This window comes from Iodidimonas nitroreducens (assembly GCA_000710935.1).
GTDB lineage: Bacteria > Pseudomonadota > Alphaproteobacteria > Sphingomonadales > Rhodothalassiaceae > Iodidimonas > Iodidimonas nitroreducens.
Genome location: BAYV01000012.1, coordinates 1 through 55309, shown reverse-complemented (window position 1 = coordinate 55309; position 55309 = coordinate 1). Strand labels below are relative to the sequence as shown.

The window sequence follows — 55309 nt, the reverse complement described above, 5'->3', positions numbered from 1 at the left end:
GAAATGCTCGGCATCAAGGATATCTATATCGAAGATTTGCGCGAAGAATTCGTGCGCGATTATGTTTATCCCATGATGCGCGCCAATGCCCTTTATGAAGGGCTGTATCTTTTGGGCACATCCATCGCCCGCCCCCTGATCGCCAAACGCCAGATTGAAATTGCCCGGGAAACCGGGGCCGATGCGGTGTGCCATGGCGCCACCGGAAAGGGCAATGATCAGGTGCGGTTCGAGCTGTCTTATTATGCGCTGGAACCCGATATCAAGGTGATCGCACCATGGCGGGAATGGGATCTCAATTCCCGCACCAAGCTCATCGAATTTGCCGAACGCCATCAGATCCCGGTGGCAAAAGACAAGCGCGGCGAAGCGCCTTTTTCGGTGGATGCCAATCTGTTGCACACCTCATCCGAGGGGAAGGCACTGGAAGATCCGGCTGTGGCCGCGGAAGAATTCGTTTATTCCCGCACCCAATCCCCGGAAATGGCCCCTGATGAAGCTCAGATCATCGACATCGGCTTTGAACGGGGCGATGCCACCTCCCTTGATGGCGAGGCTTTGTCGCCTGCCGCATTGCTCACGGCCCTCAATGAATTGGGCCGTATTCATGGCATTGGCCGCCTTGATCTGGTGGAAAATCGCTTTGTGGGGATGAAATCGCGGGGCATTTATGAAACACCGGGTGGCACCATTCTATTGGCTGCACATCGGGGGATCGAACAGATCACCCTTGATCGCGGGGCGGCGCATCTGAAAGATGAACTGATGCCGCGCTATGCCGAATTGATTTATAACGGCCTGTGGTTCACGCCCGAGCGCGAGATGCTGCAAGCCGCCATTGATCACAGCCAGCGCCATGTGGAAGGCCATGTGACCTTGAAGCTTTATAAGGGCGGGGTGCATATCATTGGGCGCAGCTCACCCAAATCGCTCTACAGCCTAGAGCATGTGACCTTCGAGGAAGATGCGGTTTATGATCAGCGCGATGCTGAAGGCTTCATCAAGCTGAATGCCCTGCGCCTGCGCCTTCTGGCCCGCCGCGGGGGTTGAGAGGGGTTTGAGAGGAGCTTGAGAGGGTCGCGAACATCGAGGGGGGTTGTGCCCCCCTCATGCCTGATCATCTTTGTTAGAATTTGAAGCGCACACCGGCATTCAGATGCCATGCATCGAATTCCGAGCGAAAACGGCTGAGAATGGCGCCATTGTCTTCGACCCGCAACCAATCGGGGCGACCGGTGGAATAATAGCGGCCATCAACAAAAAGATCGAACATCTTATTGAGGGGCATGGTCACGCCGATGATGGCCTGCCAGGCAAATTCGGTATCCGTGGGGCCGCCAAATTGGGTGCGCTGAAAATTGGGGCTGGCTTCCGGGGTGAAATAGACATCGGATTCGACCCCGGCTAAACCGGCCCCCGCCCCGATATAGGGGATGAAGCGGCGGGAAATATTGGTGAAATCATATAAAACCACGGCCATCCCGGCCAAAGAGCTGTTATCGCCGCTGAAATTCAAGCCCGGTTCATCGGTGATGATGCCATCATCAATGCTGTTTTCCCGATAGGACAAATCGAGCTCCAGCCGAAATTGCCCCCAGGGCGTGCCAGCAAGGCGATAGCCGATGCTGCCGCCCATCACGAAGCCGGGATCAAAGGTCATTCTGGCCGCTTTGAAATCCGCTTGATCAAGGCGCACACTGGATTGATCCTGCTGGATGCTTAAACCCCCATAGGCCGAGACATAAAAGCCGGATGGGTTTTCGCGTTGCTGGGCCTGGGCAGAAGATGACAGACCCGAAAACAGGGCAGTTGTGGCAAAAAAGGATGTGGCAATCAATGATGGATAGAAAGATTTAGAAATATTCATAATTGCTCTCCGAATATGCCACGAATAATGGGATGCCGCCTGACAAATCCCTGATGGATTCACCATAACCTGTTGGCGAGCATAAAGATATGGCCCATCAAGATCACATTTCCTTGACAGATGCGAAGGCATGCCGATGGCTTCAGGCAGCAAAAAACAGCCGGATGCCATCCATGATGAACTGGGTGGCAAAAGCCGCCAGAATGATCCCCAAAACCCGTGAAACCACAGCCGATACCGTGGCCCCCAGCACCGCCATTAATTTCGATGCCGCCAGAAAGGCCAGAAGTGTGAGCAGCAAGGTCAGCCCCAAAGCCCCCAAAATGCTGCCCTGCGCCAGAAGATTGCCCTCATGGCTCGCCATCAGCAGGATGATCGAGGCAATCGCCCCCGGCCCCGCAAGCAGGGGAATGGCAATGGGAAAGACGGAAATATCTTCCAGATGTTCCTGATGGGTGCGCTCGGCGGTTTCTTCGCGCCGTTCGGTGCGCTTTTCAAAGACCATCTCAAGGGCGATGAGAAACAGCATGATGCCCCCTGCCACCTTCAGGGCATCGAGGCTGATGCCCAAAGCCGTCAGGAAAGGCTCGCCCACGGCGGCAAAAAAGGCGAGGATGATCACCGCAATCACCGTGCCCTTGATCGCCATCAGCTTTTTGTGCCGGGCATCCGATCCCCGGGTGAGGCTGGCAAAAACCGGGGCGATGCCGATGGGATCAATCACCACGAAAAAGGTGACGAAGGCACTGATGAACAAATCCAGCATCGCTATTCTCCGCTTTCTCGGGCGCTTTGTCGTTCGGCGGCGGTGATGCTATTGGCCAGCAGCACGGCAATGGTCATTGGTCCCACACCTCCGGGCACCGGGGTGATGGCAGCGGCTTTAAGGCTTGCGGCCTCGAAATCCACATCCCCCACCAGCCGGGTTTTATCTTGGCCTTTTTCCGGGGCGGGCAGCCGGTTGATGCCCACATCAATCACCGTTGCCCCGGGCTTGATCCAATCGCCCTTCACCATCTGCGGACGCCCCACAGCCGCCACCAGAATATCGGCGCGGCGGCACAGATCGGGCAGATTGCGGCTGCGGGAATGGGCGATGGTCACCGTGCAATTTTCAGCCAAAAGCAGATGCGCCATGGGTTTCCCCACGATATTCGAGCGGCCCAGCACCAGCGCATCCAATCCGCTGAGATCGCCCAATTCTTCTTTTAAAAGCATCAGGCAGCCAAGGGGGGTGCAGGGCACCAGCCCCCGGCCCCCGGTGGCCAGCAATCCGGCATTCTGGATATGAAAGCCATCCACATCCTTTGCCGGATCGATGGCCGCGATCACCGCCGCGCTTTCGATATGGGGGGGCAGGGGTAATTGCACCAGAATGCCATGCACAGCCGGATCGGCATTGAGCCGGGCCACCAGATCGAGCAGGGCCTGTTGGGATGTTTCGGCGCCCAAACGATGCTCGAAGGATTGCATCCCCACTTCAAGGGTTTGGCGGCCTTTATTGCGAACATAAATCTCGCTGGCGGGATCATCCCCCACCAGCACCACTGCAAGCCCGGGGACGATGCCATGGCTGGCTTTCAGGGCGGCCACCCGATTGGCCACCTGTTGGCGCAGGCCGGCGGCAAATCCCTTGCCATCGATGAGTTTTGCCCTATGGCCGGTTTCTGTGGTCATGGTTTTGCTTTCATCAGATCCATATCCCCTGTTGGTGCAGGGCTTTCGTGATGCGTTCGGCAAGATCGGGGGGATCGCCGGTGATATCGATGGTCTTGATCTGTGTTGTGGTGCCCGCGCTGATGGTGATCTGGGATCGCACCAGCCCTAAATTGCGGGCCAAAAGGGCGATCATGGCCTTATTGGCCTTACCCTTTTCAGCCACGGCGGTCACGCTTAAACGCAGGCGCGCCGCCCCCGTTTCATCCAATTCGATCCTGTCGATTCGATTGGCCGATGCCTTGGGGCTGAGCTTTACCCGCAGCCGCACCCCGAAAGGCTGGCGGCTCAGCAGATCAATAGCCGTAAAGCAGGGGGACGATGCTGTCATTGAACAAAATCTGCAAGGCCTGCACCAGCAAAAGCAGGATCAGAGGAGAAATATCGATCCCCCCCAGATCGGGAACGATCCTGCGAATGGGGCGAAGCGCCGGTTCGGTGATACGATAGAGAAAATTCATCACCGTGCCAACGAACTGATTATGGGTATTGATGACATTGAAAGACACCAGCCAACTCATGATCACCCAAATGATCAGCAGCCATTTATAGATATCGATCACCGAATTTATCAGATATATGAGGGCGCTCATCATCATCCTTTGCAGTGTTCATTCCCATTTGGCCCTAGATGTAGCCGCGCCCGGCATCAGACGCAAGACCGCGCAGGGTTTTGTGCGGGGCTTTAATCCCCTGCCATGAGGCCGGATTTTCGGGCCTGATATCCGGGCTTTCGGGGCTGTGAAGTTAACGGGATCTTAAGGCCAGGGCGGCTATTGTGCAGGATGGAATTGTTGTATCCGGCAGCGCGCCATGGGTTTATCATGTCCGCTCCTTATAGATTGATGTGCCCCGATTTTTTTTGAAAGGTAACGACCCCGGGCGATGGCATTTTTTGGTTTGGGCACAGGGGGGGCGTCTCCATTTCAATCGCAGATCACGGCGATTGATCTGTCGGTGCTGCGTTTTCGCCCGCCTCTTGATGTTGCTCAACTGCAAAACAGCAATCGCGGCCCGGCGGTTATCCCGCCCTGGCAGATTCCACAGGCCAGCCAAACCCTTGTTTCACAATTCAATGATGTGCGCAATCTACGCAGCTTCATCGATGAAAATGCGCCGGGTGTGGAATCAGTGGGGGTAGGGCCTGATCAGCGGGCGACCTTCGTGGCGTTCGATGCGCTGACAAAGCTTGAAACCCTCGCCCGCTTTGCCGCTGAAAATTCCACGCCCGCCAGTTCGCTTTCCCGGCTCGATGCTCAGTTCCAGCAAAATCTGGCGGAGATTTCCGCTTATATCGCCTCGGCTGAAACCGATAAGCTTACCTTGCTTTCGGGCGCCCGCGCATCAAGCCTCACCTCGCCCTTTGAGATGAAATCCAATAGCGAAAGCTTTATCGGCCGCACCATTGCCACCGAAGGCCGCGATCAGCCGATCCCCGGCATTGTGGGCGATGAGGTGTTTACGCTGGCGATCACCCGTTTGGGCGAGCGTACTGATCTCACGATCGATCTGGCGCAGATCGATGGCCCGATCACCGTCGATTCATTGGTCAGTTTCATCAATGAACAGATCACATCGGTGCAGGGCACGGATCAGAATGGCGATCCCATCTTCACAGCTTCGGGCGATCCGGCCCCGAAATTCACCTCGCGTTTTGCGGTCAGCACCGATGCCAATTTCGATCATAGCCTGCGCATCAATACCACCCTGTTTGAAGAGGTGCGGCTGATCCCTGCGGTCGCCGAGCCCAGCCTGTTCATTGCCAGCAATAAATCGGCGCTGATCGGTGATGATGTTGTGCGCACCGGCATCACTCGTTTCGATCAATCGGATGGCACATTGGTGCAAAAAAGCACCGCAGATATGGCCGGCGTGGATCGTTTGGCGACCGAGATTGCCAGTGCCGAAGACGATGGGGCGACGGTCGCGGCTTCAACCAGCAGCACGGCGGTGGCAGTGGATGGGGATGGCTTCATCTATACCCTGGGCAGCAGCACCGGTGATTTTGGCAATCAGCGCAATCTGGCGGGTGCGGCATCGGATGTGGTGCTCACCAAGATGGATAGCCTTGGCAATGTGGTGTTTTCCCGGCTTTTGGGCAGTTCCACCGGGGCTGAGGCCTTTTCCCTTGCCATCGACAGCCAGAATAATGTGGTGATCGCAGGCAGCACGGCAGACAATATCGGCGAGAATGCAGTGATTTCGGGGGTTGATAGCTTCGTCACCAAATTCAGCTCCAGAGGTGATGAGCTTTTTACCTTTCAGGTAAATAGCGCCTCGGAAGATCGTGTGCAGGCGATCACCATCGATCAGGATGATAATATCATCGTCAGCGGCTTCAGCCGTGGGGCTTTGGATGTGAATAACCCTTCGGCGGGTGGCCGGGATGCCATGCTGTTGAAGATCGATGGCAGCAGCGGCCAGCGCCTTGATGCCACCCTGATCGGGGATCAAAATGATCAGCAGGGCAATGCCGTGGCGATTGCCGGGGATGGCAATATCCTCCTTGCTTCCAATGAAGGGGGGCGTGTCATCCTGCGCAAGGTGGATGCCAATGATTTCTCTTCGGTTTTGTTCGAGCAGGATTTGGGGGCCATCGACCGCAGCGGCGAGATCAGCGGCCTGAAGGTTTCTGGCAATGATATTTTTCTGGTTGGCAGCACCGATAATGGCAATTTCACCGGCACGGCGGCCACGGTTGCCAATGCTTCATCGGGGGGACGCGAAGGCTTTGTGTTGAAGCTCGCCGATCAGGGCGCATCGGCGACAGCAGATTTCATCAGCTTTGTCGGCACGGTGGCTTTCGATGAAATCAACGATGTGGCGCTGGGGGGCAGTGAGGTTTTTGTCACCGGCACCACGCGGGGCGATCTGGAAGCCAATGGCCGGGTGGGCCCGCGCGATGGCTTTGTGGCGCGGATCGATATGGCCAGCGGGGCCATCAGCGAAGTGCAGCAATTTGGTGAGATGCTCACCAATGTGGATGCCAGCGGCATTGCCTTTGTCAATAATGGTCCATCGGTGCTTGATCGTTTGGGATTGCCGATGGGGATGGTGGATCGCTTTGTGACCCGCACCATAGAAGATCAGACCACGGCGCGGGCGGGCGATTTTTTTGAAATTTCGATCAATGGCGGCCGACGCCAGCGGGTCACGCTATCGGAAGGCGATAATCTTCTGGATCTGGCGCGGAAGATCAATCGCCTGTCTTTTCGTGATGAAGTGCAGGCCGAGGGCAGCAATAACAAGCTGCTGATCCGGGCGACCGGCAGCAATCAGGTGGATGTGTTTGCCGGATCGGCTGAACGCGATCTTCTGGGCAAGATGGGGATCGAACCGCAACGGCTTTTAGGCACCACAGCCTTGTTCAATCTTGATGATGAAACCTCCGCCGATGCGCGATTGGGCGGGGTTTTCGCCTTCAATCTGGGGGGGGCTTTGGGGCTATCAAACAAGCAGCAGGCGGCCTTCACCCTGACCCGGATTCAGGAATCGATTGAAACCGCCAAGCGGGCTTTCCGGTCTTTATCCCCCAGCCCGCTTGATGATCTGCTCAATCGGCCCGGCGGTGGCACTGTGCCCACCCGGCTGCAAAACCAGATTGGCAATTATAGCGCCGCCCTGCAGCGTTTGCAGGGGGGGGGCATCGGCGGCACCGGCTTTACTATTTGAACTGTTCAGCCCCGGTTCAGGGCATCATCCCCATGATCACAGCCCTTAATGATCAAGGGATTTAGGAGCGGCTTTGTTGTGGCACGGGGTTTCATATTGGCGGGGATGATAGCCTTGATCATGGCTATCATGATGTTGCACGGAGCGGCCAAAACCCATGCAGGGCAAGAAGACCGGGCACCGCAGGAAGATATGGAAACGGATCAGGAGGCGGGTGCGCTGTGTGTTTCCATCGATCAGATCAGCCGGAGCGACATCATCGATGATCAGACCATCCTTCTGAAGATGCTCTCGGGGGGTGATCTTTTGATGCATCTGAAATACAGCTGCCCGCAGTTGGCCTTTCATGATTTTTTCAGCTATGAGCCGACCATGGGCCAGCTCTGTGCGGAGATTGATCATATCATGACCCGTGCTGGCTTTTCCTGCGAAATCGGCAACTTCAGCGCGGCGGCCGGCGATCAGATCAAGGGTTCAGATCAGGGCTTCAAATGAGGGGGGCAATGGTCCTGCCTTATCCCGATAGCGGCGGTTCATCCGAGTCGTTTTTTTGCGCGTTCAGCAGATTGTCCCGGACCCGCTGGATATGGAATTTCAAGGCATGAAGATCGGCCTGATAGGTGGCGGGCACGCGCAAATTTTCAACGCTTTTATCCAGTGCAGATAGGCGTTTCAAGGCATCGTCTCGATCCATGGCTGGCGTCTTGCCCGGGCTTTGTTTGAGGGTGGGATCAGAACAGGCGTGCTCGATCTCATGCAAAAGGCGATAGGGACGGCTGATTTTTGCCCGAATGCGCCAGCCATAAAGGGGCGGGAAAATGCGCAATAAAGGGATCAGCAGGGTTAAAAGCGGCAGGGCCATCACCAGCCAGCGATCAAGCAGGGTCGCTGCCCAGAAAGGCAGCACTCTTTGCAAAAAAGATGGTCCGCGCCGGTGAAAGCGGGCGGCGTCCTCATTCAGGGGCAAAGACAGCTTATGGGCCGATGGGAATTGCCCGGCGTCTTCAAAAAGCCCGGCCTGATCATGTAAGGATTGGGCGGTCATCAGCAGCAGATCGATCAACGCCGGGTGTAGATCGGCGGTGGTGACCAGCATGGCTGTGGTGGCGATCAGGGCGGTATCCTGTTGGGGGATATTGCGGGCCAGATCCAGCGTGCCCTGGGGTAATTCCAGCGCATCGATATAGGGCAGTCTTCGGGCATAAGCATGGCTGCGCGGCAGGCTGAAAAGCGATAATCCGGGCTGGGCCACCAAAGCCTTGATGCTGGGGCTATGGGCGCTGCCAACCGTGAACACCCCATCGATCTGCCCCAGAACAAGGGCGGCCAGGGCATCATCGCCGCTGAGTTGATCGGGGGCCTTTTGCTCGGCTCCCGTCTCGAAAGGCAGATCATTCAAGGCATAAAGGGTTTCGGCCAAAGCCCGGCTGCCCGAGCCCAAGGGGCCTTTGGCAATGCGCAAGGCGGCCAGATCGCGAAAATCGGTGATCTGCACATCATCGCGCAAAAACAGCCAGGCCGGTTCATAATAAAGGCTGGCCAGCGCTTCGATGGCAGCGGGGCTATCGCCATCCCCATCGCTGTTCCTATTGCTGGCGGCCACAAGCATTTGCGGGGAAATCCCGGCTTGGGCAAAGGCGATCATCGCTTCCCTTTCATTCAGCCGAAGACGATTGAGATTGTCCACCGATCCTGATGTTTTGATGATCTCGGCTGCGATTCCATGGGCGGCCAAAGCGGTTTGATAGCGCTGGGCGATCTGGAAATATGTGCCGCTTTGCGGCCCGGCCAGAATGATCAGCCGATCGGGTGGCGCGGGTTTGACAAACTGATGGGCGGCGATAAAGGCGATGATCACCATGATCAGGGCAGGCACAGCAAGCTTCAGCCCCTCTCCCTCGGGCCAAAGGGCGGTGAGGCGCCGGGGCCATCCTCCTTGTTTCTCTGCCTTCGGGCTGTCTTTATCGGCCTGCTTCATGATAGGACCTGTTTGCGGTCGCGCTGATGGGGTCAGGGTCAGGATATAGGAAGATGAAAGGCTTTGCCTCCCTTGTCACGGGCTCTTTCTCATTTTAAAAGCGGCCTTTGGGGCGCGCCTTAAAAAAACCGGAAAATTTGGAAAAAACCTAAAAGCCCAAAGACGTTTGTAAAAGACGCCTGAATGAGAGGATGAGCCGGATGGCAATCATGTCGGATCGCTGGATCAGAGAAAAAAGCCTGAACGAAGCGATGATCGAACCCTTTGAAGATCGTCAGAAGCGGGCCGGAACAATTTCTTATGGGCTCAGTTCCTATGGCTATGATGCGCGTGTGGCCAATGAATTCAAGATTTTCACCAATGTCGATAATGCCCTTGTGGACCCCAAGGAATTTTCCCCGAAAAGCTTTGTGGATCGCACTGTGGATGTGTGCATCATTCCGCCCAATTCCTTTGCTTTGGCGCGGACGGTGGAATATTTCCGGGTGCCCAAAGATGTTCTGGTGATCTGTTTGGGTAAATCGACCTATGCGCGCTGCGGGATCATTGTCAATGTCACCCCGCTGGAACCGGGCTGGGAAGGCCATGTGACTTTGGAATTTTCCAATACAACGCCCCTGCCCGCCAAGATCTATGCCAATGAAGGGGCCTGCCAGTTCCTGTTTTTACAAGGCAATGAACCGTGCGAAATCAGCTATGCCGATCGGGCGGGAAAATATATGGGCCAGCGCGGCGTGACGCTGCCAAAGCTTTAGAGCCGCCCCAATCTGGTGAACGAGCCTCAAAAAGGATGATGATCATTTCATGGATAAGCTGATAATCCGGGGCGGGCGGGCCCTTTCGGGAACGGTTCGGGTCTCGGGTGCCAAAAATGCCGCCTTGCCCCTGATGGCCGCCTGTTTGCTGATCGATGAACCCTTGCGTTTATCCAATCTGCCGCGTTTGGCCGATATTGCCACCATGGGCGATCTGCTCAATCATCATGGCGCGTCTATCACCCTTGAAGGCGCGGTGGGGGCTGAAGCGCTGGATGGTCAGCCATCCGGGCGGAGCCTGTTACTGACCGCCCGGCGGATCGCCGATAGCACAGCACCTTATGATATCGTGCGCAAGATGCGCGCCTCGATTCTGGTGCTTGGCCCCATTCTCGCTCGCGAAGGCCAGGCCCGGGTCTCATTGCCCGGGGGCTGTGCCATTGGCACCCGGCCCATCGATCTGCATCTGAAGGGGCTGAAGGCTTTGGGGGCGGATGTCGATCTCAGCGCGGGGTACGTCACCGCCCGGGCGCCGAAGGGCGGCCTTATCGGCAATCGCGTGGTGTTTCCCAAAGTTTCGGTGGGAGCCACGGAGAATCTGATGATGGCGGCGTGTTTGGCGCGCGGGGAAACGCTTTTGGAAAATGCCGCGCGCGAGCCCGAAGTGGTGGATCTGGGCCGGTGCCTGCAGGCCATGGGGGCACGGATCGAGGGTTTGGGAACGGACCGCATCGAAATTGCGGGGCAAACCACCCTCAATGGCGCGGATCATCTGTGTATGGCGGATCGGATCGAAGCCGGTTCCTATGCCGTGGCGGCGGCGATCACCGGGGGTGATGTGATGCTCGCCGGGGCTGATCCTGCGGCGATGGAAGCGGTGATCACCATGCTTCGTGAAGCCGGGGTGGGGATCGAGGTCAAAGCCGATGGCCTGCGGGTGTTCCGTGATGGGCCTTTGCAGCCGATCACCCTTGTTACCCAGCCTTATCCCGGCTTTCCTACCGATATGCAGGCGCAGATGATGGCCTTGATGTGTGTGGCATCGGGGGCTTCGGTGATTACCGAGGCGATTTTTGAAAATCGCTTCATGCATGTGCAGGAACTGGCGCGGATGGGGGCTGATATTACCGCCAATGGTGCCACGGCCACCGTGCGCGGCGTTGAACGGCTGACCGGTGCGCCGGTGATGGCCACCGATCTGCGGGCCAGCATGGGTCTGGCGCTGGCCGGTCTGGCGGCCAAAGGGGTGACCGAAGTGCATCGGCTTTATCATCTTGATCGCGGCTATGAGCGTATAGAAGAAAAACTTCTGGCTCTGGGCGCGGATGTGGAGCGCGTAGCGGCTTGAGATTTGTGAATTTATTGCCCAAAGTTGTGACATGACTGAAAAATTGAAATTGATGGCGCATAGCCCCGAAGATCTCGGCATCATCTCGGCGGCTTTACAAGATAGCGTGCTGCGGGTGGGGGATATGGCCTGGCTGCCGGGCCAGCATCGCTTTGCCGCAGTGGCGAATCGCTATCGCTGGGAAAAAATCGCCGGGCGGGGACAAAAGGCCCGCAAATCCGGTCGTGGCCAGCGGGTGCGGGCGGGTTTGCATTTCGATGGCATTTTGAAGGTGCAGGTGAAAAACATTGCGCTCGATCAGCCCGATCAGGTGATTGCGCTTTTGGCCATCGAGCTTGAGCCCGGTGCCGATGGTTCGGCGGTGATCAATCTGATTTTCGCGGGCGGTGCCCATATTCGGTTGGAAGCGGAATGTGTGGATGCTGTTTTGAGCGACCTGTCCGATGATTGGCCGGCGCTCAGGGTGCCCGATCATAATCTATCATGAGCGTGGCTTTGGCGCGGCGTTTCATTCACAATTTAGAACCGACCAATCTCAATCGATGTGGAGACTGCAATGGCCCATATTGGCCTCGATCAACCGGCTAGCCCGAAGCCCGGCCTTGTGATGGCCCTGCCGAAAGGCCGCATCCTGAAGGAAGTGATGCCGCTGGTGCGGGCGGCCGGGATCGAGCCGGAAGCAGCCTTTGATGATGATGATAGCCGCAAGCTGCAATTTGACACCAATATCGAAGGGCTGAGCATCATTCGCGTCCGCGCGTTCGATGTGGCGACATTCGTGGCATTTGGGGCGGCGCATCTGGGGGTGGCGGGCAATGATGTTTTGATGGAATTTGATTATCCCGAAATCTATGCCCCCCTTGATCTCGATATCGGCCATTGTCGCCTGTCTTTGGCCGAGCCGGACGATATGGCTCGTGATGATGATATGGCCGGTTGGTCGCATATCCGGGTGGCGACCAAATATCCCGGCATCACCCGGCGCTATTTTGCCGCCCGTGGGGTGCAGGCGGAATGTGTGAAGCTGAATGGTGCGATGGAACTGGCCCCGGTTCTGGGCCTGTGTCCCCGGATCGTCGATCTGGTGTCTACTGGCTCCACCCTGCGCGCCAATGGCCTGCGCGAAGTGGCGGTGCTGACCGAGATCACATCGCGATTGATCGTTAATCGGGCGGCTTTCAAAACCCGGCCCGATGTGATGAGCGGCTGGATCACCCGCTTCCGTCAAAGTCTGGAGGGTCGTGATGCCGCTTGAACTCGATCTGCAGCAAGCGGATTTCGCCACCGCCTTTGAAGCCTTTCTGGCCCATGGCCGCGATCAGGAACACTCCGTGCGGGGGGTGGTCGAGGCGATTCTGGCGGATGTGGCGGCCCATGGCGATGCCGCTGTGATCGACTATACCCAGCGCTTTGATCGCATGACTCTTACGCCGGAAACCATGCGCTTTGGGGCCGATGAAATCGCCGCCGCACGGGCGGCTTGTGATAGAGAAACCTTAGCCGCTTTAGAAATGGCGGCAGCGCGCATCCGGGCCTTTCATGAAATCCAAAAGCCCAAAGATCATCATCATCGCGATGCCGAGGGGGTGGAGCTTGGCTATCGCTGGACGGCGATCGAGGCGGCGGGGCTTTATGTGCCCGGCGGGCGGGCCAGCTATCCTTCATCGGTTTTGATGAATGCGATCCCCGCCAAGGTGGCCGGGGTGGATCGGCTGGTGATGGTGGTGCCCAGCCCCGATGGGCTGATCAATCCATTGGTTCTGGCGGCGGCGGCTTTGGCCGGGGTGGATGAAATCTATCGCATCGGCGGGGCGCAGGCGGTGGCGGCTCTGGCCTATGGCACGGCGGTGATTGCCCCTGTCGATAAGATCGTCGGCCCCGGCAATGCCTATGTTGCTGAAGCCAAGCGGCAGGTTTTTGGCCGGGTGGGGATCGATACCATCGCCGGGCCATCGGAAATTCTGGTGGTGGCCGATGGGGCGAATGATCCCGCCTTTATCGCTGCTGATCTTTTGAGCCAGGCCGAACATGACAGTGCCGCCCAATCCATTCTGATCACCGATGACAAAGCCTTTGCCGATGCGGTGAAGGCGGCCATCGCGGGGCATCTGGAAACCCTGCCCCGGGCAGCCATCGCCAGCCAAAGCTGGGCCGATCATGGGGCGGTGATCGTGGTGGGCGATCTGATGGCGGATGCCCCCGCTTTGGTCAATCGTCTCGCACCTGAGCATCTGGAACTGGCGGTGGACGATCCCCATGGGATGGCCGGTAAAATCCGCCATGCCGGGGCGATTTTTCTGGGCCGCTATACCCCCGAAGCCATTGGCGATTATGTGGCTGGCCCCAATCATGTTTTGCCCACTTCGCGGGCGGCGCGTTTTTCCAGCGGCTTGTCGGTGCTTGATTTCATGAAGCGCACCACTCTTGTGGGCTGCGATCCCCAAAGCCTTGCCCGGATCGGCCCGGCGGCGGCGCTTTTGGCCCGGGCCGAAGGGCTGGGTGCCCATGAACGATCAGTGCTTATCCGCTTGGAAACCAAGGCGGAAAACCCGGCATGAAGAATGAGGATGGCATGGGCTTTGAGGATGGCGATCCCTTATGCAGGCTGATCGATGTGGCTTTGGATGAAGCCAGCATCGTGCGCTGGAATGCCGATATCGATCATGAACGCCGGGTGGCGATCTTTGATCTTTTGCAGCAAAATTATTTCGATCCGGTTCTGCCCATGCCCGGCGGCTATGAAGGGCCCTACAGGCTTTTGCTGCGTTTGGAGGAAGGCCGGCTTTTATTCGAACTTTCCGATCAGGATGATCATTTTCTGGAAGCCTTTCGCTTGCCGCTCACCCCTTTCCGCCGGGTGATCAAGGACTATTTCGCCGTTTGCGATTCCTATTTTCAGGCCATCAAAACAGCCAGCCCCGGCCAGATCGAAGCCATTGATATGGGGCGGCGGGGGCTGCACAATGATGGCTCGGCCCTTTTGGCCGAACGCCTGAAGGATAAAGTGCTGGTGGACCAAAACACGGCCCGGCGTCTGTTTACGCTCATCTGTGTTCTGCATATCCGAGGATGACAGATGATCGCATCCCCCGCTGATCCGGCACCGCCCCCGCGCCATATCCTGTTCATCTGCAATCGCAATGCCGTGCGCTCGCCCATGGCGCAGGCTTTGGCCGAACGCCATGGCCGCCATCGGATCAGGGTGTCTTCGGCGGGGCTGGATGCGGGCACGCTCGATCCTTTTGCGGTGGCGGTGATGGATGAGGCGGGCTTTGACATCAGCGGCCATCAGCCCCACAGCCTGTTGCCATCGGGCCATCTGGAAAGTTTGGGGGAACATGATGTTCCCGATCTGATCATCAGCCTCACCCCGGAAGCCCATCACCGCACCCTGGGGATGATTGGCAATCGCGCCTGCCTGACCGAATATTGGCCGACCATCGATCCCACTTTGTGCGAAGGCAATCGGGAACAAAGGCTGGATGCCTATCGCGCGGTGCGGGATAAATTGGCGGCCCGGATCAAGGCGCGCTTTGAAATATCCGGCCCCGGGCATCTATAAAAGACCCCTAAAGGCGATCTGGAACCCATCAGCGCAGGTGTTTTCGGGCTGCGGATGTTCGAGACGCTTGCATTTAGCGTCAGTCTCAATCATTTATGGCACGCAATCCCTTATTTTAATGAAAAGAAGTTCGAGCAGTTCATGGTGAAAGAAGAAACACTTGAAATGCGCGGCACGGTCATGGAGCTCCTTCCCAATGCCATGTTCCGCGTAAAACTTGAAAACGGGCATGAAGTGCTCGGTCATACCGCTGGTAAAATGCGCAAAAACCGCATCCGTGTGCTGGCGGGTGATGATGTTCTGGTTGAATTGACGCCTTATGATCTGACCAAGGGTCGTATTACCTATCGTTTTAAATAGGGCGATTGGTTTGGCCGACCAGCAAAAAACGGTTGGATCGCCCGGCTCCCATGGGGGTGAGGGGCGCCCGCGTCTGGTGCTGGCCTCGGCCTCTCCGCGGCGGCTTCAATTGCTGGCCCAGATCGGGGTGATCCCGGATCTGGTGGTGCCCGCCGATCTTGATGAAACCCCCCATCCCGCTGAAAAGCCCCGCCTTTATGCCCGGCGGATGGCTTATGAAAAAGCGTTGAAGATCGCATCGCTCCATCCCGATGATTGGGTTCTGGGGGCCGATAGCGTGGTATCGGTTGGCCGCCGGATCCTGCCAAAAGCCCTTGATGCGGCCACGGCAGCGCAGTGCCTTGCCCTTCTTTCGGGCCGCCGCCACCGGGTGAGAACCGGTGTGGCGCTGTTGGGCCCCGATGGGAAAGTGCGCATTCGGGTGGTTGAAACGGTGGTGGCTTTTAAGTCATTATCCCGTGAAGAATGCCAGGCCTATCTCGCCAGCAAAGATTGGCATGGCAAAGCCGGTGGCTATGGCATTCAGGGGCTGGCGGCGGCTTTTGTGCGGCATCTTTCGGGTTCCTACAGCAATGTGGTGGGCCTGCCGCTCTATGAGCTGGCCCAGATGCTGCAAGGCCAAGGGGTGAAGGTGATGAAAGGCTGGACATCCGATCATGGCTGATCTGCTCATCGAAGCCAGTGCGGGTGAGATTCGCACAGCGCTGGTGGATGAAACCGGCCCCCTTGAGATCGGCTTTCATCGTGGCCGTGATCTTCATCGTGAAGCGATTGTTCTGGCCCGGGTCAGCGCCCTTGCCCCTGATATCAATAGTGCCTTTGTGGAATTGGAAGGCGGCGTCGAGGGGGGGGCATCCTGCCCGCTTTCGGGGCTTTTACCCTGCCATTATGCCCCTTTCGAGCCGGGCAGCGCGCGGCCTAAACGCATTGGCGATGCCGTGCATGTGGGGCAGAAATTCTGTGTTGAATTGGTGATGGCCCCCAACGAAGAGAGCAAAAGCTGGGTGGTGCGGGCCGATTATGCGCGCAAGGGCCGTTATTTGACCCTCACCCCGTTCAGGCCCGGTCTGCGTTTTGATGATGGTTTTGATCTTGAGGGCAAAAACCGTCTGGGGGATGCCCTGACGCCGATTTTGAAGGAAAGCGGAGTTGCGGTCCATGCTCCGGCGCGGGGCATTGGTGATGATGTGCTGATGGCCGAAGCCGCGCGCCTTTTAGGGCAGATTCGGGCGATCCGAACAGCCGGGGGCGGGGCGCGGCAGATTCTGGCCGCCGCTTCAGCCTTGAAAAACAGCCTGCGCGATGCGCCCCCCGATCTTGGCAGGATATATCTTTCGGATCGCGATCTGTTGGCGCAGGCCCAATCCTGTCTGAAGCAGTGGCCGGATCTTTTGCCTTTGCTCGATGTGCCGAAAACGGAGATGGGATTATTTGCCGATCATGGGGTGGAGGAAGCCCTCGATGCCCTGATCGATGGCCATATCACCTTGCCATCGGGGGGGATGATCAGCATCGATGAAACGCGGGCGGCCACAGTGATCGATGTGGATTCGGCCAAAGCCACGGTGGGTCAATCGGGGGGCCAATCGGGAGCAGGGAGTGGCCGGGCCTGGGGCCGGGCGGCTTTCGATGTGAATTGCGAAGCGGCGCGGGCTATTGCCCGGCTCTTGCGCTTTGGCAGAATCGGCGGGCTTGTGGTGATCGATTTCATCGATATGCAGAAAAAAGATCATAAGGATGCGCTGATCGCGGCTTTCGATGCCGCTTTGGCCGATGATCCTTTGCCCGTGCGCTTATCGGGGATCAACGCGCATGGGATTCTCACCCTCACCCGCAAGCGCCTGGGCCCTTCGGTGCGCGAAATGCTGCTTCAGGCGCCCGGGCCGCGCTTAAGCCTTTATAGCCTTGCCCATGATCTGTTGCGCCGGGCGGAGCGCACGGCGATCATGGATCCGCGTCCGGGGACTTTGGTCCTGTCTCTGTCTCCGGCCCTGGGCCAATTGTTCGAGGGGCCCGATTGGCTGGCCCGGCTGTCTGAAAGAACCGGCCGGGTGATTGATCTGCGGATGGATGAAAGCGTTCCATCCGATCAGCCCCTTTGTCATATAGGCTAGAGTGACCGCAAGCGAGAGGACAGAACGGATCATGACCGCATCAAAGGCCCCCAAAAAGGGGCGCTGCCCCATCTGCAAGACGATTTGTTCGGGCGAACACAAGCCCTTTTGTTCGGATCGCTGCGCCAAAATCGATTTGTCGCGCTGGTTTGGCGAACATTATGTTGTGGCGGGCGTTACCCCCATAAACGGCTTTGATGACGAGGATGGACTTTTTCCATCAACAGCCTCTGGACAGGGGCGATCCGATTGCCTATAAGCGGCCACCAGAAACGCTTTTCGGCTGTGTTTGCGGGGGCTTTGCCTTCATCAACGGTTCGGCGGTTTTTCTCGAGGTTTGTGCCCAGGTAGCTCAGTTGGTAGAGCATGCGACTGAAAATCGCAGTGTCGGTGGTTCGATTCCGCCCCTGGGCACCACTTCTTTTTTGATCCCTTATATTTCAATGTCTTAGGCGGTGGTTTTGTCCCACCGGGTGCCATCACCACGGAAAGTGGGACAGTTTTGTCCTAGTTCCGTTCTCCCGTAATTCGTTTTAATGCGCTTTCGGCCCGGGTTTTCTGGCTGGCGGCACGGGTGTATCTGGTGACCTCTTTCGATGTGCGGTGCCCGGTGATCGCCATGATTTCGAACTCGGTGCAGCCCTGTTCCGCCAGACGTGCGGCGGCGGCTTTGCGCAGGCCGTGGACAGAGCATTGGGGAAGTTCGGCCTCGTTACACCATTTTCGGAATCGATTGCCAAAACCGTTCGATGTGAAGGGGCGATTGAACGCCGTGACCATGAACGTCAGATCGCCCGTGCCATGGGTGCGATCAATGATTCTTTGCAACTCGGGGACAATCGGGATTTCCTGTCGGACCGGATGGCGGTTCCGGTTTTTGTGCTGGGTGAAGATCAGCCAACCGTCGCGGACATGCTGTTTGCCCATTTGCACGAGATCTGACCGCCGTTGCCCCGTGTAAAGCGCGAGGGCGAGCGCTAGCCGCGCCATAGTCCCCACTGGGTGCTTCTCTTCATATTTCTCGATTTCGTCCAAGCTCCAAGAATGGAAGCCGTCGGGGTTTTTGCTGGCGAGATATTCAACGTCCGACGCTGGATTTCGGTCATGCAGATCATAACGGACTGCAAATGTATAAAGCTGGCGGAGGGCTTTCACCATCCCATTGGCCGCTGCGGCGCGGTCCATCATCTCGTCACGGAGCTTGCGAATATGTTTGGGCTGCAGGAGGGCGAAAGGTTTCTCACCGTCGCTTTTGTGTTCGCAAAACCTTTCGAGGATGCTGCGTCGGACTTTCTGGGTACGTGGATCCAACTCCCGAAACATGGCGGACTTGAAATACTCGATGCAAAGCGCCCGCACCGACCCTGGCACGATATGCCCCAGCTTCTTGGATGGTTGGAGATTGGGCCGTGATTCCCCAGCGAGGGCTGTCTGGTAAGCGGCGAGAAAATCCTGCGAGCCAACAGGTCCCGGCAACCGGATTTTCTTACCATTGCGCCTGAAATAGAGGCGTACATTGCCGTGGCGGTCTATATCTTCCACCACATATTTTAATCGGATTTTCATGGGAGCCCCGGGCATGATTACTCGTCCCAGGGATTGTTCTCTAAATCGCCATCGGAAGGCAAGGCTTCGAAAAATTGATCGAGGGCACGCACATCCCATACTTTCCGGCCATCGATCCGTTTTGCCTTTGGCATGCGACCATCCGTGACCATCTGGTCGAATTTGTTCGGCGATACGCCGACATATCCCGCCGACAGGATGCGCGAGAGCCCCCGCCGGGTGGGTGGCGAGACTGCTGGAATCTGGACTTTGTGCGATGAAATAGCCATGTCACGATCCCTCATCGTGCGTGCTTGATGGTCGAGAAGCTTGGCTTCGAACTTAAGGCGGCTTGATCCGGTGCACTGGTGAACAATGTTGCCATTAGATCAGTCCCTCTTGTTTGGCTAGCCAGTCGGGTACGATCAACGGCACAGGGCGTGGCCAGTGGACTGCATCAGGGATGTGACCAATTTGCGAGGTCGGGAGCCAATGTTTTGTGCCTGCCTCCATCTCAATCTCAATGGCGGATCCAGATGGGTCTTCTGATAGAAGGCGGCACCAAATGGTTACGCTATCGTCTTTCATGCCGTGCCGCCGGATAGGATCAACCACAGACGCTCTGCGATGCCCAGCCACCAAGGGCTGCTAAGGGCGACAACGGTGCCGCCCAGGCAGGCTGCCTCAAACTGGCTTAACGGCCTGGACTTGGTTAGAGGAGGGCGTTGAACGGGAATAATGACCCGTGGACGGGAATAGATGCGGCTGACATTAGACATATGCGTTTGCTCCTATCCTTAAATGAGTGCTGGCGGGCCTCGGGGGAGAGGGGGATGAGGCCCGCCAGACGATGTGCACAAGGATGGTTCTGACTGTGGGGTTGCCCACAAAACCGCCAAACGAGAAAAGCGGAGATCCGTCACGCCGGGGGATGCCTATGGGACCGGCTTCATTGTGCGACGGGCCATCAATGGAGCTAAAATCGCACATTGTCAAGAATAATTGTGCGAAAATAGATCATTCGAGGTTGAAGTATGTCGAGAGCATCATCTGGCCCGAAGTCCCAGCGCTTGCCGAGTGTTGCGGGGTGGTGGGCAGTGTTTATTACCTTACAGGCGTCCGCACCAGGTCGGGCGAGAAGAGCATTACCTGCTAGGCGGTCCATGCCATGTGATTGTGAAATCAGAGGCGGCAAACAATCCGGACCATCGCCTTGTCGTTCGGGTTATACTTCGGTCGCGCTCTCTCGAACACTTCTGGCGTTATGACCAGTCCGGATATTTTGGTAACCTGAAACAGGCGCCAGTCTTTTCCGCTTCCTCCGGATCGTTACCTATGACAATGTCGATACCATCGGGCATCTGTATCGTTCACGCCGTCAGTTTGAGTTCGATATCAATTATTCAGTTGAAACCAAACGGAAAGGCACCGAACTACTGATCGCCTCGAAAGGCTTGCGTCTACCCTCCCAAGTTCGGGAAAGGCAAGTCAATCAGCCACAGTATCGGGCTGCCTGACTTAGTTATACCGTTTCACCAGCCCTTTCGTACGTCAGGCGCTTGCCCGCGAAACCGAAAAGGGTGCGCTTCGCCCGTTCGGCATCGTCAACACCGGTTGCAATCCGATTTTTATAACGGAATTCAAACCCCGCTGCATAGCGGTGCAGATCGAATGGCATATGAACCATTTGGATATCGAAATCGATATTCTTGCCCCCTATAGGGTGATTGCTACCCGCTATGACCATCTGACCGGCGAAGACGAAGAAGTGGAGCTTGGGAGTGATTTCACTCAATTAGCGATTTGGGTGGCTGACCTTGGAAGAGATCGCTCAGCATTGCGGGCTGCAGTGAACTGATGCCGTCGGCTGTAGAGCCGCATGATGCGGAAGAAATTCGGGCAGATCAGCGGATCATTCGCCGTATCAATCCAAAACAGCATGTAGTTTGGGATAAAAATAAGGACTGCTCGAGGGTATCTTCCAAGGCATTCAAACCATCCTCTGGCCCGAAGGGAGGAATGTCGGTTGATATTGAGGCGCAGATCATCGAGGACGGGCACAATCCCCAAAAATATGTGACAACCCCTGTGTTCACGGGTTCAGTTGCTTTTTGCGCTGGCGAAGCGCGGGCATTGGGATTGTGGGTTGGGTATGACCCACTTCCCGACAATCCTTATCATGGAGAGGTGTGGAACAGTGATCGTGATCGCCCCAACCGGTTCAGGCGTGGCCAAGAGAGAGGGCTGCATAATGCTGCGACCTGGTACGTGCGGCTTGAAGGCATTGAGATTAGATAATTTCATTATCTTCGTTGGCTTGCAGCCTTAGAGCAGGGATGCGCGCCAGATCACCCGCCCGATGATGCGGAAGTCTTCACTGCCGATGCGGATCGGCTTGTGCCGAGGGTTGGAACTGAGCGGTTCCAAGCGCGCAGGGTCCTCCCGGTATTTTTTGAAGGTGGTTTCTGAACTGCCATTCATAACGGCGTAGATGCGACCAGTGATCAGGTCGGTGTCATCGGGGTCCACGGCAATGTAGCCGCCATCTTCCACCACCATGTCCATGCTATCGCCTGCGACGCGCAGGCCAAAAGTGTTGGGCCCACCTACATCACAATACATGTGTCCTTGCGGATCCTCCAGCGCCTCACGCCAGTTCCCTGCCGCGATGGCACCTGCGATGGGGATGCGCCGTATTGGCGATGGGTCCGAGGCCTGACCCTGGCTTATCAGCCCGAGTTTCTTTACGAATTCATCGGCTTCTTCCGCCAGTACCCTGCGCCGCCCGTTCAGGATCTTGGTGATGGTGTAGCGAGGCAGGCCCACCATATCGCCAATCTGTTGATCGGTCAGATTCTGGTCCCGCTTTGCTGCGCGTATCTGCTTGATAATATCCATACCCTAATGTGCGAAATTCGCTGTTTTTGATCGAGAACTAAAATCGCACATTTTTGCTTGCGTTGAATGGTCTAAAATGGCACATATTGGAGCCATGGCAGATATTGAGCACATAATCATGACCTTGGGCGGGGTGCGCAAAACCGCACGCGCCTGCGATGTGGCCCCGTCTACCGTGCAACACTGGAAGACGTCCCGGCGGGTTCCCCGTTGGCACCGCGAGCGGCTTTTGACGGCCTATGAAGCGCGGCTGGCCTTGGATGAGCAAAGTGCATCAGATGGTGCTGCTCCGTCATCTTCTAAAAATAATCCGATTATGAGGAGGGTGGGGGAATGACCGATTTGAGTGTGACAGCCCGTGCCCTGAAGCTTGCCACTCGTGATCTTTATCGTGCGTTGGGTGGACAGGAAGTGGCCGCAGACTTTGCCGGCCGCTCGCAAAGCCGATTGTCCCATTATTGCAATACCACCAATCCCGCCATGGCCGCGGAATTCATCCCCGCCGACATTCTGGTTCGGCTGGAGCCCCTTACGGGCATCCCATATGTGACGCGGCTGTTGGCCCATGCTTCGGGCTATGCGCTGGTGCCGCTGGGTGTGGCATCGAAAGAGGACAGGCCCTGGGCCGGGCGGCTTGCGGATCTGATTCGTGAAGCCGGCGACGTGGCGGCGCATTTGGCAGATTCGCTGGCCGAAGATGGACGTGTCTCTGCTGCCGATGTTGTGCGCCGGGACCTGCACGGGGAGGTGCGTGAAGCCATTCAGGTGCTGGTGGATCTGAACGCGGCCTTGGGGCGTCTCGACAGCGGCTGAGCGCCGCACCGATTTCTTTTTGGATGATCATTGTTTGCGGGATGCCGTTTCCCGCCACGGAGGAATTATGACCGGACACCATGGAAATGAGGATATGTACCGCGAATCCCAACCTGCGTTGAGGCAGGTCCAGTATTCCGCTCTATGCTCGATAACCAGTTTTGAGGATTGGGTCCGATCTGCCGACCCCGGCGATCGCATTGTTTATTGCGTGGGCCCATGGCTGCCGTCCGGTGCTGAGGCAGCATTGGCGCGCAAGCTTTTGCGCGGCGGTGTGGTTGAACTGGCGCAAAGGCGCAATCGCTTTGGTGGCTTTGACTATCTGGCCATCAAGCGCCGCCACATCACGAGGAAAGCATCATGACACGATCATTTCTGCTGCCGCGCGCGCGGATGCGCAAGCGCAATGCGGCGCTGCTGATTTTTGGCGTGAACCTGTGGCTTTGGGCGGTGATCGGGCTTTGCCTGTGAGCCAGAGAAAGGAGACGGTGATGAAAATACCTGAACGCCTGCGGACTTTCTGCTTGAGACGCATTAATCGCTTTTTGGTGGGCCGCCCACGTCCGGATTTAGTGATTGGGCAGGGCGTGATCGGGCAGGGTGAGACTTATCTGGAGCGCTGGTACATGATCCCGCGCAACCCTTTGTTCAATATTTATTTGCACAGATTTCACCGGTCTGATGATGATCGCGCATTGCACGATCACCCTTGGATATCGTGTTCGTTGATCGTTTTGGGCAGCTATATCGAACACCGGATCGCGGCCGGGGGCGTTCATCATCGCGACAGGATATGTGCAGGCGATCTGGTATTTCGCCGCGCCAAATTGGCGCACCGGATCGAGATTCCCAAAAATGAAGGACCAGTGTGGACGGTGTTTTTCACCGGCCCTCATGTTCGTGCATGGGGATTTCACTGCCCGCAGGGCTGGCGGCATTGGCGAGATTTCACAGACCCCAAGAATCCGGGTTCGACAGGCCCCGGCTGCGGTGATTCATAGAGTGCGCATGGTGCATGGATCGGGTGTTTTGTTGCCTGATGGGCCCTTTGGGTGCATTTATGCTGACCCACCCTGGTCGTTTAGAACCTATAGCGGTGGGGAGAGCACGCCTCACCGGTCCGCCCATGACCATTATCGGACCATGGATGCGCCCAGTCTTGCAGCGATCCCGGTGGAGCGTAGCGCAGCCAAGGACTGCGCGCTTTTCATGTGGATCGTATCGTCACATCTGGATCAGGCGATCACTTTGGGGAGAGTCTGGGGCTTTGATTTCAAGACGATTGCTTTTTGCTGGGTTAAAACGCGCGCGGCAGCGGAGGCGCAGGGGTTTCTCTCTCTTGACGCGATGATGCCACCGGTTACCCGCATGGGAATGGGGTATTGGACCCGGCAGGAGATGGAGCTGTGCCTGCTGTTTACGCGAGGGGCTCCCCGGCGAAAATCAGGGGGCGTCCGTCAGGTTATTTTTGAGCCGCGGCGGCAGCACAGCCGCAAGCCGGACGGGGTGCGTGATCGCATTCAGACGCTGGTGGATGGTCCTTATCTGGAGATGTTCGCACGTCAGTCCGCACCGGGCTGGCAAGTCTGGGGAAATGAAACCGACAAATTTTCAGTCTCTGGCGTGATGCCGGGGGTGGTTTTATGAGCAGGCCCCAGAGAAGCGATCATCGTCGCCATGATCTATTCGATCGGGCCAGGCAAGTGTCGGTGATGGATGTGGATGGGGTGGCGGGCCTGCGCCGGTCCGGTGCAGGGCGTATGGCCGGGCCGTGCCCATTATGTGGTGGGTCCGCTCGATCGGGTCGGTTTACGGTGCACTTGTCGCGTAATGTCTGGGCTTGTTTTGCCTGCCCACCGCCACCGGGAAAGCGCGTGGCAGGCGGCGGTCCGGTGGATCTGGAAATGGCCCTGCGGGGAGGATCACCGCGAGATGCCGCGCAGCGATTGGTCGGGGATTTAGAGGCGCAGGCGATCCCGCGTGCGCCTGCGCGAAATTCCGTTCATCGCCTGCCACCGGCACCGCGTTCCCGTTCTACTTTTCCCATTGCCGCCATGATCTGGCGCGATGCCCGGCCAGCGCGCAACAGCTTGGTAGAGCGTTGGTTGAAATCGCGCGATCTCGACCCTGCAGCTCTGCCCGGCGGATTGGATGCTTTGCGATATCACCCTGCCTGCCCGGCCCTTTGGGCGGGCGGGCAGGTGCGTCTGATCGCCCCTGCCATGGTGGTAGGCATGGCAAAGATGGTGGCTCTGGGCCATGGCCAAATTGCATGGCGGCTGGCAGCCATTCATGTGACCTATTTGGCCGCCGATGGTGCGGATAAGGCTGATTTGCGCGATCCCGACACCGGGGATCCTTTGCCATCGCGCCGAATCTACGGGCACCCCATAGGGGCAGTTGCGCCGCTCGGGCCTCCGGCACTTTTGTCCGATGCTCGGATGGGGCCATTGCTGGTGGGTGAGGGGCTTGAGAGCACATGGGCGGTGGCACAGATGCTGATGGAACAGCACGGCCCTATGCGGGTCGCGGCGGTTTTATCCCTGGCCAATTTTCAAGGGGGTTGGTTGCGGGATCGAGACGGTTGCTTTGACCCCCATGCGCCGATTTCCGACCCGGCCTCGCCGCCCTGGCTTTTGCCCGATCCCGGCGATGTGATTGTGGCAATTGATGCCGATATGGCCCCTGTGCGGATTTTTGCGCGTGGGCCGATGCGCCGGCGCACAGAGACGATGCTGGATGCGGGTGGGCGGGCCGCTTTGTGTGCCAGCCTTGCCCGTCAGGCATGGCGCCGGGTGGGGGCAAGATCGGTGCGTGTGGTACGCCCTAGAATGGGCGCGGATTTCAATGATCAGATCAGGGAGAAGGCATGATGGGTGCGGACAATGCAAAGGCACCGGACCTGATTCGACGTTATCTGGAGCGGTTGGAAAATATTGCTAAGGCCCGCGAGGCTATCAATGCGGATGCCAGAGAACTGGACGCGGAGATAAAGGCCATGGGCTTTGATCCGAAGGTATTGAGGGCAGTTTTGAAACGCATGCTGGCTGATCCGCAAGTGTTGGAAGAGTCGGAAGCGCTGCTTGCGGTTTATGCCGCAGCCGCGGGGCAGGCTCCGCCCCCGGATGCCGAAACGGCGGCGGATCGTGTGTCTGCGTTGGCGGCCGCGGCGCTGGATTTGCACAGCAGGGCACAAAGGGAGGGAGCGATGCTGGCCTTGAAGAAAAGCCGGGCATGGCGGGAACAGGCGCTTGCCCAAGCCGCCGCTGATGCCGGGGCGGGGTCACCAGATATCCTTAGGCGGAGTGTGCATTGATGAGCGAGCCGTCACAAGACATGATGATTGAGGCAGAGGGCGTGGACCCCTTGCAATTGGCCTATTGTGATATGAGTGACCTGGGCAATTCCCAGCGCTTGGTTGCACGCGGTCAGGGTAGGCTGATGTTTAGCCCATCGATCGGCTGGCTGGCTTTCAACGGGCATTGCTGGTCGGCAGAGGAAGGCGAGATGCTGGCACATCGGCTAGCCCATGAAACAGCACAAGGGATACGTATTGAAGCGCAGGCTTTGGTAGAGCACGCCAAGCGGCTGGCGTCAGATGGAAAAGCTGAAGCCTCGGCCATGGCACGGGAGAGGGCGGATGATCTGTTTGGTTGGGCCGTCCAAGCGGGTAATGCCGGACGCACGGTGGCGATGCTGGCCCAAGGCAAGCATTATATGCGGGTTGCGCCTGATCAACTGGATCGGGACCGCATGGCGATCACCTTATCGAATGGAACGCTGAAGATACGGGACTGTGCATCGCGCGGTGTGGACTTTCATTTGAAAAACCACGATCCCGCCGATGCCATAACCCGCGAGGCCGCAGTGGCCTATGATCCATCAGCCCAATGCCCCGGTTGGCGGGCGCATATTGCCCGATGCCTGCCGAACTTGGAGATGTCAGACTTTTTCCAAAAGATGATCGGCTATGCTTTTTCCGGCCATGTTTCAGAGCAGTGTTTTTTCATGCTGCAAGGCCCTGGGCAAGACGGGAAATCGACGACTATGAACATCATCAGACGGGTCATGGGCGGCTATGCGGCGGTGGCGGACGTGAAAACGTTTCTTGATCTGGGGCAGCGCTCTGGAGCCGATGCCTCGCCCGATCTGGCGCGGCTATCGGGCGATGTACGGCTGGTGAGCTGTTCGGAGCCACCACGAGGCGCAAAGCTTAACGAGGCTTTGTTGAAAGGCATTACGGGTGGAGCACCGATCACCGCACGGCATTTGAACCGAGATCCCTTTGAATATTCGCCGCGCTTCAAGATTGTGATGGAGGTAAATGACCGTCCCCGCGTGATGGGCGGTGACGACGGGGTATGGCGGCGCATCGTGCCCATCCCTTTCACCCGCAAGATCCCGGACAATGAGATTGACCGCACACTGGAAGATCGGCTCGTGGAAACCGAGGGACCGGGCATTTTGAACTGGGCGCTTGAGGGGCTGGCTATGTGGATGGCCGAGGGGTTGGTCCGCCCTGAACCGGTGCGGGAGGCGGTGGCCGATTACCGAGCGGCCAGCAACCCTTTTTCCGAATGGTTTTACGACAGGTGCGAGCGCGATGAACGGGCCGAGGAAAGCGCTGCTGACCTCTATCGAGATTATCAGACATGGTGCGAGGCAGGTAATTATGAGCCCATCTCCAACACTGCATTTGGTCGGGCGCTGGGTGACCGACAGGTGATCCGACGCAAGGGCGCTGGGGGACGTATTTTTCGCCGGGGCGTAAGGTTGAAGTCCCATGATTACGATCCTACGGCAGGCTCGTCTGCGCCGTCACCAGATAAACCGCCAATGCAGGGAAGCATGCTGGGAGACGACTATGACCCTTATGCTATGTGATGATTTGGCATGTGCACCTAGAGCGTGTCGGACAGTTGCGGACAGTTCGGACAGTTGGGCGCATTGCAGATCGAGAAAGACGCGGGGGCGGGGGTGGATATTCCTGTTTTTCTCTCCTTTAACTGTCCGAACCATCCGAAACCGTCCGTAGCAAACAACATTCCAAAACAAAAACATAAGGACAGTTCGGACAGTTCGGACAGTTTTTTCACGGTGGTGCTTGTGTGCGTGCGCGCATGTGCGTGACAGGATAACTATCCAACTATCCTATGATGAATTTACCCGAAATATTGAAACAAATGGGAGTTGCATAATGGCACGGCGCAAGACGGGAAGGACCAAGGAGTTGACGGGTCTGGGTGCGACGCCAGAACGGGTGGCACGGGGCGGCATCGTTGATACCGTGATGATTGAGGATGGGTGGCGCAAGCCGGTGCGGGTGCATCGAAACCTGATGGCTTGGCCAGTGGATCGGCTGCGGAACCGAAAAATGCTGACTGAACGCCAGCATGAGGCCGCGACTTGGTATCGCGAACAATATGAACGGGCGGGTCTTACACAGCGGGTGGTGGCCTCTATGAATGTCCCGGTGGACGGCGGTAGGCGCGGCACTGAACCGACCGAGGCGCAATGGGCGGCGCGGCGGAAATGGTTGGCGGCTCGGGAGGTTTTGCCTCGGCCGATCCGTGCTCCCTTTGAAGCCATGGTGATTGATGCCGATGACGCGTCTAGCGTTGGTGCCAATGAGGGGTATATGGGCGCGAGGGCCGCAACGGCGGCGCTCGTATTGCTCCGCGCCGGGTGCGATATCGTTGCGGACTATCTGAGGATTTCGAAAAACGTCAGCCAATGAAAGTCTTGTAAGTGATTGATATTTATGTAGGTATTTCGGAAACGTTCATAACCCCGCTTGACTTATGAGAGCGGTCGATATTACAAATGAACTATTCCAAGGAAATGTGCCCGCACCGGAGACGGTGGCGGGCCTTTTTGTGGGTTTCACGAAAAATGAAGGTATTTTGGTCCTCGTGCCAGAGAAATATCCCCTGCCGGGTCCTTCCGCGCTCAAAAAAGCTATACGGTGGCCTGAGGCCCGGCTTATGAGAGGATTTTGTTTTTTCATATAACCTTTTGTTTTTGTTTTGTTTTTGCTAAGTCCGGGGGCAGGCATATGGGTGCGGAAACAGTTGTCACCTTAGGAGAACTGGTTTCGATCCCAGGGATGCCATCCGAACCGACGATGCGAAAGATCATCGATCAACATTCAGATTTTCCGCTAATCGCACGGGGGAAAAACGGGCAGGGTTATGAAATCCCCTTGGAGCGGGCAGTGGCATGGTGGAAGGGCCACCGGGCCCGAGAAGAAGACGAGGCCCGGCGCCGGGGCAACGATATTCGCCAGATGGGTTTGGCGCTGTTGGGTGAGGATGCCGCAGTAGCGCAAGGTCTGAACGGATTAACTCCTGCAGAGCAAAAGGCAGCGCTTGAAGCGGAAATTGCGGCGATCAAGTTGGGCCAGCTGCGTGGAGATTTCGTTCGCGCTGCCGACATCGAATCCGAAGTGGGGCAAATCTTCGTGTGGTTTCAGCAATCGATGGTTGGGCTTCCTGACCGGCTTTCAAAGCAGATGGATATGAGCCGGGAACAGCGCGACGTTCTGTCATCTGCCTGCAGCGATCTGTTGAATGACTTGGCAGACCGGTTGGAGGATTTGAGGCATGAGGGATCTGCGCCAAATTCAACAGATCCGTCCATTCAGAAAAGCACGCACAATCTTATCGGAAGCGGCCCATCTCCTGCGTCCGGTCAAGCCTCTATCGGTGCCGAAATGGGCGGAGCGCTATCGCAAGCTTAAAAACCCAAAGGGCGGGTATTCTGGTCCTTGGCGGCATGATATCGCTCCGCATCTGATCGAACCTATGAATGCGTTGTCGGACCCATCGGTGTCACTCGTCGGCCTTCAGGGCCCAGCGCAGTCCGGAAAATCCGATATCGGCTTGAACTGGTGGGGTGCGACCATTCACCAGCAGCCGACCGATTTTATGATTTGTCAGCCTGATAAGGCGATGATGCAGGATTTTGTTGTGCGGCGATTGGAGCCGTTGATTGATCAGCATAGGGTGCTCAAGGAAAAGATGCTGCCGGGTGGGTCCAGTGATAATATTTTTCTGAAGCGCTTCAGAGGTATGCTCAGTACTCATATTTGGCCAGTTGGAGCACAATTCCGCGCTCGACCGGTTCCATGGGGATGGCTGGACGATTACGATGATTTCCCTGAAGACATTGATGGTCAGGGTTCCGCGCTATCACTTTTAGAAGGACGCCAGACAACCTTCGAAGGGGCCGAAAAGACCTATGTGTCCTCGTCACCGTCGCGTGACGGCGGCGGCGGGATTGAGGCAATCTGCGAGGCGGGATCTAATGAGCGCTTCTATTGGCGCTGCCCTCAATGCAACGAATATTTTTCGCCAGAGTTCGATAAGCATCTCCGGTTTGACACTAAAGGAAGCGCGGATGACGCCGAACGTACGGCGCATCTGACCTGCCCGCACAATGGCTGTATTATTGATCCCGTGCACAAAAGACAGATGCTCTTATCGGCCCTTGATCTGCCTCATAATGGCTGGCTGCAGCCTCATCAAAAACCTTTTGATGACAGCAGGGTAGAGGGCGACTGGATTTCAGTGCGTTGGCGAACCTTTCGTGTTGATGGTCTTATGGGGTTCACCAGCTGGCCGAAACTGGCGCGGGCTTGGCGCTTGGCTCAGATTACATTGGAGATGCGGCAGGACGAAAGTGAATTGCGTGCCTTTTGGAACGTGAAGGGTGGCAAGAATTACAGGTCGATGCTGACGGCTGAAAAGCCTGTGGATATTAATGTTCTGATGGCACGTCGCGAAAGCTGGCAGATGCAGACCGTGCCTGCTGGTGTTCGGGTTTTGACGGCGGCGGTGGATATCCAGGCTAATCGCTTTGAAGTCATGGTGGTTGGCTGGGGCGACGGGCTGGAATGCTGGCCTATTGATCGGTTCGATATACATCTGTTGGAAGACAGATCGACATTGGTGGAACCAGCCAGATATCCTGAACATTGGCTGACTTTGATCAACCAGGTGGTCATGCGACGCTATCCAAGCGCGGTTGATCCATCGCAGTCCGTGCCCATCCTTACTACCGCAATTGATACAGGTGGTGAGGATGGAGTGAAGGACAATGCTGTGAAATTCTGGCATGCAGCGAGACTGGCAGGTGTGCATGCCCATCGCATCACCCTCGTGAAGGGTGGGAGCAATCCGAAAGGAAAGCTGCTTCCAGCTCCCAGCTTTCTGGACGTAAAGTCCCGTGGCGGACCGGAAAAAGCAGGGCCTCGATTGTGGGTTCCGAATGTGAACGCCATGAAATCGATCGTCGACGCTCGTCTGAGGCGTGAAAAACCCGGCCCAGGCTATATCCATTGGCCCGCCAACTGGCGTGAGGAATGGTTTGATGAATTGACGGCGGAAGAATTGCGCCGAGGAAAATGGATCAAAATCCGCTCTCGAAACGAAACGCTCGATTTGATGGTTTACAATTATACTGCCCTTATGCGCGCACCCTTTGCCGGAACGCGCGCTAATATGGGGTGGGTGCCAGCCGCCTTTAGAGCGCCGATCGAAGTGACGGATAATCCGCCCAATGCGTCAGCAGCGGCACTCAAGCTTGAAGACTATCAATCCATGCCAGCCAAGGCTAACGGCGAGCGAGAACAGGTGAACCCCGAGCCATCAGCGACGGGTGAGTCTGTTGTCCGTGAATCGCGGCACACCCAAGCGGGAAGTGGCGGATGGATTGGAACAACCGGCCAGTGGCTTTAGGAGTAAATCATGGCATTTTCGCAAACTGATATTGATCGGATTGATGAGGCCATAGCGAGTGGCACCATTGAGGTGCGCTATCCTGATGGCAGCGTGATCCGCTATCGATCCTTGTCGGAGATGCGAGCGATCCGTGCGGATATGGAAGAGAGTCTCGCCGGGCGGCCTAAATCCCGCGTTACAGTTGCGGGGTTCTGACGGATGCAGTGGATGGATCGCCTTATCGCCAGTATAGATCCCGTGCGCGGCGCGCGGCGCTTGGCGGCAAGGCGGGCTGTGGAACTGCACAGCCGGGCCTATGATGCAGCGCGGCGCGATCACCGCACGATGAGCTGGCGCACCACGGGGGCATCGGCAGATTCCGAGATCGCCATGAGTGGGGATATCGTCCGGGATCGGGCGCGGGATCTCGTGCGCAATAACGGCTATGCCCGCAAGGCTTTGGCTACCCTGTCTGATCATATTATTGGTACAGGAATTATGGTGTCTGCGCGCGGGTCATCCGCAGCGCACCGATTGCGCATTGCGCGTGCCTTCCAGGATTGGTCGAGTGAAGCAGATTGGGATGGTGATCTGGATTTTTATGGAATCCAGAAATTGGCTTTGCGGTTCATGCTTGAAAGCGGTGAAGTGCTGATCCGGCTGCGCCGTCAGGAATTTGATTCCAGGACACATGTGGTGCCCTTGAAACTGCAGGTGCTTGAGGCGGATTTTATTGATAGCACCCTTAACCGCACTTTGGCTGGTGGTGGGGAAATCGACCGTGGCATCGAATATGATGGGCTAGGTCGGAAAGTGGCATATTGGATTTTGCCGGTCCATCCCGGTGAAATGACCCGCTTTGTTCGCAAAAGAGAAGGCCCAAGCCGGGTGCCAGCCGATGAAATCATTCATCTGTATGAAAAGCATCGGCCCGGGCAGGCACGGGGAATATCGATTTTTGCACCGGTGATTATGGCAGCACGAGATCTGGATCAATATTTTGAGGCGGAGCTTGTTCGTAAAAAAATTGAAGCCTGTCTCGCGGGTTTCATCGTGTCACCCAATCAGGATTTCCCCATCGATGCGGATGCCGGTAAAAACCCGCAGTCCGGCGCGGGACGGCTGGCAGAGAAATTTGAACCGGGCATGTTGATGCGCCTGCGCGAAGGTGAGGATATACGTATCGCCGCACCGGCGGGAACATCAGGTATTGCGCAGTTCGCAGAAGTCTATTTGCGGGAAATGGCTTGCGGCGTGGGCATCATGTATGAGCAGCTCACCGGTGATTTCAGCCATGTCAATTACAGCAGCTTTCGCGCCGGGCATCATGGGTTTCGCCGCAATGTAGAGAGCATTCAGGATCTGAATATCAAGCCACGGCTTCTGCTGCGCATCATGCGCCGGTGGCATGAAGCCGCCCTTGCTGCCGGGCTGATTAGCAACGCAGATTTTGTTTGGCATTTCACGCCACCACCATTTCTGTCGGTTGATCCCGAAAAAGATGCGAAAGCCGATTTGGCGGATCTGCGGATGGGTAAAAAGACCCTGTCTCAGATCGTGGAAGGTCGTGGTGTCGATTATCTGGATCATCTGCAACAGGTATCCGACGACATGGCAGCTGCGGACGCAGTTTTGCCATCCGGCTCCCTGTTCGATGGTGACCCCCGCAAACAACTGAGAGGGCAGAGAAATGCTGCAAAAGACGACGACGCGTCCGCCGAAAGCTGAGGATGAGAGGCGGCTTACGACCCCTGTGATCCAGCGCATGGCCGATGTTGCTCCGGCAACATTTAACGATGAGGATCTAAGCTTTGATGTGGTGTGGACCACAGGGGCCACGGTCCGCCGTTTCGATTGGTATCACGACGAATATGTGGATGAAACGCTGTCAACGGATCCGGCACATGTTCGGCTGGGTCGCTTAAACGGTGGCGCGCCGCTTTTGAACACTCATGCTCATTATGACCTAGCCAATGTGATTGGCTCGATCGTGCCGGGAAGTGTGGAACTTGGGGATGCGGGGGGGACCGCACGGGTGCGGCTTGCTGATACTGAAGATGTCGCCATCATCGCAGCCAAGGTTAAAGCCGGGCATATTCGCAATATCTCTGTGGGCTATGTGGTGCACAGATTTCAGGAAATCGTCGTTCCGGGAGAGCGGCGCTCCCTACTGGCTGTCGATTGGGAGCCATGGGAGATTTCCCTTGTACCAATACCCGCTGACCCGGGTGCACAGATTCGCGATAATAGCGCGAACTCGCAGGCGGTGCCCTGCACCATAATCAGTCGATCCACTGAACAATCTCAGACACATAAGGATGATATCGCCATGCCGAATAATTATGGGCACACCGGCCCCGAATCCGACCAGATGCGCGCTACCGATGCGCCAGCTTCTGTCTCTACATCCATTCCGGATATGGGGCGGCGATCGCAGGAAAACCAACTGACAGAGCAGACAGAAATGGCTGCATCTTGCGTCACAGTCGCGGCGATCCGCGCTGCTTGCCGTAATGCCGGTTTGACTGCCGACAATGCCATGGACATCATCGAACGCCACGAAAATACGGCGCTGGACCACACTGCTCTGATGGCGGAAATCGGGCGTCGGTTTGCTGAGCGGGATACACCGGCGCAGACCGTCAGTCGTGTCTCAGTGACTCGCGATGAAGCGGTAACCCGGCGGTCGGCTATGACCGATGCCATCCTGTGTCGGATGGCGCCAGCATCGAATACGATCACCGATGCGGCGCGGGATTATCGCGGTATGAGTCTGATGCGGTTGGCCGAGGAAACGCTTTTGCGAGAGAATGTCCGGGTGCGCGGAATGTCACCGGTGGAATTGGCCGAGCGCGCATTGCACAGCTCTAGCGACTTTCCCAATATTCTCTCGAATGTTTTGAACAAGCGGTTGCGTCAGGCTTATGAAGAAAGCCAGCCCAGCTATCGCCTATGGGCGCGGCGTGCCCCCAATGCGCCGGATTTCAAGCCCATCGACGTTGTCCAGATGTCGGCCATGCCCGATCTTCTACGCACAAATGAGGCGGGAGAATTCAAATATGGAACGGCATCGGATGGGAAGATCAGCTACTCGGTATTGACCTATGGACGTATTCTCGGCGTGACGCGCCAGACATTGGTCAATGATGATTTGCGGGCCCTTGATCGCCTGACCACCGGCTATGCTGCCGCTGCCGCACGGCTTGAAAATCGCACAGTCTACGCGCAGTTGGCGGGAAGCGGCACCTATGGCGGTGGTGACCTGTTTACCACCCAGAATGGCAATCTGGCTGAATCCGGAACCACGATCAATGCCACAACACTGGGCGCGGGCCGCGCTGCTTTGCGAAAACAAAAGGGTCTTCAAAAAGAAGAGCTCAATATCGCACCGCGCTATCTTATTGTGCCAACGGATCTGGAACAATTGTCCTACCAGTTTACCAGTACACAGTTCGTTCCGGCCAAAGCTACGGATGTTAACGAATTTCGCGCTGGTGGGCGTACGGCACTGGAACCGATCGTTGAAGCAGTGCTGGATGGTCATTCGGATAAAGCCTGGTATTTGGCAGCCGATTCAGCGCAGGTGGATACGATCGAATATGCCTATCTGGATGGCGCTGAAGGGGTGCAATTGTCCAGCCGTATTGGGTTCAATGTGGATGGCGTGGAGTTCAAGGCATCGCTTGATTTTGCTGCCGCTGCCATTGATCACCGAGGGTTCTGGAAAAATCCCGGAGCCTGATGAGGGCATCTCTTTCACCGTGACGGGCAGCCAATGGCTGCTTTTTTTATATCCAAATTTGGAGAGGCTTAATGAAAAATTTTGTGCAGCATGGCGCCACTGTGACGGTGACCGCGCCGGAGGATGTTCTGTCGGGAGATGGGGTCTTGGTGGGGAGCCTGTTCGGCGTTTCCGCGAGCGACGCCACGGCGGGTGCCGAGGTTGAGGTGGTAACGCAAGGGGTTTTCGATATCACCAAATCCACCAGTGCGTTTACGCAAGGGCAGAAGGTTTATTGGGCGGCGGCCAGCAAGAACGTCACTGGCACTGCTAGCGGAAATATCCTGATCGGGGTCGCGGTTGCGGCTGCGGCGAGCGGCGATGCCACAGCCCGCGTGCGGCTCAACGGGTCGTTCTGAATAATGGGGTACGGGCTTGACAGGCTTCGGTCAGTGCTCTTCCGCTCGCCCAGATCGGAGCCTGTCACCCATGAGCGAGAAGGTGAAGCGATCCGAGCCTTCCGCGCCGTCCGCATTTTTCGGGATCTGCCCGATCTGGGCCATAGCGGCATTAGTCGGTCTGTTATCTTCATGGTGCGGTCCGATGATCTACCCTTGGCCTTTGAGGGGGACATTCTAACGGATGAAGCTGGTGATGCCTGGTATGTAAAATCCGTGGACCGGCGCACCGATCTTAATGAAGTGCATCTGCTGGTGGAGGTGTCTGGTGACTGAACTGGCTGTTCGTGAACGGTTGCTTGTTTCAGTAACAGACCTTCTATCGGCGCTGCCTCTCGTGGCTTTAGTAGAGCGGGCAAGAGATTCCGATGTGTCGGATAGCCTGCTGCCTGCTTTGCTGATCGACGATCAGGGGCAGGCGGTGCTATCGGAAACTGCGGCGTTTGTGCGTTACCAGATGCGGATGACGGTCACCATCATCGCAAAAGCATCATCGGGCGCTGCCTTATCCAGTTTATTGAACGAGCTTTACGCTCAGACACTTACCGCGATCCACAGTGATCCGGTTCTGCAGCAAATGGCGCTGATCAATGAGGGCGATCTTTCGGAACAGCGGGTCGTGCGTGATGCTTCCAGACGGATCGGAGAAATGAGCTTCGATCTTCTCATCACCTATGAGACTGCACCGGGAAACCCTCGCGTCGCTATCTGATCACATTTCAGAACAGAATCATTTAAGGAGAGACGCTATGGGCAAGCAGGTGCGCGTGCGCAACAGGCTGTTCTTGTTCAAACATCAGTCGGTGATCGGCGTTGATGCGGCACCCGCTGCCAGCACCGATGCCATTCCCATTGAGCAGGATGGCTTTTCCAAGACATCGGGCTTTCGTGTTGAAGACGTCACCGAAGTGACCGGGTCGCTTGATGCCGGGGAACCGCTGGTGGTGGGTGAGCCCGCAACGATCAGCTTCCGCACGCGTGTGCGTGGAGCAGGGACAACTTATACGGATATGATCAAGCCTGTTCTGGGCAGGCTTTTAGAGGTTTGCGGGTGGAAGGAAAAGTTCACCGAGGCCATTGCCAATGAAGCGCTGGTTTCAGGAACGGCCATCGATGCCACTTTGGGCGCGTCTTTTTCCGCGACGGCGCAGGCGTATCGCGGCATGCCGCTGATTTTATCTGGCACGGGGGTGGCAGGTCGAACCCCGATCATTCTTGATTACAGTGACGCAAAGGTTGCAACTCTATCGGAAAGCTTTTCACCGGCCCTTGGCACGTCGAACGGATCGAGCATCCCGGCCAATTATCGCTATAGCCCTTTTACCGACGACGATGCTGACCCTATGAAGATTGGGACGGCTTATGTATACGAGGATGGGCATCTATACAAATATCTGGATTGTCGCGGAGATTTCACGCTTGAAGTGACCAGCGGCGGTGTTGGCTTTTTCACCTTCACTTTGACTGGTGTTTTTGCAGGACGGTCAGAACCGGGTATGCCCAGTGATGCAGTGTTTGGCGGGGCACCTACGCCGTTTTTCCGTCAAGGCATCAACCCCAGCCCGGCGTTCCTGATCGATCGCGGACTTGCCGCTGTCAGTCGTGTCACGCTCACCGGCGGCAATACGGTGGCCAGCCCACCCGATCCAAACAGCCTTCAGGGTTTTGGCGCGGCCATCGTAAATGGCCGTGATGTGCGTCTGACCATCGATCCTCAGACCACCGATCTTGCGACCCGCGACACTCTGGCTGATCTGGAGTCCCAGCGTAAACAGCCGGTAGCGATCCAATGGGGTCTGATGGCGGGCAGTCGGATTTATCTGTCTATCCCTCAAGGGAAAATTGTCGGACGTGATGAATCTGAAAGCGATGGACTTCAGGCTGAACAACTGACCGTGGATGCCACGGGGACAGCCGGAGCAGCTGTCAATTTGACATTCGCCTGAAACTCTTACGGTTTTGATCCGGCTTTGATCGTTTTTAATTGAAGGAGCTATGATGATCCCCTCTCTATCAACCCATCTGGTGCGCTACACGCCGCCGCACCGGCAAGGCGGTGGTGGCGAAAAGCCTGCGACCGTGTATCTTTTGAAGCCCGCCGATGTGTTCGAGCGAGCGTTATATGAAAGTGATATGGATCGATTCGGGTGCCGGTTCCACTCTGATACGGAGCTGTTCGATGAGGCCCGTGCGGCTTTGAAGGCATCGGGCGGTGATGTGGCGCTATTGTTTGATCTTGTCGATCAAGTACAGATGGTCCCAGACTCGCTTGACGATAACCAGCGCCAGCGTTGGGATCGCCTTGAGCGGTCGTTGGTAGAGGACTGGCCAGCTTACCGTGAAATGGTGGCGATGCGCTCTCGCTATGTGCGATTGATGCCTTTATGCGCTGCGCGACGTTTTTTGAAGGGGTGGGAGAACGGCCCTTGTGAATTCCGCATGGGCGCGGATGGTATGGTGCCCAATGAAATGCTTAATCTGATCCCGCCAGCCGACCTTTTGGCTATCGGGACAGAACTGCGGCGCATGATGTATCTGAGGCCGGAAGAGGAAAAAAACTCATCCGCGCCGTCTTCGTCCGAACCCGACCGGCGCATTTTGTCGGAGGACGGAAAAGCGCAGGCGGCAAAGGCTGGGTCCTCGACACAGGGGCAGGTCAGGAAATCTTCGAAGAAAACCCGCGATTGACATTGCCTTTATGGACATGGCGGGTGATCGACTTGTGGTCGATGTGCCAATGTCATCAAATGTCTGCGCGCCTGCCCGCAGCCGGGGGGGTGGGCGATCAACCCGCCTGGTTGATGGATGCCTTTGTTTCTATCGGGCGCGCTTTCAAGGCTTTGTCATCAGCCAATGGCCGTCCATAAAATCTTGACGGGCGGCGGCGGCGTTTCTATCTATGGGAAGCAGACTGAAAGGATTTTTCGATGCTTCATCGTCGTCGTCGGCGCAGGCGGACTTTTCTGGAATCCTTGCTTCTTATTGCTACAGGGGCTGGTGCTGGGTCTTTTGCGGCCTATCTTCTGCTCATTTCCTGATCCGGTTGCGGGCCGGTCTGCCTGCTAAATCACATATTTGATTATCATCGGGACCAGCGGTGGGGAAACCCTCCGGGGATTTGCCTATGCGTGCAGCCCTGACAGTGCGCGCCGATCAAGCGCGCATTGATAGCCGATTGCGCCAAGAGCGTAGGCGTGTGCTTCGGTCCGTGCGCTTTGGACTCGATAGCGCCAGTCGGCGGTTGGAACAGGATCTGGAGCAGGCGACCAAGCGAGCCGTGCGGGGTAAATTGTGGCGGGCGTGGAGCCGTAAGCTGTTCCCCGAGCGCGGGCTTTCAAGCAATCCGGCAGCGCTGGTTTTTCCAAGGGGCGGTGAGCGTACACGATCCGCCATGCGCGCTTTTGCATTTGGAGCCACCATCCGATCTGCACGCGGTGGCTGGTTGGCTATTCCACTGCCCGCTGCGGGCCGATCCGGGCGAAAGCGTCCGACACCGGAAGAGTTTGAAAAGCGTATCGGTGCGCGGTTGGTTTTCGTGCCGTTAAAGAGTGGTTTGGCTTTGCTTGTGCGGCCAACCCTTCCCGGCCTGCGGCGCACGATCAACGGTCGCCCCGTGGCGTCGGATCCAGTTTTCGTTTTGGTTAGAAAAACAAGAATTCGGGCCGGATTTTCGATACCGGCGGCACTGTCGAAGGTGAACCGCCGTTTCTTACAGGCCTATAGCGACAGATACAGGACGTTGAAGGGAGGCGATGATGCAGCGCAATGATGTTGATATCCGTATCGCTGCCAGCGCTGATCTGAAAGCGTTTGATGATGCGATCGGGCAGATGAGGGGGGGGCTGCAAAGTCTCTCAAACCAAATTCCAGTGGTCGGCGGACTGCTGGGGGGTTTTTCCAGCACAGCTTTGGTGTCTGGAGCGGCCTTAGGGGGGCTGGCCCTATCCCTGCGCGGTGCCAGCCGCGCCGCGGAAGATGAGGCCGTCGCTTTCCGAGCGTTGGATGCGACATTGCGATCAACGGGAAATACCACGGGCCTGACACGAAAAGAGATGGATGGGCTGGCCACCAGCATCGAGCAAAATTCCCTGCAGACCCGCGAGCAGGCTTTGGGCGCCATATCGGTTCTATCCAGTTTCCGAGGTGTCGCGAGCGATACGTTTCGAGAGGTCATTACATTATCGGCAGATTTGAGCGCCTCATTTGGAGGCGATCTTCAAACCAATGCCAGGCGCGTTGGGCGGGCGCTTCAGGATATTGCGTCCGGTACCGTGACCGATCTACGTGACGGCATGGAATTTCTGGGCACAGCCACCATTCGCACGGTGACTGAACTGGCAAATGCAGGGGAAACGGCTGAAGCCACCCGCGTTTTGATGGATGATCTCAGGCGCGCGGTGGGGGGATCTGCAGGCGCTCAACAGCAGGGGCTGACCGGCGCTGTCAATGCGCTTGCAGATGAATGGGATCGGCTTTTAACGATCTTGGGGAATAAAATTCCGCAAGAAGCCGTGGCTGATCTTTCCTTGCTGGAACAAGCAGTATTGGTGTTTTCAGGCGGGGGCCTTCAGCGTGCGGCTGGCCTGTTTTTGGGCCGACTCAACGACGAAGCGGAACGTTCGGCCAGCCTTTTGGGGCAGGCGCAGGATGCTGCCAAAAAGATTTTTGAGCTTGAGCGGGAGAATGCCTCTCTTCGTGGGCCGGTTGGTGACGATGGTAATGCGAGAGTGCCGGATTTTAATCAGCGGATTATCTTGAGGAACAATCGAGAAATCGAGCTCGAAAAGCAGAAGATTCAAAGAATCCAGCAATTGCGGGGCGAGCAACTTCAATTTGATGAGGCTGATCGTTTTGAAGCTGAAAAAGCGGCGGCGTTGGATGCGCGCAAACTGGAGGTGGAGCGGACGTCGGCGGATGTGCGGTCAGCCATCGCCCAAGCCCGTAAAGAGGAAGCCGATGCAGCCTTGAAATCGGCTCAGCTGGAGCGGCGCATTAGCGATGATCTTGAATCTCAACTCACTATTATCAAGCTCAAACTCGCGGGTCGGGATGATGAAGCCGAGGTTATTAAGGCGCTGAACGATCTACGCGCGCGCGGTAAGGATATTGATGGCGAAGCGCTGTTTTTTCTGGAGGCGCAAACCCGTGAGGTGGTTCGCCAGCAGCAGCTTTTGACTGCTCGAAATAAAGAACAGGTCGCCGCACAACGCGCCCAGGAACAAGCCGCGCGGGCGGCTCAGACAGCCTCTAAGGAATTGGCGCGGCAACGCGAACAGGATTTTCGCGACCTGTCGCGCAATTTCTTCAATCTGTTTTCGGATCAGGGCACAAGCTTTTGGCAGGCATTCAAAGCGGCAGGATTGTCGGCTTTATCTGATCTGGCGGCCGCCGCCGTTCTTGGGGATGCGGTTGCAGGGCAGTCCGCTGCGCGGAGAAGCGGTCCGCTGGGCGGCGTGCTATCAGGTTTGCTGGGTGGGCGAGCACCAGCGGGTGCGCAGGCTTCAGCATCGCCTGTGCCTGCGGGCGTTTTTGCGCGGGGGGTACCAAATCTTCTGGCCGGGACGGTTCCCGGTGCTCTTCCAAATGTGTTCGATCCGGATGGAGCTGCAAAGGGGGTGTCGAAGGCCCTGACCGATGACGATTTTCTCGGCACGTTGGGCCGGTCTTTCAGCGATACCTTTAAAGGATCGTTTAAGGAATTTGGAACCCTTGCCACTGATGTCTTCGGAAGCCTGGGCCTTGATTTTGGCGATGCCACCAAGGGTATTTCGGAAACATTGGGGCAGGTTGGTGGTGGTGCGGCCACGGGTTTTGCGGCGGCGTCCGTTTTAAAGGGGCTTGGCATTGAAGGTAGCCAGACCGGTGGGGCCATTGGGGGGGGCATTGGCTCTTTCGTGCCGATCCCGGGTGCAGAGATTTTTGGTGGGCTGCTGGGCAGTGTGCTTGGCGGCTTGCTGAAATCAACACCGTTTGGCGTGGCGACAGTCAACTCTGAACAATTTGGGCGCTTTGGGATTGATAGTTTCGGGCGCGGCAGTGGGCGCGAGAATCAGGCCATCACCTTTGCCAATCAGACAATATCCACCATTGAGCAAATTGTTTCCGGGATTGGCGGCCAGATTGCATCCGGGATTAATCTTGGAACGATTGGCACGCGGGGCAAGAAATTCACGTTCGATCCGGCAGGGCAGGGGCGAACCAAGGGGGATGGTGTTTTCCAATTTGGCACGCAGGAAGAGGCTTTGGCCGCACAGCTGTCCACAGCACTCAGCCGCGGCATTGTTGATGGCGTGGGCGCGACAGCAGGCCGGATTTTGCGCTCGGCCACAGCGACGACGATTGAGCAAGTGATTGAGGATGCGGCAAAGCTGGAAAGTGTGCCGCGCCGTCTGAAGGCGCTGACCGATCCTTTGGGAGCGGCGCTGGATGATCTGAACCGAGAATTTACGGATCTGCAAAACACGTTTCTGGCGGTGGGTGCAAGCACGTCGGAATTGGCGGCGCTTGAAGAGTTGTTTGTTTTGGAACGTGAGCGAATCTTGAAAGATCAGGCCGACGCTCAAAGCCGGGTTCTACGGGATTTTCTCGAAACACTTCAAATCGGTGAAAGTTCACCGCTTTCCTTGCGGGATCAGCGGGCCTTGATTGCCCCGCAATTCGAGGCGTTTGAAGCCCAGATTGCCTCAGGCCAACAAGTTGATCAGGCTGAATTTACCCGCGTGGCCTCGCAGCTTCTTGATATCGAGCGGCAATTGTCAGGCTCAACGGCGGGGTTTTTCGCCCTCTTTGATGACGTGCGGGAATTGACGGAGATGGCCATTCAAAACAGCGAGCGGGGAGGGTCCGGGGTCGAGGATGTCGCTAATCCGTTCCCAGATATGGGGTTGGTTGAAGACGCTACCAGTGCCACGGCACGCGAAACTTCGGCTATGCGGGATTTGCTTGAGCGGGCCAATGATACTTTAGCCTCCATTAATCGGACGCTTGGCGGCGGTGCTTTGGCAAACACCATCGGTGTCGCCTTTCCGGACCGGGCGTTTGCACGATGACGGTGATCTGGGCTGAAGTTTTACCTATCGACCGGCTGACCGGCCTTGCGCGGACATTGCGGATCACCAGCCATAATGATCGCAGGATAACCAGCGCCGGGGGGGTGGTCTGGCGGCCTGCAGTGACCAGGCGCCCCGGTCTGACGCTGGATCTATTTGATGGCGCTTTTTCGGGCCAGATCAGCTCAGGCGCGGGGGAGATGGAACTATCACTTTCGGCCTTGGGGGATCTGCCGCCGTTGGCATGGGGTCGGCGGGCTTGCCGCATTTGGGCGGGCGAACCCGGCGATGACCCGACAGGACTGGATCCATGGTTTGTGGGGCTTGTCGATAGCGCGACCTTACGCGATGGCCGCCTGATTTTACGGTTGACGGTGGATGATGCTTGGATGGACAGACCGATCCTGCCTGATGATTATGCGGGCACTGGCGGTGCGGAGGGGGGCGCAGATCTGAGGGGAATAGCAAAGCCCTTGTCCATTGGCGCACCGCGCGGCGTGGAGCCGGTGGCTGTAGATATTGCCCGGTCTATTTTTCAGTATGATGCGTATGGCATGACCGGTGGCGTGGCGGCGGCATTCGAGCGGGCGGTAGCCTTTCCTGCGCCGGCGGCGACGTTTGGCAGTTACGACAGTTTGGCTCAGGCACTGGATAGCGGTGATATTCCTCCGGGATTCTACGCCGTGGTCCCTGCACAGGGCTTCATCGGCTTCGGCGCGCCGCCCTCTGGTGTTTTGACTTTGGACGTGGTGCCGCGTGTTGATCTGCGGACACCAGGCGAGGTTATGGCCGCGCTGGCCGGGCTTGCCGGTGCGTCAGACCGCGTTGATCTACCCTCCCTTGCGGCGCTGGATGCAGGCTTGGCGGCGCTCGATCCGCAGGCATCAATTGCTGTGTCGCTTTATCAACGTGACAAAATCCCGGCACGACAGCTTTTGCAGGAGATTGCTCAGAGCTGCAATGCCGCTGCGGGCGTGGATTGGCGCGGGAAGTTTATCGCTCCGCGCATTATTGGAGATTTATCACCCGACCTGATTTTACGGTCGGACGGTCGTGCCCGTCCTGCGGTTTTGGACATTGAAGAGCTGGATGTGGGTCCGCCTTTTTGGCGGCTGCAGATGGGGGCCGAGCGAAACTGGCGCGTTCATAGCTTTGATGAGGTGGCCTTTGCCACGCCGCTTGTTGATCGCGGCGATTTCAACATGGGTGAGACTTACCGTGAAGGCAATATCATCCGCGCTGGCGATGGTGCCCGTTATCTGTATATCAGTCCCACGCCGACGGCGGGAAACGCCCCGCCCGATGTCGCTTTCTGGGCAGTGTTTGAAGCTGCACCTGCATCCACAGGTACCATCGGGGCACCGCCCGGCACGCCCGTTGGCTCGACCCCTGCCGAAGATGTGGAGGCGCAGGCATCCACCGCCTTTATTAGCCTGGCCATTGATAATCCTGATTTTCGGCTGGGCCAGCGGGGGTGGGATGGGGCGACAGTCACCACAGGGGATGTTGCAAACAGCTTATCGGCGGCGGCGCATATCACCATCACCGATCCGGGGGAAACGCATAATAGCCGCATCAGCCCCGTGCAGCCGGGCAATCGGACCATTTTGGAGTGCTGGGCAAATAAAACCAATCTTCTAGGCGGCACCGCCCGGATCGGCATCCGCTATCGCGATGCTTTGGGCCAAATCATCGATACCATCACACAAGAGGTTTGATCATGTCTTTTCTGCACCCCGATATCCGGGATAACGGCCTTGCCAGCGTTGCTGGCTTGACGGGACTAGAACTGCACATCTTAGAGATCGCGCCAGCGGATCGAGATGAGACGATTGCAGGAAGCCTCGGAGAAAAAATCGGCCCGTCAGTGAGCGCCCCTGCAGATGGAACAGACGAAACTTCGAACGAGGATCGTTTGATCACCATCGGTCCCATCATGGATGGAGCCGTGACAGCAGATGGGACCGCTGCATTCTGGGCGCTGATTGATGATACAAAGCTGGTGGCATCAAATGCCCTATCGGCAGCACAGACCGTGACTGCGGGCAATGTATGGACATTATCAGCCTTGACCATTGAGGCCTTGCCGTCCGTTAGCGCGTAAAGGGATTTAACATGGCTTTAAAAACACTCACTTTTTCGGAAAGCACCGCAATCCCCAGACCCACTTCATGGGAAGATGGCAAGGCTATTCATGTCACCGGCTATGCGCCTGGGGGTAGCGGGGGCTGTGCTGGCGGGAAGCTGGCTCCTGCCGGTGGCGGTGGCGCAGGGGAATATTTTGAGGGTGTGCTGATCGTCGATGGCAGTCAACCCGATCTGACGATCACAATTCCAGAACCGGGCGCGGGCGTGACGGTAGAGGGACCGGGGGAGAAAGGTGGCGATCTTGTGATGTCCGGGGCGCTCTCCCTCACTCTCAAAGGTGGCGGGCGGGGAGCAGGTCCCGGCTCTCCTGACGGCGGAGAGGGTGGCAATGGGGGTGGCTCTGCGGATGATCCTCAACCCGCTCAACACGCTCTCATACTTGATACAGCCGATCCTGATCATTTGACGGTGATGCGCGCATTGCGCCTTGAAAGTCCGCAGGATTTTTCAACGGCAACCGAAGTTGCTTATTCGGGAATATTGGGCGGCGTTTTGACAAGCATCATCCATGTTCGCGCTGCGGGACCTTATTTGTTTGTGATGGGTATGCGACCAAACGGCGCGGGTGTGAGCCGCGCACATCTGCTGCGCTTCCCGCTCGCGGGAGTTAGTGACTTATCGGAGCTTGGCGCCCTCGATCAAGTTGCGGATGTGAGCGCGAAATTCACCGCTAACACAAACCCAGTCACTGGTTTCGATCTCTCACCTGATGGAACGCGCCTTTGGGTTGTTTACGATGGGGCGAGTTCAAACAATAATACCGTTCGTCAGTTTGATCTATCCGCGCCATGGGACATCGCGGGTGCGTGGAGCAATTTAGGCGGCGTGACGATTTTTGATAGCGTTTCGCTTCAACCGTCAAAAGTCATGATCTCAGACGACGGCCTGATCCTTTATCTGATGCAAAGCAGTACCCTTTGGGCACTATGGGATTTGCCGACGGCGTGGAACATCATAGGCATGACTCTGCGTCGAGATGTTAACACGGTGATCACTTCGTCCGTCGTGGGTGGAAATACTGTCGTCCACCCACAATTCACCCGCGACGGCACACACATCATCGGATGGCAAAGTGATGCGACCGCGAACACATGGATCGCTGAAGTCTACGCCCTTTCAACGCCTTGGGATGAGACAACACGAACCTTCGTGAACACCTTCACGCTGGACGCAAATATTTCTAACCAGTGGCCGGGTTTTCTTGGTTCGCCTGATCTCTCTGGGGATTTTTACTTCGGGTCGGCCGGGAATGTTGCAGGAGGTGTAGGCGCGGACTCTCTAGTCACAGACCTCAAGGTTTTCCGTATCCCTGCGCTTGATTTCCTTACCGAAACCGGGCCGATTACCAGTGCCGAAGAAGCGACTCTGGGCACCCCCTTTACTAACCTCGTCGCGGCAAAATACACAAAAGATGGCCGCCATATCTGGCTTTATGATGATACAAGCGATCGTCTGATTATTCTTGATCTAACAGTCCCTTTTAGACCCGATATGGTCAATAAAGTGACGGTTTCTGATTTTGAAGATTTTACGGGGACGGTTTTAAATCTGCGAGAAATCATCATCGGTGATGACGAAACAAGCGCTTTTCTGATCGCGGGGACAACCACACTTACAATTCACAAAATCATTTTGCTCAACGGGCCGAATGACGCGCGTCGCGTCAGCTTTTCAGCGACATCAACTCTGTCGGGATTTTCCAGCCTTATATCAGCGGGCATTCAAGTCAGCGATGAACGCTTCTTCATTGCGGATTGGAGCGCAACAGCTTTCTCGCGCATTCGTGAAGTCAATGGTCCTGTTGGTGGAACACTGGTTGTGAATGGCAGCACCGGCCAAAGAATTGATCTTGATCCAACATTTACAAGTGCATTCGAGTCAACAGGTCTCGCCCTATCGGAAGATGGCACATTTCTCCATGTGTTAATCAGCACCACGAACAGCATCAGAACCTATCGCCTCAATACGCCGAACACGCTTGTTGGTGGGGCTGTGCTCGTCCGCGACGACCCTCTTCCAGACCTTCTTTTAGGCGCGACCTCGCTCGATCTCTCGGATGTGATCTTATCATCCGGGATTGCCGCTGGTGGCGGTGCGGGTGCCGGTTCAAAGGGTGGCGACGGCGTGAGCAGTCCTACCGGCTTCAGTCGTGCTGGGGGTCCGGGCACGCAACATGCAGGGGGTGATGCTCGTGGTCCCAACAGTCTTCAAGCAGGACATGGCGGCATCGGCAAAAACGGCTGTGCGGGCGGGGGTGGTGCCATCACAGCCAATGGCACAAAAGGGCGAGGACAAGACGGTGGCACAGACGGGAGCACATCCGGCATCAGTGCAGACGCCGTTCGTGGCAGTGGCTCTGGCGCAGGGTTCTTAGGGTCCGGCAAGGGTGGATCGGGTAAACTCACACTCTTGTTTGACGAGTGATCCTATTGTGCTGACGCAAGCCCAATTTTTTCTATTCGGATTGGCTGGTGGGAAGGTCGCCCTTTCTCCTGAGGGGATTGTCTTTGCACCACGGCTCTCGCGCCCCGCATCCGGGCAGGTCCATGTTCTTAATGGCCATCCCCTTGTTTTAGCCACGCAGATCGGCACAGGATCACTGGCAGGTCGCCATGATCTGGCCGCCAACAGGATGACTGCGGGGTGGCAGTTGGCGCGGCCGTTTTTAGGCCAGACCATCGTCAACGCGCTTGCCCCTGATGCCCTTGCTTATCCTGTGGTCATCAGCGAACCCGCACTTGCGCAAATACATGATCTAGCCGGTGCGGGTGTTACCGCTCCTTATCGTATAGCTCAGCCTGATTTTGTGCAGGTGCAGGCACTGGCCCCGATGGGTCTCGTTTATGGATATAGCCTGGGCGGGGCGCTTGCGGATGCCTTTTTCCCGGCTGAGCGCTATGAGCCTGTGCGCTTGCTGGCCACAGCCCCTGCGGGCGCTGCCACGGCTCAGGTTGTCATTATCGCGGAGGAGGGTATTGAAGGTGCTTTAAGGCTCGATAGCTTTCGGTCAGATGTTGCTATTCGCAATGAAGATGTAGACATTCTGGGAACGACGAACGTCGAACTTATCTTCGATGATATTGCTCTCGTTGCGGATGGCATCGTACAGTTGTCTAATGCCGTATCGATCCAGAATGGCCAAATTACAGCCCTGTCTAACGCGAACATCGGCATAAATTCCCAAATCAACGATCTCCAGAATAACGTTTCTGGGCTCTCGACAGGGCAGATTAATCTTCAATCTCAGGTCACGTCCCAAGGGGGTCAAATTACAGCGCTATCGGAGGCTGATATCATAACATCAGCCCAGATTAACAATCTCCAAAACAGTGTTTCTGGGCTTGGTAATGCCCAACTAAGCCTTCAGTCTCAGGTGAGCGCACAGGGTGACGATTTAGATATTTTATCTGACGCCCAATTAAGCACCGCTGCTCAACTCACCACTCTAAGCGGAACGGTCGTTGCGCAGGGGTCGTCACAGATTATGCAACAAACGGCTATTACGGTGATCGATGGTCGCGTTACGAAGGTCGAAACGGGTATCGGACTCCGTATAAACCAAGACGGCAGAGTTATCGGACGCATCGACCTAACCGGAACCAACGGGACGGCTAATCTCGACTTTGAAGCCACTACAATTCGCTTTTTCGACGGCACAAGTGCCAAACCCATTATGCAGGTGGAGAATGGCAAACTGGAGGTTTGCGGCGAGCTTGTCGTTACAAACAGCATTCGATCCGGCGCTGTGACAATCACCGCAGAACGAGACAGCACTTCAGCCATTAGCCTCGTTTCCGGTGGGTTCGGGACGTGGACGAGCGTTCCGGGGCTTTCCGCCAGTGTGCAGAGCGATTCAGGAGATGTGGTCGAGATCAGCACGACCCTTACCCCTTGGGCCAATAATGCCGGTGGCAGCGCCTGGCTGATCGCGGCACGGCTTTTGCGCGATGGCGTGCCGATCGCAAACAGCGGTGTGCTGATGGAATGGGATAGCATCGCGAGCGGCACCATCAGTATCGCGACCCCTTTTCAAGCCCGCTATGGAGGCACAGGCGGCAATAATGTGTTGAGCGTGCAGGTGCGCGTATCAGCGGCAAGCTCCGGCAACGCATCGATGCCACCAGCGCTGGAGATCAGAAGAGGACGTATGGAAGTGAGGAGATTAAGGAGATGATCATGAAAGATGCACATTTACACCGACTTGGAACCGCCTTCATTGGCGGTTTTTTTGTGGCCGGATCGGCGCTTTTGCTTCTGGCCTCGGCTCCGTTCGCGGTCTTGGGCGTTGTCCTTATTGGCTTGGGGGCAGCCTCGCTTGGGATTTTGCGAGAACTGACAGAAGAGCAGGCGAAACAGGGCGGGCGCGGGGTCAGCAAAGAAATGATCCGACGTTTCAATTGGCGGGGTGATATCCGCGAATGGCTGGAAGGCGGCTTTGTTCTGGTTTTGGCGTTGGTAATTTTACGCGGGCTGATCATCTGATGCCCGCCAGTCCGGATCGGGCCGCTTTTGCAACCCGCGACATGCGGCTCGTCACACAGCAAATACCGGAAATCCGCGCCATACATCCAGATGCCCGCGATACTGCTGACCGCCCGCGGGTGAGCTTTTTTGATGATCTGGCTCAGGCGCAGGCGGTGAATGCCGAGCGGGCCGCATTGTTGATGGCGCTGCCTCAGAGGTTGTCTGTGTCAGTTTCCGGTGCCCTGATCGATCTGCCTAAACCAACTAAAGCGCCTGGCGCCCGCCTGAGTGATGCTGAGCTGCATCTGGTGGATGTGGATTTCATTGTTTCCAGAATGGCCGTTGATCTCGAAGCGGGAACAACGGCGCTGGAATTGTTTCGAGGGCAGGTTTGATGGCGCATGCTTTTCTCGTTGAACCCTATCCGATTGTTGCAGCTTTTGCTGATGGATCGGCAGCGGGGACGGAGCCGCAGGCAATCAATGACGATATGATCGGTGTTGTCCATCGCGGCGTTACGGCCCCTCTTGGTTGGGTTGAAGTGGATCTGGGGGATGTGCGTTCTGTGGATTTTGCATCTTTTCTCAGCACAGAGGGACAGGCAGCAAGCCAAAGGGTGCGGGGCGCGTCTTCCCGCGCAGGCCTGACCGTTTCCCCTGGTTTTGACTCCGGCCTGGTAAATTTTTCTGCAGGCAGATCGGGGGCTTTTGGGGCGGTCCATAGCTGGTGGCGTGCTGATGACACTCAGCCTTACCGTTGGTGGCGGTTTGATTTTTCTGGCCTATCTCAGCCTTTTGCAGCTGGCCGTTTGGTGATCGGGCGCAGGCTCGCCTTCAAACGCAATTTCAATTTTGGGATGGCACCCGGGATCCGGGACCTTGGCCGGGCCAGCATCACGACATTCGGCACGCTCGACCGGCGCATCGGCGCGCGGCTGCGGACCTTGGAGATTGCCTGGTCAAATATTTCGCAAATGGATGTGCAGGAATCCCTGATGCCTGTTTTGGAAAGACTTGGTCAAACGGGGAGCGTGCTGGTGGTGACGGACCCGCTGGAGGACCAGAACCTTGCTCGGCGCATGTTCTGGGGATTTTTGGATGAAGATATCGAAATCCCGCAGCGGCATTACGACCGGTGGGAATGGCGCACACGTCTTTTGAGCATGATCTGAAATATTTGGGGATCAGTGATGACCGATATCCATGAGACAGGCGTGCCGCATGGCCGCGTGACCAAGATTGAATCGACCGTGGCCAGTCTCGTGACAGACATCAAGCATGTGACCGACGCTGTGTCCTCCCTCGCTGAAACGGTGGGGCGCTCCAGTTTGTCTACGAAAGAGTCGATCGATCGTATCGCCGCCGAAAACCGCAGCGATATGGAAAGGCTGCGTGATCGGGTGGCGGCCCGCGAGAGGCCGCAATGGCAGGTTTTGATTGCTGCTGTCGGCCTGATGATGGCCATGGGATCCGCAGCATTGTGGCCGGTCTGGCAGGCCGGGGTGCGTGCCGAGAAGCGACTGGACGATATCGATAAATGGCGGCTGGAAGATAGTTACGCCAATGGCAGGCGGGATGAGCGCCTTGATGCAATGAACAGGGAGAAGACGTTATGAGCCTTGACGAAATTATTGATCGGATCATCGATCGGGAAGGCGGCTTCGTGAATGACCCGCTTGATCATGGTGGGGCGACCAATATGGGCATAACCATGCGCACTTTGGCACATGCGCGCGGCGTGGATGCCGTAACGGAAAGTGATGTGCGTGCGCTGAAGCGCGAGGAAGCGCGGGCGATCTACCAAAAAAACTACATTGAAAGTCCCGGCTTTGACCGCTTGCCCCCCGGGCTGCAGGAGCCGGTGGTGGATATGGGGGTGTTGTTTGGCCCGCATCGTGCCGCCAAAGCGCTGCAAGCCGCTCTGGGTCTGGCGGGCTATAGGCTGGCTGGTGATGGAATCATCGGCCCGCAAACCGTGGCGGCGGTGAGGGACGCGAATGTTCATACCATAAAAGATTTTTTGATGATCGAGCGCCTGGCGCTGCATGTGGAGCGCATTCGTCAAAAGCCTGATCAGGTGCGGTTCGCCTATGGCTGGGTAAAACGGACTTTGGCTATGGGCGGGTACGGTGAGCGGTGATGGTGTGATTCATTTTCAGGACGGAGAGAGGCGATGGGATTTCCATTGATCGGAGATATTGCCGGTGCCATCGATGGCATTCTGGACAAGTTCATTGTGGACAAAGATCAGAAACTGAAGGCGAAAACGCAGGTTCTTGATCATCTGCTGGCTCTTAATGTGGGCCAGATCGATGTCAATAAAGCCGAAGCCGCGCATAAGTCGATTTTCGTAGCCGGATGGCGCCCCTTTATCGGCTGGGTGTGTGGCGTGGCATTGGCATGGGAATTCATCGGGCAGCCGGTTGGCAACTGGGCATTGATCCTTTGGGGCCTTGAACTGACCTATAGCCTCCCGGATATCGCAAGCAATCGGCTGATGGAGCTGGTGCTTGCCATGCTGGGGATGGCAGGGCTGAGGACATACGAAAAACGCGCCGGCGTGTGCAGGGATAAATAAACAAACCCCCTTGATTCCAGCCTTTTAAGAAACAGAATTTCCCTTGCGACCGAGCGGGGGGACGTGGCGCGCCAACGCCACGAACCGGGCGTGGTGTCGCCCATGGCCATAATCGGCCGTCTTACGGCCATCCCCGCGCCAGGGCCACTGGCGGGGTGTGTGTATCAATGGATTGAATATGGAGTCCAGTTATTCTCATGTGCGGCCAATCTCGCCCCTTGCCGGTTATGTCGGTGGCAAGCGTGCGTTGGCATCTACTCTGGTGGATATGATCGATTCAATCGATCATAAAACTTATGCTGAACCATTTGTTGGCATGGGTGGCGTATTTCTGCGTCGCACCCTCCGACCGCGAGTAGAAATAATCAACGATCTCAGTGGCGATATTGCGACCCTGTTTCGGGTGTTGCAAAGGCACTATGCGGCTTTTCTTGATATGATGCGTTTTTATCTGACGACGCGAGCCGAGTTTGATCGCCTGTGCAAAGTTGACCCGGAGACACTGACAGATTTGGAACGGGCTGCACGGTTTTTATATCTGCAACGGACAAGCTATGGTGGAAAGGTGACTGGCCGTACTTTTGGTGTTGATGCATCTTCGCCAAGTGCTTTCAACATGTACAGACTCGGACCTATCATGGAAGCTTTGCACGAAAGGCTATCGGGTGTTGTGATTGAGCGATTGCCATATGATCAGCTTCTATCCCGATATGATGCGGATGAGACGCTCTTTTTCCTCGACCCACCCTATTACGGGTCCGAAGATTATTACGGGAAGGATTTGTTCTTGAAGGCTGACTTTTTACTCCTTGCAGATTGCTTGAAAAATCTGAAGGGAGGGTTTCTACTGACCATCAATGATTGTGTGGAAACGCGGGCGGCCTTTGCAGGATGGCCGGTGAAGGAGGTTAGTTTGAATTATAGCCTTGGCCGATCATCCGGATGTTCCGCACGAGAAATCATTATTGCCAGCGATCAACACTTTCTGTCTGGCAAACAAAACAGGCTGATTTGAGAGCAAGAAGTGGGACACTCCCTTGTGAAAACCAAAGGAAACTGGTGGGGCAAGAAGTTGTCCCACCAGCATCTAACATAATGAAATATAATAATAAGTTCGTCCCGCCCCTGGGCACCACTTCTTTTTTGATCCCTTATATTTCAATGTCTTAGGCGGTGGTTTTGTCCCACCTGATGATCATTATGATCTGAATCCAATGCAGTTTATCTGCACAGGAAGGATCAGCCTTCCAATTTTCTCATTTACATTATTGCGTTGAAAAAGAGTCGGTTTCTTCGCACTGTCAAGCAATTCTCCATAAAATTCAGACAGGCTTTGCAGAAAAATATGGAAACGCGATTCCAGTTTCGCTACATGTAGCTTAGTGAGGTGTTATGACGCGACCGGATCATCTTCCTGAGTTTACGAACCCGCCTTTGAACGAGGTGGTATTGGGGGTGCAGTTTGCACCCGTGCCCGGTTATAAACCCGTTCATGCGGCAAAGATTTGGGGTCTGTTTGAAAGAGAGTTTCCTGAAGTGCAGGAAAAGTCTTTGCTTGACTCACAATATGAAACTTTTGGCGGTGCCAATGTTCAATCTGGACCAAAGATATCCTTTGGTGAACCGCCTTTGGGGAGCAGGCTGTGGTTCTTGTCCAAAGATGGCAATAACCTGCTCCAATTTCAGCCTAACAGGTTCATTGCAAACTGGCGCAAGCAGGCAGAAAATTCCCCGCCCTATCCTCGCTTCGAAGGAATCGCTGAAGGCTTTGAGAACAATCTGGCAAAGCTTGCCAGCCATTTTGCGGCGGATTTTGGCTATGATCTGGATATTGATCAGGCCAAAATTACCTATGTGAATATCATTCCTGTCGATCATTTCTCGGAAATTGGTGAATGGCTGCGTATCTTGAACGGTTGTTTGTTTGACATCGAGGGCGTGAATGCCGGTTTTAGTGAGGTGATCAAGGATGGTGCGGATACGCCCTTCGCGCGGTTAAGGCATGAGATAGACTCCATCTATTCGGCAGATGGCAAACATAAAGCATTCAGATTGAATTTAGCTTTTATGGGAAAACCGGCGGGAAATAATATTGCGTCTGCCATGGCATTTCTTGCCGCCGGACGGCAGGCCATCGTGACCCGCTTTTGCGACATAACGACGGAAAAAGCGCATAAATTCTGGGAGAAGCAAAAATGAATGCCTTGGCGCAATTCAGCACAGCCTTTCAGACGGATTTTTCAAATTACGCGTCTCATGCTGATAATATTTCGTCTCTTCCTTCCAGTGGAACTCAACTGCGTGTCCCCTCCCACAATTCTTTATGGGTAAGGGAACTGGGGAGCCGTTTGAATGAGCTGACCTCCCTGCCTAGAGGATGGGATGGCTATGAGGGACTCCCGGTTTCGTTCCGTTGTGCAGATTTTGCTGCTAATTTGATTGAGCGCCTTTATGTGGATGGTGTTGACGCGCCTCAGCTTGTTCCCGGTGCCGATGGAACGGTGCAGATCGAGTGGCACATGAATCATCTGGATATCGAAATCGATATTCTTGCCCCCTATAAGGTGATGGCCACCCGTTATGATCATCTGACTGGCGCAGAAGAAGAATTGGAGCTTGGGACTGATTTCACCCGATTGGCAATTTGGGTGGCGATGCTTGGAGATGATCGCTCAGCATTGCGGGCTGCAGCGAACTGATGTCGTCGGTCGTGGCGCCGCATGATGCGATAGAAATTCAAGCAGATCATAAGATCATTCGTCGTATCAATCCAAAACAGCACATAGTTTTCGATAAAAATCGGGGCTATAACCGCATATCATCGAAGGCATTCAAACCATCCTCTGGTCCGAATGGGGGCATGTCGGTCGATTTAGAGGCGCGGATACGTGCAGAAGGCCACGATCCCAAAATATATGTGACGACACCCGTTTTCACGGGTTCAGTCTTTTTCAAAGCTTGTGACGTGCGGGCTTTGGCATTGTGGATTGGATATGATCCGCTTCCCGACAATCCTTCTCATGGCGAGGTGTGGGGGAGTCCTCGCCCCAACCGCTTTAGACGCGACCAAGTCAGTGGCCTGCAGCAGACTGCAAAATGGTATGTGTCCCTTCAGGATGTAGAAATCAGATAGCTTTTTGGTAGCCCACGTCTTTTCTTAATAAAGGGAAAGGGATATCTGAGATTTTAAATTTGATGATCCCACCCTGAACCCCGGAGCATGAAGGCCCAAGGTTCAAGGCTTTGGGGCGATAGCTTTAAACTCAGGCCCTTAGCTTCAGGCGTCCTGTGCTTTGCTGCGCTTTTTGGCTTCCTGCCGCCGGGCATGAAGAACAGGCTCGGTATAGCCAGCGGGTTGGGCGCGGCCCTTGAAAATCAGATCACAGGCGGCTTGAAAGGCAATGGAGCCCTCAAAATCCGGGGCCATGGGTTGATAAGCCGGATCGCTCGCATTCTGGCGATCCACAAGGGCGGCTACCCGCTCCAGTGTTTTGCGTAATTGCGCCGCATCGCAGACCCCATGATGCAGCCAATTGGCCAGATG

At 56.4% G+C, this 55309-nt stretch carries 61 protein-coding genes, 1 tRNA gene and 1 pseudogene (1 of these 63 cut by a window edge); 52 read left to right on the top strand and 11 right to left on the bottom strand.

The features are described from left to right. On the top strand, positions 1 to 1050 hold the 3' portion of the coding sequence (locus AQ1_RS05900) for an argininosuccinate synthase (protein WP_042085255.1). Its footprint begins 162 nt before the window's first position; the window shows 1050 of its 1212 coding nt (coding positions 163–1212); its start codon lies beyond the left edge, outside the window; it ends in the stop codon at positions 1048 to 1050. 76 nt (positions 1051 to 1126) lie between these two features. On the opposite strand, the gene AQ1_RS05895 is transcribed toward AQ1_RS05900, so the two are convergent. The 5 genes from AQ1_RS05895 to AQ1_RS05875 all read right to left on the bottom strand — a co-directional run bounded on the left by AQ1_RS05895 (position 1127) and on the right by AQ1_RS05875 (position 4176). Then, positions 1127 to 1867, bottom strand: coding sequence for an outer membrane protein (locus AQ1_RS05895; protein ID WP_161760448.1), 741 nt, complete (start codon positions 1865 to 1867; stop codon positions 1127 to 1129). Positions 1868 to 2009: 142 nt separating this feature from the next. Further along, on the bottom strand, positions 2010 to 2633 hold the full coding sequence (locus tag AQ1_RS05890) for a MarC family protein (protein ID WP_042085249.1): 624 nt from the start codon (positions 2631 to 2633) through the stop codon (positions 2010 to 2012). Positions 2634 to 2635: 2 nt separating this feature from the next. Then, entirely contained in the window at positions 2636 to 3544 is a 909-nt protein-coding gene (gene folD, locus AQ1_RS05885) for a bifunctional methylenetetrahydrofolate dehydrogenase/methenyltetrahydrofolate cyclohydrolase FolD (RefSeq protein ID WP_042085245.1), read from the bottom strand. Between the two features lie 13 nt (positions 3545 to 3557). Further along, on the bottom strand, positions 3558 to 3914 hold the full coding sequence (locus AQ1_RS05880) for a DUF167 family protein (protein WP_081837113.1): 357 nt from the start codon (positions 3912 to 3914) through the stop codon (positions 3558 to 3560). Next, complete coding sequence (locus AQ1_RS05875) at positions 3880 to 4176, bottom strand: YggT family protein (RefSeq protein WP_042085320.1); 297 nt, start codon at positions 4174 to 4176, stop codon at positions 3880 to 3882. The genes AQ1_RS05880 and AQ1_RS05875 overlap by 35 nt, the downstream gene beginning before the upstream one ends. Positions 4177 to 4468: 292 nt before the next feature. On the opposite strand from AQ1_RS05875, the gene AQ1_RS05870 reads away from it, so the two are divergent. Then, positions 4469 to 7255 (top strand): SBBP repeat-containing protein, encoded by a 2787-nt coding sequence (locus tag AQ1_RS05870; protein WP_042085242.1) that lies wholly within the window; start codon positions 4469 to 4471, stop codon positions 7253 to 7255. Positions 7256 to 7303: 48 nt separating this feature from the next. Continuing rightward, on the top strand, positions 7304 to 7750 hold the full coding sequence (locus AQ1_RS05865) for a DUF6491 family protein (RefSeq protein ID WP_462687109.1): 447 nt from the start codon (positions 7304 to 7306) through the stop codon (positions 7748 to 7750). A 19-nt stretch (positions 7751 to 7769) separates the two neighbouring features. Here the strand turns inward: AQ1_RS05865 and AQ1_RS05860 are convergent, their stop codons facing one another. Then, on the bottom strand, positions 7770 to 9233 hold the full coding sequence (locus AQ1_RS05860) for a TAXI family TRAP transporter solute-binding subunit (RefSeq protein ID WP_052371033.1): 1464 nt from the start codon (positions 9231 to 9233) through the stop codon (positions 7770 to 7772). 200 nt (positions 9234 to 9433) lie between these two features. On the opposite strand from AQ1_RS05860, the gene dcd reads away from it, so the two are divergent. The 12 genes from dcd (at position 9434) to AQ1_RS05805 (ending at position 17789) form a co-directional block, all read left to right on the top strand. Continuing rightward, on the top strand, positions 9434 to 9988 hold the full coding sequence (gene dcd, locus AQ1_RS05855; RefSeq protein WP_042085317.1) for a dCTP deaminase: 555 nt from the start codon (positions 9434 to 9436) through the stop codon (positions 9986 to 9988). Between the two features lie 49 nt (positions 9989 to 10037). Further along, positions 10038 to 11336, top strand: coding sequence for a UDP-N-acetylglucosamine 1-carboxyvinyltransferase (murA, locus tag AQ1_RS05850; protein WP_042085239.1), 1299 nt, complete (start codon positions 10038 to 10040; stop codon positions 11334 to 11336). A gap of 31 nt (positions 11337 to 11367) precedes the next feature. Beyond that, complete coding sequence (locus tag AQ1_RS05845) at positions 11368 to 11823, top strand: DUF2948 family protein (RefSeq protein WP_042085236.1); 456 nt, start codon at positions 11368 to 11370, stop codon at positions 11821 to 11823. A gap of 69 nt (positions 11824 to 11892) precedes the next feature. After that, complete coding sequence (gene hisG, locus AQ1_RS05840; protein WP_042085234.1) at positions 11893 to 12591, top strand: ATP phosphoribosyltransferase; 699 nt, start codon at positions 11893 to 11895, stop codon at positions 12589 to 12591. Continuing rightward, positions 12581 to 13894 (top strand): histidinol dehydrogenase, encoded by a 1314-nt coding sequence (gene hisD / locus AQ1_RS05835; protein WP_042085231.1) that lies wholly within the window; start codon positions 12581 to 12583, stop codon positions 13892 to 13894. The genes hisG and hisD overlap by 11 nt, the downstream gene beginning before the upstream one ends. After that, the gene (locus AQ1_RS05830) at positions 13891 to 14409 is read left to right on the top strand and encodes a UPF0262 family protein (protein WP_281299800.1); all 519 of its coding nucleotides are present in this window, start codon (positions 13891 to 13893) and stop codon (positions 14407 to 14409) included. The genes hisD and AQ1_RS05830 overlap by 4 nt, the downstream gene beginning before the upstream one ends. Positions 14410 to 14412: 3 nt before the next feature. Beyond that, positions 14413 to 14898, top strand: coding sequence for an arsenate reductase/protein-tyrosine-phosphatase family protein (locus AQ1_RS05825; protein ID WP_042085228.1), 486 nt, complete (start codon positions 14413 to 14415; stop codon positions 14896 to 14898). A gap of 141 nt (positions 14899 to 15039) precedes the next feature. Beyond that, a complete protein-coding gene (gene infA, locus AQ1_RS05820; RefSeq protein ID WP_042085225.1) occupies positions 15040 to 15258 on the top strand; it encodes a translation initiation factor IF-1 in 219 nt (72 codons plus the stop codon). A 10-nt stretch (positions 15259 to 15268) separates the two neighbouring features. Further along, complete coding sequence (locus AQ1_RS05815) at positions 15269 to 15922, top strand: Maf family protein (RefSeq protein WP_081837112.1); 654 nt, start codon at positions 15269 to 15271, stop codon at positions 15920 to 15922. Continuing rightward, positions 15915 to 17372 carry a ribonuclease E/G gene (locus tag AQ1_RS05810; RefSeq protein ID WP_042085222.1) on the top strand — a complete coding sequence of 486 codons (1458 nt, stop codon included), beginning with the start codon at positions 15915 to 15917 and terminating at the stop codon, positions 17370 to 17372. Before AQ1_RS05815 ends, AQ1_RS05810 begins: the two co-directional genes overlap by 8 nt. Positions 17373 to 17403: 31 nt before the next feature. After that, entirely contained in the window at positions 17404 to 17631 is a 228-nt protein-coding gene (locus AQ1_RS14845; RefSeq protein ID WP_081837118.1) for a DNA gyrase inhibitor YacG, read from the top strand. A gap of 82 nt (positions 17632 to 17713) precedes the next feature. Next, positions 17714 to 17789 (top strand) — tRNA-Phe (locus AQ1_RS05805). 90 nt (positions 17790 to 17879) lie between these two features. On the opposite strand, the gene AQ1_RS05800 is transcribed toward AQ1_RS05805, so the two are convergent. The 3 genes from AQ1_RS05800 to AQ1_RS15280 form a co-directional block, all read right to left on the bottom strand. Beyond that, complete coding sequence (locus AQ1_RS05800) at positions 17880 to 18938, bottom strand: tyrosine-type recombinase/integrase (RefSeq protein ID WP_313980649.1); 1059 nt, start codon at positions 18936 to 18938, stop codon at positions 17880 to 17882. A 17-nt stretch (positions 18939 to 18955) separates the two neighbouring features. Then, on the bottom strand, positions 18956 to 19207 hold the full coding sequence (locus AQ1_RS05795) for a hypothetical protein (protein ID WP_042085218.1): 252 nt from the start codon (positions 19205 to 19207) through the stop codon (positions 18956 to 18958). Between the two features lie 1232 nt (positions 19208 to 20439). Further along, a complete protein-coding gene (locus AQ1_RS15280) occupies positions 20440 to 20595 on the bottom strand; it encodes a hypothetical protein (protein WP_161760446.1) in 156 nt (51 codons plus the stop codon). Here AQ1_RS15280 and AQ1_RS05785 point away from each other — a divergent pair, their 5' ends adjacent. Together AQ1_RS05785 and AQ1_RS05780 are read left to right on the top strand one after the other, a co-directional pair. Then, the gene (locus AQ1_RS05785; protein ID WP_042085214.1) at positions 20596 to 20775 is read left to right on the top strand and encodes a hypothetical protein; all 180 of its coding nucleotides are present in this window, start codon (positions 20596 to 20598) and stop codon (positions 20773 to 20775) included. Further along, positions 20775 to 21215: a hypothetical protein gene (locus AQ1_RS05780; protein WP_042085211.1), complete on the top strand. Its 441-nt coding sequence runs from the start codon at positions 20775 to 20777 to the stop codon at positions 21213 to 21215. The genes AQ1_RS05785 and AQ1_RS05780 overlap by 1 nt, the downstream gene beginning before the upstream one ends. Positions 21216 to 21242: 27 nt before the next feature. Here AQ1_RS05780 and AQ1_RS14440 read toward each other — a convergent pair whose 3' ends face one another. Further along, a complete protein-coding gene (locus tag AQ1_RS14440; RefSeq protein WP_052371031.1) occupies positions 21243 to 21815 on the bottom strand; it encodes a LexA family protein in 573 nt (190 codons plus the stop codon). Between the two features lie 76 nt (positions 21816 to 21891). Between AQ1_RS14440 and AQ1_RS15095 the strand changes: the two genes are divergently transcribed. The 35 genes from AQ1_RS15095 to AQ1_RS05595 all read left to right on the top strand — a co-directional run bounded on the left by AQ1_RS15095 (position 21892) and on the right by AQ1_RS05595 (position 54898). Continuing rightward, positions 21892 to 22152: a carph-isopro domain-containing protein gene (locus AQ1_RS15095; protein ID WP_150007062.1), complete on the top strand. Its 261-nt coding sequence runs from the start codon at positions 21892 to 21894 to the stop codon at positions 22150 to 22152. Then, on the top strand, positions 22149 to 22628 hold the full coding sequence (locus tag AQ1_RS05770; protein WP_042085208.1) for a phage regulatory CII family protein: 480 nt from the start codon (positions 22149 to 22151) through the stop codon (positions 22626 to 22628). The genes AQ1_RS15095 and AQ1_RS05770 overlap by 4 nt, the downstream gene beginning before the upstream one ends. 67 nt (positions 22629 to 22695) lie before the next feature. Beyond that, on the top strand, positions 22696 to 22992 hold the full coding sequence (locus tag AQ1_RS15090) for a hypothetical protein (protein ID WP_152550393.1): 297 nt from the start codon (positions 22696 to 22698) through the stop codon (positions 22990 to 22992). A 127-nt stretch (positions 22993 to 23119) separates the two neighbouring features. Beyond that, the gene (locus AQ1_RS05765) at positions 23120 to 23629 is read left to right on the top strand and encodes a hypothetical protein (RefSeq protein WP_052371029.1); all 510 of its coding nucleotides are present in this window, start codon (positions 23120 to 23122) and stop codon (positions 23627 to 23629) included. A 7-nt stretch (positions 23630 to 23636) separates the two neighbouring features. After that, positions 23637 to 24275, top strand: coding sequence for an MT-A70 family methyltransferase (locus tag AQ1_RS05760; protein WP_042085207.1), 639 nt, complete (start codon positions 23637 to 23639; stop codon positions 24273 to 24275). Further along, positions 24272 to 25501, top strand: a complete 1230-nt coding sequence (locus AQ1_RS05755; RefSeq protein ID WP_042085204.1) for a DUF7146 domain-containing protein — start codon at positions 24272 to 24274, stop codon at positions 25499 to 25501. Before AQ1_RS05760 ends, AQ1_RS05755 begins: the two co-directional genes overlap by 4 nt. Then, the gene (locus AQ1_RS14435) at positions 25498 to 25944 is read left to right on the top strand and encodes a GapR family DNA-binding domain-containing protein (RefSeq protein WP_052371027.1); all 447 of its coding nucleotides are present in this window, start codon (positions 25498 to 25500) and stop codon (positions 25942 to 25944) included. Before AQ1_RS05755 ends, AQ1_RS14435 begins: the two co-directional genes overlap by 4 nt. Next, a complete protein-coding gene (locus AQ1_RS05745; RefSeq protein WP_081837111.1) occupies positions 25944 to 27512 on the top strand; it encodes a DNA primase family protein in 1569 nt (522 codons plus the stop codon). The genes AQ1_RS14435 and AQ1_RS05745 overlap by 1 nt, the downstream gene beginning before the upstream one ends. Before the next feature lie 313 nt (positions 27513 to 27825). Continuing rightward, positions 27826 to 28365, top strand: coding sequence for a hypothetical protein (locus tag AQ1_RS05740; RefSeq protein ID WP_042085200.1), 540 nt, complete (start codon positions 27826 to 27828; stop codon positions 28363 to 28365). A gap of 318 nt (positions 28366 to 28683) precedes the next feature. Next, complete coding sequence (locus AQ1_RS15430) at positions 28684 to 29367, top strand: hypothetical protein (protein WP_313980664.1); 684 nt, start codon at positions 28684 to 28686, stop codon at positions 29365 to 29367. Beyond that, positions 29333 to 31366, top strand: a complete 2034-nt coding sequence (locus AQ1_RS05725; protein WP_313980779.1) for a terminase gpA endonuclease subunit — start codon at positions 29333 to 29335, stop codon at positions 31364 to 31366. Before AQ1_RS15430 ends, AQ1_RS05725 begins: the two co-directional genes overlap by 35 nt. Positions 31367 to 31375: 9 nt before the next feature. Further along, positions 31376 to 31564, top strand: coding sequence for a phage head-tail joining protein (locus tag AQ1_RS05720; protein ID WP_042085189.1), 189 nt, complete (start codon positions 31376 to 31378; stop codon positions 31562 to 31564). Between the two features lie 3 nt (positions 31565 to 31567). Then, on the top strand, positions 31568 to 33076 hold the full coding sequence (locus AQ1_RS05715) for a phage portal protein (protein ID WP_042085187.1): 1509 nt from the start codon (positions 31568 to 31570) through the stop codon (positions 33074 to 33076). Further along, positions 33039 to 35090 (top strand): prohead protease/major capsid protein fusion protein, encoded by a 2052-nt coding sequence (locus tag AQ1_RS05710; RefSeq protein WP_042085184.1) that lies wholly within the window; start codon positions 33039 to 33041, stop codon positions 35088 to 35090. The genes AQ1_RS05715 and AQ1_RS05710 overlap by 38 nt, the downstream gene beginning before the upstream one ends. A 71-nt stretch (positions 35091 to 35161) precedes the next feature. Next, complete coding sequence (locus tag AQ1_RS05705; RefSeq protein ID WP_042085183.1) at positions 35162 to 35488, top strand: DUF2190 family protein; 327 nt, start codon at positions 35162 to 35164, stop codon at positions 35486 to 35488. A gap of 33 nt (positions 35489 to 35521) precedes the next feature. After that, complete coding sequence (locus tag AQ1_RS05700) at positions 35522 to 35803, top strand: hypothetical protein (protein WP_042085180.1); 282 nt, start codon at positions 35522 to 35524, stop codon at positions 35801 to 35803. Then, on the top strand, positions 35796 to 36239 hold the full coding sequence (locus AQ1_RS05695; RefSeq protein WP_042085179.1) for a hypothetical protein: 444 nt from the start codon (positions 35796 to 35798) through the stop codon (positions 36237 to 36239). The genes AQ1_RS05700 and AQ1_RS05695 overlap by 8 nt, the downstream gene beginning before the upstream one ends. A 37-nt stretch (positions 36240 to 36276) precedes the next feature. After that, positions 36277 to 37473 carry a hypothetical protein gene (locus tag AQ1_RS05690; protein WP_052371020.1) on the top strand — a complete coding sequence of 399 codons (1197 nt, stop codon included), beginning with the start codon at positions 36277 to 36279 and terminating at the stop codon, positions 37471 to 37473. A 49-nt stretch (positions 37474 to 37522) separates the two neighbouring features. Continuing rightward, entirely contained in the window at positions 37523 to 38215 is a 693-nt protein-coding gene (locus tag AQ1_RS05685) for a hypothetical protein (protein ID WP_042085178.1), read from the top strand. A gap of 436 nt (positions 38216 to 38651) precedes the next feature. Beyond that, entirely contained in the window at positions 38652 to 39296 is a 645-nt protein-coding gene (locus AQ1_RS05670; RefSeq protein WP_150007070.1) for a DUF6441 family protein, read from the top strand. Beyond that, complete coding sequence (locus AQ1_RS05665) at positions 39280 to 42576, top strand: phage tail tape measure protein (RefSeq protein WP_152550392.1); 3297 nt, start codon at positions 39280 to 39282, stop codon at positions 42574 to 42576. Before AQ1_RS05670 ends, AQ1_RS05665 begins: the two co-directional genes overlap by 17 nt. Then, on the top strand, positions 42573 to 44294 hold the full coding sequence (locus tag AQ1_RS05660) for a hypothetical protein (protein WP_042085170.1): 1722 nt from the start codon (positions 42573 to 42575) through the stop codon (positions 44292 to 44294). The genes AQ1_RS05665 and AQ1_RS05660 overlap by 4 nt, the downstream gene beginning before the upstream one ends. A 2-nt stretch (positions 44295 to 44296) precedes the next feature. Continuing rightward, positions 44297 to 44680 carry a hypothetical protein gene (locus AQ1_RS05655; RefSeq protein WP_042085168.1) on the top strand — a complete coding sequence of 128 codons (384 nt, stop codon included), beginning with the start codon at positions 44297 to 44299 and terminating at the stop codon, positions 44678 to 44680. Between the two features lie 11 nt (positions 44681 to 44691). Next, a complete protein-coding gene (locus tag AQ1_RS05650; RefSeq protein ID WP_042085166.1) occupies positions 44692 to 47148 on the top strand; it encodes a glycine-rich domain-containing protein in 2457 nt (818 codons plus the stop codon). Positions 47149 to 47155: 7 nt separating this feature from the next. Further along, on the top strand, positions 47156 to 48898 hold the full coding sequence (locus tag AQ1_RS05645) for a hypothetical protein (RefSeq protein ID WP_150007074.1): 1743 nt from the start codon (positions 47156 to 47158) through the stop codon (positions 48896 to 48898). A 2-nt stretch (positions 48899 to 48900) separates the two neighbouring features. After that, positions 48901 to 49206, top strand: a complete 306-nt coding sequence (locus AQ1_RS05640; protein ID WP_150007075.1) for a hypothetical protein — start codon at positions 48901 to 48903, stop codon at positions 49204 to 49206. Continuing rightward, positions 49206 to 49583: a hypothetical protein gene (locus tag AQ1_RS05635; protein WP_042085160.1), complete on the top strand. Its 378-nt coding sequence runs from the start codon at positions 49206 to 49208 to the stop codon at positions 49581 to 49583. Before AQ1_RS05640 ends, AQ1_RS05635 begins: the two co-directional genes overlap by 1 nt. Continuing rightward, positions 49583 to 50359, top strand: a complete 777-nt coding sequence (locus AQ1_RS05630; RefSeq protein ID WP_042085158.1) for a hypothetical protein — start codon at positions 49583 to 49585, stop codon at positions 50357 to 50359. Before AQ1_RS05635 ends, AQ1_RS05630 begins: the two co-directional genes overlap by 1 nt. Positions 50360 to 50377: 18 nt before the next feature. Then, a complete protein-coding gene (locus tag AQ1_RS05625) occupies positions 50378 to 50803 on the top strand; it encodes a hypothetical protein (RefSeq protein WP_042085156.1) in 426 nt (141 codons plus the stop codon). Beyond that, positions 50800 to 51327 carry a glycoside hydrolase family 108 protein gene (locus tag AQ1_RS05620; protein WP_042085155.1) on the top strand — a complete coding sequence of 176 codons (528 nt, stop codon included), beginning with the start codon at positions 50800 to 50802 and terminating at the stop codon, positions 51325 to 51327. The genes AQ1_RS05625 and AQ1_RS05620 overlap by 4 nt, the downstream gene beginning before the upstream one ends. A 33-nt stretch (positions 51328 to 51360) precedes the next feature. Further along, positions 51361 to 51765: a 3TM-type holin gene (locus AQ1_RS05615; protein WP_042085153.1), complete on the top strand. Its 405-nt coding sequence runs from the start codon at positions 51361 to 51363 to the stop codon at positions 51763 to 51765. 178 nt (positions 51766 to 51943) lie between these two features. Continuing rightward, positions 51944 to 52780: a DNA adenine methylase gene (locus AQ1_RS05610; protein WP_042085151.1), complete on the top strand. Its 837-nt coding sequence runs from the start codon at positions 51944 to 51946 to the stop codon at positions 52778 to 52780. A gap of 377 nt (positions 52781 to 53157) precedes the next feature. Further along, positions 53158 to 53964, top strand: coding sequence for a TIGR04255 family protein (locus tag AQ1_RS05605; RefSeq protein WP_081837109.1), 807 nt, complete (start codon positions 53158 to 53160; stop codon positions 53962 to 53964). Then, a complete protein-coding gene (locus AQ1_RS15085; protein ID WP_150007076.1) occupies positions 53961 to 54464 on the top strand; it encodes a hypothetical protein in 504 nt (167 codons plus the stop codon). The genes AQ1_RS05605 and AQ1_RS15085 overlap by 4 nt, the downstream gene beginning before the upstream one ends. Continuing rightward, a complete protein-coding gene (locus AQ1_RS05595; RefSeq protein WP_042085142.1) occupies positions 54464 to 54898 on the top strand; it encodes a hypothetical protein in 435 nt (144 codons plus the stop codon). Before AQ1_RS15085 ends, AQ1_RS05595 begins: the two co-directional genes overlap by 1 nt. Positions 54899 to 55042: 144 nt before the next feature. Here AQ1_RS05595 and AQ1_RS05590 read toward each other — a convergent pair. After that, positions 55043 to 55309: pseudogene (locus AQ1_RS05590) on the bottom strand (malate synthase G); the annotation flags it as partial.

What these genes read in the sequence shown, in the direction of transcription:
- AQ1_RS05670 (WP_150007070.1), top strand. Translation starts at nt 38,652, where the DNA reads ATGCGTGCAGCCCTGACAGTGCGCGCCGATCAAGCGCGCATTGATAGC.
- AQ1_RS05760 (WP_042085207.1), top strand. Translation starts at nt 23,637, where the DNA reads ATGGTGCATGGATCGGGTGTTTTGTTGCCTGATGGGCCCTTTGGGTGC.
- AQ1_RS05765 (WP_052371029.1), top strand. Translation starts at nt 23,120, where the DNA reads ATGAAAATACCTGAACGCCTGCGGACTTTCTGCTTGAGACGCATTAAT.
- AQ1_RS05710 (WP_042085184.1), top strand. Translation starts at nt 33,039, where the DNA reads ATGCTGCAAAAGACGACGACGCGTCCGCCGAAAGCTGAGGATGAGAGG.
- AQ1_RS15090 (WP_152550393.1), top strand. Translation starts at nt 22,696, where the DNA reads ATGACCGGACACCATGGAAATGAGGATATGTACCGCGAATCCCAACCT.
- AQ1_RS14440 (WP_052371031.1), bottom strand. Translation starts at nt 21,815, where the DNA reads ATGGATATTATCAAGCAGATACGCGCAGCAAAGCGGGACCAGAATCTG.
- AQ1_RS05845 (WP_042085236.1), top strand. Translation starts at nt 11,368, where the DNA reads ATGACTGAAAAATTGAAATTGATGGCGCATAGCCCCGAAGATCTCGGC.
- AQ1_RS05740 (WP_042085200.1), top strand. Translation starts at nt 27,826, where the DNA reads ATGGCACGGCGCAAGACGGGAAGGACCAAGGAGTTGACGGGTCTGGGT.
- AQ1_RS05860 (WP_052371033.1), bottom strand. Translation starts at nt 9,233, where the DNA reads ATGAAGCAGGCCGATAAAGACAGCCCGAAGGCAGAGAAACAAGGAGGA.
- AQ1_RS05880 (WP_081837113.1), bottom strand. Translation starts at nt 3,914, where the DNA reads ATGACAGCATCGTCCCCCTGCTTTACGGCTATTGATCTGCTGAGCCGC.
- AQ1_RS05890 (WP_042085249.1), bottom strand. Translation starts at nt 2,633, where the DNA reads ATGCTGGATTTGTTCATCAGTGCCTTCGTCACCTTTTTCGTGGTGATT.
- AQ1_RS05655 (WP_042085168.1), top strand. Translation starts at nt 44,297, where the DNA reads ATGTCTTTTCTGCACCCCGATATCCGGGATAACGGCCTTGCCAGCGTT.
- AQ1_RS05635 (WP_042085160.1), top strand. Translation starts at nt 49,206, where the DNA reads ATGCCCGCCAGTCCGGATCGGGCCGCTTTTGCAACCCGCGACATGCGG.
- AQ1_RS05895 (WP_161760448.1), bottom strand. Translation starts at nt 1,867, where the DNA reads ATGAATATTTCTAAATCTTTCTATCCATCATTGATTGCCACATCCTTT.
- hisD (WP_042085231.1), top strand. Translation starts at nt 12,581, where the DNA reads ATGCCGCTTGAACTCGATCTGCAGCAAGCGGATTTCGCCACCGCCTTT.
- AQ1_RS05830 (WP_281299800.1), top strand. Translation starts at nt 13,891, where the DNA reads ATGAAGAATGAGGATGGCATGGGCTTTGAGGATGGCGATCCCTTATGC.
- AQ1_RS05610 (WP_042085151.1), top strand. Translation starts at nt 51,944, where the DNA reads ATGGAGTCCAGTTATTCTCATGTGCGGCCAATCTCGCCCCTTGCCGGT.
- AQ1_RS05780 (WP_042085211.1), top strand. Translation starts at nt 20,775, where the DNA reads ATGCCGTCGGCTGTAGAGCCGCATGATGCGGAAGAAATTCGGGCAGAT.
- hisG (WP_042085234.1), top strand. Translation starts at nt 11,893, where the DNA reads ATGGCCCATATTGGCCTCGATCAACCGGCTAGCCCGAAGCCCGGCCTT.
- AQ1_RS05795 (WP_042085218.1), bottom strand. Translation starts at nt 19,207, where the DNA reads ATGGCTATTTCATCGCACAAAGTCCAGATTCCAGCAGTCTCGCCACCC.
- folD (WP_042085245.1), bottom strand. Translation starts at nt 3,544, where the DNA reads ATGACCACAGAAACCGGCCATAGGGCAAAACTCATCGATGGCAAGGGA.
- AQ1_RS05770 (WP_042085208.1), top strand. Translation starts at nt 22,149, where the DNA reads ATGACCGATTTGAGTGTGACAGCCCGTGCCCTGAAGCTTGCCACTCGT.
- AQ1_RS05865 (WP_462687109.1), top strand. Translation starts at nt 7,304, where the DNA reads ATGATCAAGGGATTTAGGAGCGGCTTTGTTGTGGCACGGGGTTTCATA.
- AQ1_RS05685 (WP_042085178.1), top strand. Translation starts at nt 37,523, where the DNA reads ATGATGATCCCCTCTCTATCAACCCATCTGGTGCGCTACACGCCGCCG.
- AQ1_RS05870 (WP_042085242.1), top strand. Translation starts at nt 4,469, where the DNA reads ATGGCATTTTTTGGTTTGGGCACAGGGGGGGCGTCTCCATTTCAATCG.
- AQ1_RS15095 (WP_150007062.1), top strand. Translation starts at nt 21,892, where the DNA reads ATGGCACATATTGGAGCCATGGCAGATATTGAGCACATAATCATGACC.
- dcd (WP_042085317.1), top strand. Translation starts at nt 9,434, where the DNA reads ATGGCAATCATGTCGGATCGCTGGATCAGAGAAAAAAGCCTGAACGAA.
- AQ1_RS05825 (WP_042085228.1), top strand. Translation starts at nt 14,413, where the DNA reads ATGATCGCATCCCCCGCTGATCCGGCACCGCCCCCGCGCCATATCCTG.
- AQ1_RS15085 (WP_150007076.1), top strand. Translation starts at nt 53,961, where the DNA reads ATGAATGCCTTGGCGCAATTCAGCACAGCCTTTCAGACGGATTTTTCA.
- AQ1_RS05785 (WP_042085214.1), top strand. Translation starts at nt 20,596, where the DNA reads ATGAACCATTTGGATATCGAAATCGATATTCTTGCCCCCTATAGGGTG.
- AQ1_RS05800 (WP_313980649.1), bottom strand. Translation starts at nt 18,938, where the DNA reads ATGAAAATCCGATTAAAATATGTGGTGGAAGATATAGACCGCCACGGC.
- AQ1_RS05630 (WP_042085158.1), top strand. Translation starts at nt 49,583, where the DNA reads ATGGCGCATGCTTTTCTCGTTGAACCCTATCCGATTGTTGCAGCTTTT.
- AQ1_RS05625 (WP_042085156.1), top strand. Translation starts at nt 50,378, where the DNA reads ATGACCGATATCCATGAGACAGGCGTGCCGCATGGCCGCGTGACCAAG.
- AQ1_RS05605 (WP_081837109.1), top strand. Translation starts at nt 53,158, where the DNA reads ATGACGCGACCGGATCATCTTCCTGAGTTTACGAACCCGCCTTTGAAC.
- murA (WP_042085239.1), top strand. Translation starts at nt 10,038, where the DNA reads ATGGATAAGCTGATAATCCGGGGCGGGCGGGCCCTTTCGGGAACGGTT.
- AQ1_RS05650 (WP_042085166.1), top strand. Translation starts at nt 44,692, where the DNA reads ATGGCTTTAAAAACACTCACTTTTTCGGAAAGCACCGCAATCCCCAGA.
- AQ1_RS05745 (WP_081837111.1), top strand. Translation starts at nt 25,944, where the DNA reads ATGAGCGAGCCGTCACAAGACATGATGATTGAGGCAGAGGGCGTGGAC.
- AQ1_RS05620 (WP_042085155.1), top strand. Translation starts at nt 50,800, where the DNA reads ATGAGCCTTGACGAAATTATTGATCGGATCATCGATCGGGAAGGCGGC.
- AQ1_RS14435 (WP_052371027.1), top strand. Translation starts at nt 25,498, where the DNA reads ATGATGGGTGCGGACAATGCAAAGGCACCGGACCTGATTCGACGTTAT.
- AQ1_RS05615 (WP_042085153.1), top strand. Translation starts at nt 51,361, where the DNA reads ATGGGATTTCCATTGATCGGAGATATTGCCGGTGCCATCGATGGCATT.
- AQ1_RS05660 (WP_042085170.1), top strand. Translation starts at nt 42,573, where the DNA reads ATGACGGTGATCTGGGCTGAAGTTTTACCTATCGACCGGCTGACCGGC.
- AQ1_RS15280 (WP_161760446.1), bottom strand. Translation starts at nt 20,595, where the DNA reads ATGCCATTCGATCTGCACCGCTATGCAGCGGGGTTTGAATTCCGTTAT.
- AQ1_RS05875 (WP_042085320.1), bottom strand. Translation starts at nt 4,176, where the DNA reads ATGAGCGCCCTCATATATCTGATAAATTCGGTGATCGATATCTATAAA.
- AQ1_RS05640 (WP_150007075.1), top strand. Translation starts at nt 48,901, where the DNA reads ATGAAAGATGCACATTTACACCGACTTGGAACCGCCTTCATTGGCGGT.
- AQ1_RS05715 (WP_042085187.1), top strand. Translation starts at nt 31,568, where the DNA reads ATGCAGTGGATGGATCGCCTTATCGCCAGTATAGATCCCGTGCGCGGC.
- AQ1_RS05665 (WP_152550392.1), top strand. Translation starts at nt 39,280, where the DNA reads ATGATGCAGCGCAATGATGTTGATATCCGTATCGCTGCCAGCGCTGAT.
- AQ1_RS15430 (WP_313980664.1), top strand. Translation starts at nt 28,684, where the DNA reads ATGGGTGCGGAAACAGTTGTCACCTTAGGAGAACTGGTTTCGATCCCA.
- AQ1_RS05690 (WP_052371020.1), top strand. Translation starts at nt 36,277, where the DNA reads ATGGGCAAGCAGGTGCGCGTGCGCAACAGGCTGTTCTTGTTCAAACAT.
- infA (WP_042085225.1), top strand. Translation starts at nt 15,040, where the DNA reads ATGGTGAAAGAAGAAACACTTGAAATGCGCGGCACGGTCATGGAGCTC.
- AQ1_RS14845 (WP_081837118.1), top strand. Translation starts at nt 17,404, where the DNA reads ATGACCGCATCAAAGGCCCCCAAAAAGGGGCGCTGCCCCATCTGCAAG.
- AQ1_RS05755 (WP_042085204.1), top strand. Translation starts at nt 24,272, where the DNA reads ATGAGCAGGCCCCAGAGAAGCGATCATCGTCGCCATGATCTATTCGAT.
- AQ1_RS05595 (WP_042085142.1), top strand. Translation starts at nt 54,464, where the DNA reads ATGTCGTCGGTCGTGGCGCCGCATGATGCGATAGAAATTCAAGCAGAT.
- AQ1_RS05705 (WP_042085183.1), top strand. Translation starts at nt 35,162, where the DNA reads ATGAAAAATTTTGTGCAGCATGGCGCCACTGTGACGGTGACCGCGCCG.
- AQ1_RS05810 (WP_042085222.1), top strand. Translation starts at nt 15,915, where the DNA reads ATGGCTGATCTGCTCATCGAAGCCAGTGCGGGTGAGATTCGCACAGCG.
- AQ1_RS05720 (WP_042085189.1), top strand. Translation starts at nt 31,376, where the DNA reads ATGGCATTTTCGCAAACTGATATTGATCGGATTGATGAGGCCATAGCG.